Source organism: Micromonospora sp. WMMD737 (genome assembly GCF_049179055.1).
In the GTDB taxonomy this organism is placed as follows: Bacteria; Actinomycetota; Actinomycetes; order Mycobacteriales; family Micromonosporaceae; genus Micromonospora; species Micromonospora reichwaldensis.
The window spans coordinates 4,167,875-4,224,540 of sequence record NZ_JBMHMH010000001.1 but is presented as its reverse complement, the minus strand read 5'-3'; the positions used below and the strand labels follow the sequence as shown (position 1 = coordinate 4,224,540).

General features: G+C 74.3%; 52 protein-coding genes and 1 pseudogene (2 of these 53 running past the window's edge). 30 read left to right on the top strand and 23 right to left on the bottom strand.

All coding sequences use genetic code 11. The annotated features are described in order from the left end of the window. On the bottom strand, positions 1–921 hold the 5' portion of the coding sequence (locus ACN27A_RS18410; RefSeq protein WP_421455034.1) for an ABC transporter substrate-binding protein. It extends 405 nt beyond the left edge of the window; 921 of the gene's 1,326 nt are visible here — the first part of the coding sequence; the start codon lies at positions 919–921; its stop codon lies off the left edge, out of view. A gap of 57 nt (positions 922–978) precedes the next feature. Further along, positions 979–2,493 carry an alpha-N-arabinofuranosidase gene (locus tag ACN27A_RS18405; RefSeq protein WP_421455031.1) on the bottom strand — a complete coding sequence of 505 codons (1,515 nt, stop codon included), beginning with the start codon at positions 2,491–2,493 and terminating at the stop codon, positions 979–981. A 135-nt stretch (positions 2,494–2,628) separates the two neighbouring features. On the opposite strand from ACN27A_RS18405, the gene ACN27A_RS18400 reads away from it, so the two are divergent. Beyond that, positions 2,629–3,636, top strand: coding sequence for a LacI family DNA-binding transcriptional regulator (locus ACN27A_RS18400; protein WP_421458517.1), 1,008 nt, complete (start codon positions 2,629–2,631; stop codon positions 3,634–3,636). Between the two features lie 178 nt (positions 3,637–3,814). Here ACN27A_RS18400 and ACN27A_RS18395 read toward each other — a convergent pair whose 3' ends face one another. From ACN27A_RS18395 to ACN27A_RS18385, 3 genes are all read right to left on the bottom strand, one after another. Further along, complete coding sequence (locus ACN27A_RS18395; protein WP_421455028.1) at positions 3,815–4,540, bottom strand: methyltransferase domain-containing protein; 726 nt, start codon at positions 4,538–4,540, stop codon at positions 3,815–3,817. Positions 4,541–4,662: 122 nt separating this feature from the next. Continuing rightward, positions 4,663–4,980 carry a hypothetical protein gene (locus ACN27A_RS18390; protein ID WP_357579586.1) on the bottom strand — a complete coding sequence of 106 codons (318 nt, stop codon included), beginning with the start codon at positions 4,978–4,980 and terminating at the stop codon, positions 4,663–4,665. Positions 4,981–5,018: 38 nt separating this feature from the next. Beyond that, positions 5,019–6,656: an ABC-F family ATP-binding cassette domain-containing protein gene (locus ACN27A_RS18385; RefSeq protein WP_421455025.1), complete on the bottom strand. Its 1,638-nt coding sequence runs from the start codon at positions 6,654–6,656 to the stop codon at positions 5,019–5,021. A 74-nt stretch (positions 6,657–6,730) separates the two neighbouring features. Between ACN27A_RS18385 and ACN27A_RS18380 the strand changes: the two genes are divergently transcribed. From ACN27A_RS18380 to ACN27A_RS18365, 4 genes are all read left to right on the top strand, one after another. Continuing rightward, entirely contained in the window at positions 6,731–7,501 is a 771-nt protein-coding gene (locus tag ACN27A_RS18380) for an ROK family protein (RefSeq protein ID WP_132230825.1), read from the top strand. Positions 7,502–7,598: 97 nt separating this feature from the next. Next, positions 7,599–7,967 carry a tetratricopeptide repeat protein gene (locus tag ACN27A_RS18375; protein ID WP_421455022.1) on the top strand — a complete coding sequence of 123 codons (369 nt, stop codon included), beginning with the start codon at positions 7,599–7,601 and terminating at the stop codon, positions 7,965–7,967. Positions 7,968–8,081: 114 nt separating this feature from the next. Beyond that, positions 8,082–8,336 (top strand): Smr/MutS family protein, encoded by a 255-nt coding sequence (locus ACN27A_RS18370; protein WP_088987488.1) that lies wholly within the window; start codon positions 8,082–8,084, stop codon positions 8,334–8,336. 7 nt (positions 8,337–8,343) lie between these two features. Next, on the top strand, positions 8,344–8,889 hold the full coding sequence (locus tag ACN27A_RS18365) for an NUDIX hydrolase (protein ID WP_421455018.1): 546 nt from the start codon (positions 8,344–8,346) through the stop codon (positions 8,887–8,889). Here ACN27A_RS18365 and ACN27A_RS18360 read toward each other — a convergent pair. Next, positions 8,877–11,252 (bottom strand): M28 family peptidase, encoded by a 2,376-nt coding sequence (locus tag ACN27A_RS18360; RefSeq protein WP_421455015.1) that lies wholly within the window; start codon positions 11,250–11,252, stop codon positions 8,877–8,879. The two genes, ACN27A_RS18365 and ACN27A_RS18360, sit on opposite strands and share 13 nt — an antisense overlap. 307 nt (positions 11,253–11,559) lie before the next feature. On the opposite strand from ACN27A_RS18360, the gene ACN27A_RS18355 reads away from it, so the two are divergent. The 7 genes from ACN27A_RS18355 to ACN27A_RS18325 all read left to right on the top strand — a co-directional run bounded on the left by ACN27A_RS18355 (position 11,560) and on the right by ACN27A_RS18325 (position 20,340). Further along, positions 11,560–12,738: a PP2C family protein-serine/threonine phosphatase gene (locus ACN27A_RS18355; RefSeq protein ID WP_421455012.1), complete on the top strand. Its 1,179-nt coding sequence runs from the start codon at positions 11,560–11,562 to the stop codon at positions 12,736–12,738. After that, positions 12,735–14,483 (top strand): sensor histidine kinase, encoded by a 1,749-nt coding sequence (locus tag ACN27A_RS18350; RefSeq protein ID WP_421455009.1) that lies wholly within the window; start codon positions 12,735–12,737, stop codon positions 14,481–14,483. The genes ACN27A_RS18355 and ACN27A_RS18350 overlap by 4 nt, the downstream gene beginning before the upstream one ends. Further along, a complete protein-coding gene (locus ACN27A_RS18345; protein ID WP_311413128.1) occupies positions 14,480–14,932 on the top strand; it encodes a response regulator in 453 nt (150 codons plus the stop codon). The genes ACN27A_RS18350 and ACN27A_RS18345 overlap by 4 nt, the downstream gene beginning before the upstream one ends. Further along, a complete protein-coding gene (locus ACN27A_RS18340; protein ID WP_421455005.1) occupies positions 14,925–15,737 on the top strand; it encodes an inositol monophosphatase family protein in 813 nt (270 codons plus the stop codon). Before ACN27A_RS18345 ends, ACN27A_RS18340 begins: the two co-directional genes overlap by 8 nt. Positions 15,738–15,929: 192 nt before the next feature. Further along, positions 15,930–16,970, top strand: coding sequence for a coiled-coil domain-containing protein (locus tag ACN27A_RS18335; RefSeq protein WP_421458516.1), 1,041 nt, complete (start codon positions 15,930–15,932; stop codon positions 16,968–16,970). Positions 16,971–17,006: 36 nt separating this feature from the next. After that, positions 17,007–18,560, top strand: coding sequence for a fused MFS/spermidine synthase (locus ACN27A_RS18330; protein WP_421455003.1), 1,554 nt, complete (start codon positions 17,007–17,009; stop codon positions 18,558–18,560). A gap of 70 nt (positions 18,561–18,630) precedes the next feature. Continuing rightward, on the top strand, positions 18,631–20,340 hold the full coding sequence (locus ACN27A_RS18325) for a serine/threonine-protein kinase (RefSeq protein ID WP_421455000.1): 1,710 nt from the start codon (positions 18,631–18,633) through the stop codon (positions 20,338–20,340). 11 nt (positions 20,341–20,351) lie between these two features. Here ACN27A_RS18325 and ACN27A_RS18320 read toward each other — a convergent pair whose 3' ends face one another. Then, a complete protein-coding gene (locus ACN27A_RS18320; RefSeq protein WP_421454997.1) occupies positions 20,352–21,020 on the bottom strand; it encodes a potassium channel family protein in 669 nt (222 codons plus the stop codon). Next, positions 21,010–22,344 (bottom strand): TrkH family potassium uptake protein, encoded by a 1,335-nt coding sequence (locus ACN27A_RS18315; RefSeq protein ID WP_421454994.1) that lies wholly within the window; start codon positions 22,342–22,344, stop codon positions 21,010–21,012. The genes ACN27A_RS18320 and ACN27A_RS18315 overlap by 11 nt, the downstream gene beginning before the upstream one ends. A 141-nt stretch (positions 22,345–22,485) precedes the next feature. On the opposite strand from ACN27A_RS18315, the gene ACN27A_RS18310 reads away from it, so the two are divergent. The 6 genes from ACN27A_RS18310 to ACN27A_RS18285 all read left to right on the top strand — a co-directional run bounded on the left by ACN27A_RS18310 (position 22,486) and on the right by ACN27A_RS18285 (position 28,707). Beyond that, positions 22,486–23,610, top strand: coding sequence for a glycerophosphodiester phosphodiesterase (locus ACN27A_RS18310; protein ID WP_421454991.1), 1,125 nt, complete (start codon positions 22,486–22,488; stop codon positions 23,608–23,610). Positions 23,611–23,979: 369 nt separating this feature from the next. Continuing rightward, the gene (locus tag ACN27A_RS18305; protein ID WP_132230839.1) at positions 23,980–25,179 is read left to right on the top strand and encodes a substrate-binding domain-containing protein; all 1,200 of its coding nucleotides are present in this window, start codon (positions 23,980–23,982) and stop codon (positions 25,177–25,179) included. Positions 25,180–25,185: 6 nt separating this feature from the next. Next, positions 25,186–25,929 (top strand): ABC transporter ATP-binding protein, encoded by a 744-nt coding sequence (locus ACN27A_RS18300; protein ID WP_132230840.1) that lies wholly within the window; start codon positions 25,186–25,188, stop codon positions 25,927–25,929. Next, a complete protein-coding gene (locus tag ACN27A_RS18295) occupies positions 25,929–26,693 on the top strand; it encodes an ABC transporter ATP-binding protein (RefSeq protein WP_421454987.1) in 765 nt (254 codons plus the stop codon). Before ACN27A_RS18300 ends, ACN27A_RS18295 begins: the two co-directional genes overlap by 1 nt. Further along, positions 26,693–27,583 (top strand): branched-chain amino acid ABC transporter permease, encoded by an 891-nt coding sequence (locus ACN27A_RS18290; protein WP_421454984.1) that lies wholly within the window; start codon positions 26,693–26,695, stop codon positions 27,581–27,583. Before ACN27A_RS18295 ends, ACN27A_RS18290 begins: the two co-directional genes overlap by 1 nt. After that, positions 27,580–28,707, top strand: coding sequence for a branched-chain amino acid ABC transporter permease (locus ACN27A_RS18285; protein ID WP_421454981.1), 1,128 nt, complete (start codon positions 27,580–27,582; stop codon positions 28,705–28,707). Before ACN27A_RS18290 ends, ACN27A_RS18285 begins: the two co-directional genes overlap by 4 nt. Before the next feature lie 154 nt (positions 28,708–28,861). On the opposite strand, the gene ACN27A_RS18280 is transcribed toward ACN27A_RS18285, so the two are convergent. Then, complete coding sequence (locus ACN27A_RS18280; protein WP_421458515.1) at positions 28,862–29,707, bottom strand: hypothetical protein; 846 nt, start codon at positions 29,705–29,707, stop codon at positions 28,862–28,864. A 266-nt stretch (positions 29,708–29,973) separates the two neighbouring features. On the opposite strand from ACN27A_RS18280, the gene ACN27A_RS18275 reads away from it, so the two are divergent. Together ACN27A_RS18275 and ACN27A_RS18270 are read left to right on the top strand one after the other, a co-directional pair. Further along, complete coding sequence (locus ACN27A_RS18275; RefSeq protein ID WP_421454978.1) at positions 29,974–32,109, top strand: DEAD/DEAH box helicase; 2,136 nt, start codon at positions 29,974–29,976, stop codon at positions 32,107–32,109. Between the two features lie 154 nt (positions 32,110–32,263). Next, the gene (locus tag ACN27A_RS18270; protein ID WP_421454975.1) at positions 32,264–33,259 is read left to right on the top strand and encodes a hypothetical protein; all 996 of its coding nucleotides are present in this window, start codon (positions 32,264–32,266) and stop codon (positions 33,257–33,259) included. A 51-nt stretch (positions 33,260–33,310) separates the two neighbouring features. On the opposite strand, the gene ACN27A_RS18265 is transcribed toward ACN27A_RS18270, so the two are convergent. From ACN27A_RS18265 to ACN27A_RS18255, 3 genes are all read right to left on the bottom strand, one after another. Then, positions 33,311–33,727, bottom strand: a complete 417-nt coding sequence (locus tag ACN27A_RS18265) for a helix-turn-helix domain-containing protein (protein ID WP_091627481.1) — start codon at positions 33,725–33,727, stop codon at positions 33,311–33,313. Between the two features lie 134 nt (positions 33,728–33,861). Next, positions 33,862–35,058 carry a class I SAM-dependent methyltransferase gene (locus ACN27A_RS18260; RefSeq protein ID WP_421454973.1) on the bottom strand — a complete coding sequence of 399 codons (1,197 nt, stop codon included), beginning with the start codon at positions 35,056–35,058 and terminating at the stop codon, positions 33,862–33,864. 177 nt (positions 35,059–35,235) lie between these two features. After that, positions 35,236–36,906, bottom strand: coding sequence for a DEAD/DEAH box helicase (locus ACN27A_RS18255; RefSeq protein WP_421454970.1), 1,671 nt, complete (start codon positions 36,904–36,906; stop codon positions 35,236–35,238). Positions 36,907–37,223: 317 nt separating this feature from the next. Here ACN27A_RS18255 and ACN27A_RS18250 point away from each other — a divergent pair, with 317 nt between their 5' ends. After that, a complete protein-coding gene (locus ACN27A_RS18250; protein ID WP_421454967.1) occupies positions 37,224–37,877 on the top strand; it encodes a ferritin-like fold-containing protein in 654 nt (217 codons plus the stop codon). 61 nt (positions 37,878–37,938) lie between these two features. Here ACN27A_RS18250 and ACN27A_RS18245 read toward each other — a convergent pair whose 3' ends face one another. Both ACN27A_RS18245 and ACN27A_RS18240 read right to left on the bottom strand, forming a co-directional pair. After that, positions 37,939–38,166 (bottom strand): DUF3107 domain-containing protein, encoded by a 228-nt coding sequence (locus ACN27A_RS18245; protein WP_088960194.1) that lies wholly within the window; start codon positions 38,164–38,166, stop codon positions 37,939–37,941. Between the two features lie 65 nt (positions 38,167–38,231). Further along, positions 38,232–38,870 carry a TetR/AcrR family transcriptional regulator gene (locus tag ACN27A_RS18240; protein WP_421454963.1) on the bottom strand — a complete coding sequence of 213 codons (639 nt, stop codon included), beginning with the start codon at positions 38,868–38,870 and terminating at the stop codon, positions 38,232–38,234. Positions 38,871–40,847: 1,977 nt separating this feature from the next. On the opposite strand from ACN27A_RS18240, the pseudogene ACN27A_RS18235 reads away from it, so the two are divergent. From ACN27A_RS18235 to ACN27A_RS18210, 6 genes and pseudogenes are all read left to right on the top strand, one after another. Beyond that, positions 40,848–42,365: pseudogene (locus ACN27A_RS18235) on the top strand (hypothetical protein); the annotation flags it as partial. A gap of 38 nt (positions 42,366–42,403) precedes the next feature. Continuing rightward, a complete protein-coding gene (locus ACN27A_RS18230) occupies positions 42,404–43,378 on the top strand; it encodes an alpha/beta fold hydrolase (protein WP_421454961.1) in 975 nt (324 codons plus the stop codon). Between the two features lie 104 nt (positions 43,379–43,482). Next, the gene (locus tag ACN27A_RS18225) at positions 43,483–44,334 is read left to right on the top strand and encodes a DUF3152 domain-containing protein (protein WP_421454959.1); all 852 of its coding nucleotides are present in this window, start codon (positions 43,483–43,485) and stop codon (positions 44,332–44,334) included. A 107-nt stretch (positions 44,335–44,441) separates the two neighbouring features. Further along, on the top strand, positions 44,442–45,287 hold the full coding sequence (locus ACN27A_RS18220; protein ID WP_421454956.1) for a DUF3152 domain-containing protein: 846 nt from the start codon (positions 44,442–44,444) through the stop codon (positions 45,285–45,287). 41 nt (positions 45,288–45,328) lie between these two features. Further along, positions 45,329–46,579: an adenylyltransferase/sulfurtransferase MoeZ gene (gene moeZ, locus ACN27A_RS18215; protein ID WP_421454953.1), complete on the top strand. Its 1,251-nt coding sequence runs from the start codon at positions 45,329–45,331 to the stop codon at positions 46,577–46,579. A 100-nt stretch (positions 46,580–46,679) separates the two neighbouring features. Continuing rightward, the gene (locus tag ACN27A_RS18210; protein ID WP_421454950.1) at positions 46,680–47,501 is read left to right on the top strand and encodes a squalene--hopene cyclase; all 822 of its coding nucleotides are present in this window, start codon (positions 46,680–46,682) and stop codon (positions 47,499–47,501) included. A gap of 31 nt (positions 47,502–47,532) precedes the next feature. Here the strand turns inward: ACN27A_RS18210 and ACN27A_RS18205 are convergent, their stop codons facing one another. The 8 genes from ACN27A_RS18205 to proB all read right to left on the bottom strand — a co-directional run bounded on the left by ACN27A_RS18205 (position 47,533) and on the right by proB (position 53,107). Continuing rightward, positions 47,533–48,048: an SUKH-4 family immunity protein gene (locus ACN27A_RS18205; protein ID WP_421454948.1), complete on the bottom strand. Its 516-nt coding sequence runs from the start codon at positions 48,046–48,048 to the stop codon at positions 47,533–47,535. 81 nt (positions 48,049–48,129) lie between these two features. Next, positions 48,130–48,750 carry a hypothetical protein gene (locus ACN27A_RS18200; protein WP_421454947.1) on the bottom strand — a complete coding sequence of 207 codons (621 nt, stop codon included), beginning with the start codon at positions 48,748–48,750 and terminating at the stop codon, positions 48,130–48,132. After that, a complete protein-coding gene (locus tag ACN27A_RS18195; RefSeq protein ID WP_151456502.1) occupies positions 48,747–49,364 on the bottom strand; it encodes a hypothetical protein in 618 nt (205 codons plus the stop codon). Before ACN27A_RS18195 ends, ACN27A_RS18200 begins: the two co-directional genes overlap by 4 nt. Continuing rightward, positions 49,357–49,851 carry a hypothetical protein gene (locus ACN27A_RS18190; RefSeq protein WP_311413102.1) on the bottom strand — a complete coding sequence of 165 codons (495 nt, stop codon included), beginning with the start codon at positions 49,849–49,851 and terminating at the stop codon, positions 49,357–49,359. The genes ACN27A_RS18195 and ACN27A_RS18190 overlap by 8 nt, the downstream gene beginning before the upstream one ends. 27 nt (positions 49,852–49,878) lie before the next feature. Continuing rightward, positions 49,879–50,205 carry a hypothetical protein gene (locus tag ACN27A_RS18185; RefSeq protein WP_132230860.1) on the bottom strand — a complete coding sequence of 109 codons (327 nt, stop codon included), beginning with the start codon at positions 50,203–50,205 and terminating at the stop codon, positions 49,879–49,881. Positions 50,206–50,207: 2 nt separating this feature from the next. Then, on the bottom strand, positions 50,208–50,606 hold the full coding sequence (locus ACN27A_RS18180) for a YbaB/EbfC family nucleoid-associated protein (protein ID WP_421454942.1): 399 nt from the start codon (positions 50,604–50,606) through the stop codon (positions 50,208–50,210). A gap of 87 nt (positions 50,607–50,693) precedes the next feature. Beyond that, on the bottom strand, positions 50,694–51,938 hold the full coding sequence (locus tag ACN27A_RS18175; protein WP_421454940.1) for a glutamate-5-semialdehyde dehydrogenase: 1,245 nt from the start codon (positions 51,936–51,938) through the stop codon (positions 50,694–50,696). A gap of 11 nt (positions 51,939–51,949) precedes the next feature. Then, positions 51,950–53,107 carry a glutamate 5-kinase gene (gene proB / locus ACN27A_RS18170; protein WP_421454937.1) on the bottom strand — a complete coding sequence of 386 codons (1,158 nt, stop codon included), beginning with the start codon at positions 53,105–53,107 and terminating at the stop codon, positions 51,950–51,952. A gap of 13 nt (positions 53,108–53,120) precedes the next feature. Between proB and ACN27A_RS18165 the strand changes: the two genes are divergently transcribed. From ACN27A_RS18165 to ACN27A_RS18155, 3 genes are read left to right on the top strand one after another with little or no spacing between them, the layout of a single operon-like run. Further along, positions 53,121–53,432 (top strand): MGMT family protein, encoded by a 312-nt coding sequence (locus ACN27A_RS18165; RefSeq protein WP_421454934.1) that lies wholly within the window; start codon positions 53,121–53,123, stop codon positions 53,430–53,432. Between the two features lie 32 nt (positions 53,433–53,464). Continuing rightward, complete coding sequence (locus tag ACN27A_RS18160) at positions 53,465–54,943, top strand: MFS transporter (RefSeq protein ID WP_421454931.1); 1,479 nt, start codon at positions 53,465–53,467, stop codon at positions 54,941–54,943. Between the two features lie 27 nt (positions 54,944–54,970). Continuing rightward, on the top strand, positions 54,971–56,563 hold the full coding sequence (locus ACN27A_RS18155) for a pyridoxal phosphate-dependent decarboxylase family protein (protein WP_421454929.1): 1,593 nt from the start codon (positions 54,971–54,973) through the stop codon (positions 56,561–56,563). A 40-nt stretch (positions 56,564–56,603) separates the two neighbouring features. Here the strand turns inward: ACN27A_RS18155 and ACN27A_RS18150 are convergent, their stop codons facing one another. Continuing rightward, positions 56,604–56,666 carry the end of a hypothetical protein gene (locus tag ACN27A_RS18150; protein ID WP_421454926.1) on the bottom strand. The gene runs 1,137 nt beyond the window's last position, so only the last 63 of its 1,200 coding nucleotides appear in the window; its start codon lies off the right edge, out of view; its stop codon occupies positions 56,604–56,606.

Genomic DNA, 56,666 nt, shown 5'->3' with positions numbered 1-56,666 from the left:
CAGGGGCGCCACACCCCACTGGATGTCCGGGCTCTTCTTCAGGTCGTTGATCTGCCAGATGCCGTTCCAGTTGAAGGCGTTCCTGCCGCTCTTGAAGGCCAGGTAGTCGGCGTCCTGGCCGACGTTGGCCGGGGAGTGGCCCTGCTTGATCAGGTCGGTCAGCCAGGTGCACGCCTCGACGGCCTGGTCGGAGTTGAAAGTGGCCTTGGTGGCCTCGGCGTCGAAGACGCTGCCGCCCCACTGGTGCAGCAACGAATAGAAGGTCATGCCGCCGGTGAACGGGAACGGGCTGACCCAGAACCCCTGCACCCCGGACTTCTTCAGCTCGGTCAGCGCGGCGGTGTACTCGTCCTTCGTCGTCGGCGGCTTGTTCGGGTCCAGGCCGGCGGACTGCATGACCCCCTTGTTGTAGTAGAAGCCGAGGGGGTGCATGTCCAGCGGGATGCCGTACCGCTTGGAGTTGTAGAGCCCGCCCTTCCAGACGGTGGGGGCGAAGTCGCCCTCCGACAGCTCCAGGGTCTTGGCGACGTCGTCCAGCTCGGTGATCACGCCGCGCGCGGCGAAGGTGGCGAGCTGATCCATGTGCATGACCGCGATGTCCGGGCCGGCGCCGCTGGAGGCCGCGCCGGGGAGCTTGTTGTAGTAGTCCTCCCACTGGTACGTGGCGATCGAGACGGCGATGTTCTGGTGCTCGGTGTTGAACTGGTTCACCAGCGCCTTGAAGATGTCGCCGTCGCCGCCGGTGAAGCCGTTCCACAGCTTCAGGTCCACCTTCGGGCCGGTGTAGTCCTTGCCGCCGCTGCCGGCCGCCGGGCCCGAGCTGTCGTCGCCGCCGCAACCGGCCAGGGTCAACGAGGCCGCGGCGCCGAGCCCGAGGCCGAGGCCGAGCAGGCGCCGCCGGCTCATGTCGTTCTGCATCATGGGGTTTCGCTCCTTGGGGGACGGGATGAAGTGTGCCTGCTCAGGACCTGTGCGGTGTCAGCCGCCGGTGGGGGAGAAGCGCAGCACGTTCCAGGAGACGGCCGGAAGGCGCACGGAGCACCGGCCGCCGTCGGTGGTGGGGTCGGGCAGCTGCCGGGGCGTCACCCGGTCGGGCTCGGCCTCGGTGTTCGTCGCCGTCGGGTCGTCCCCGGCGGCGAGGCTCAGGTGGGACTCACCGGACAGCCCCGGCAGCCCGCGCAGGTCGATGTCCAGGGGGAGGTCGTCCGAGCCCCGGTTGACCGCGAACACGGTCAGCTCGTTGGTCTCCTCGTCGTGCACGGCCACCGTGTCGAGCACCGGGACCTCGCCGTACCGCTTCGTCTCGTAGGTCGGGCCGACCGGCTCGGTGCGCAGCACGGTGCCGCGGGCGTGCCGGGCGGTCAGCGCGAACGGGTGGAAGATGCTCTGCCGCCAGGCGGGGCCGCCGGTGCGGGTGCGGATCGGGGCGATCACGTTGGCGAGCTGGGCCTGGCAGGCCACCCCGACCCGGTCGGCGTGCCGGAGCAGGGTGATCAGCAGGTCGCCGACCACCACCGCGTCGACGGCGGTGAAGTCGTCCTCGATCAGCGCCGGTGCCTCCACCCAGCCGCGCCGGTCCAGGTCGGCCTGGAGACGGGACTGGTACCAGACGTTCCATTCGTCGAAGGAGATCTTCAGCTTCCGCCGGTGCCGCTGCTTGGCGGCCACGTGGTCGGCCGTGGCGACGACCTCGCGGATGAAGTTGTCCATGTCGACGGCGGAGGCCAGGATGCTGGCCCGGTCGCCGTCGGACGGGTCGTAGTAGGTGTGCGCGGAGATGTAGTCGACGTGCTCGTAGGTGTGCTCCAGCACGGTCGCCTCCCAGGAGGCGAAGGTGGACATCGTCCGGTTGGAGCTGCCGCAGGCCACCAGGCTGATCGACGGGTCGATCATCTTCATGGCGCGGGCGGTCTCGGCGGCGAGCCGGCCGTACTCGTCGGCGGTCTTGTGGCCGACCTGCCAGGGGCCGTCCAGCTCGTTGCCCAGGCACCAGAGCCGCACCCCGTACGGCTCCTCGGCGCCGTGCTTGCGGCGCAGGTCGGACAGCTGGGTCCCGCCCGGATGGTTCGTGTATTCCAGCAGGTCGCAGGCCTCCTGCACGCCCCGGGTGCCGAGGTTGACGGCCATCATCGGCTCGACGCCCGCCTCGGCGGCCCAGGTCATGAACTCGTCGAGCCCGAAGGCGTTGGTCTCGACGGTCTTCCAGGCCAGGTCGAGCCGGCGGGGGCGGTCACCGACCGGGCCGACGCCGTCCTCCCAGCGGTAGCCGGAGACGAAGTTGCCGCCGGGGTAGCGGACCACGGAGACGCCCAGCTCCCGGGTCAGCTCCAGCACGTCGCCGCGCAGGCCGCGCGAGTCGGCGGTGGGGTGCCCGGGCTCGTAGACCCCGCCGTAGACGCAGCGACCCATGTGCTCGACGAACGAGCCGAAGAGCCGCCGGTCGGCCGGTCCGACGGCGAAGGCCGGGTCGATGGTGAGCTGCGCGGTCCGCAAGGGGTGCCACCTTTCCTCGTTGCCGGTCCCGGGTGACCGTGGTCACCTGGTGCTCCTGGTTTGTACAACGTTGTAAGCAACGTTGTAAAGAGCCGTCCACGCGGTAAAGTGCGCGCCATGGGGGAGGGCGACGTGGTGCGGCACAGGCTGAAGGACGTGGCGGAGCGCGCCGGCGTGTCGGTGAAGACCGTCTCCAACGTGGTCAACGGCTACGTGCACGTCCGGCCCGACACCCGGGCCCGGGTCGAGGAGGCCATCGCCGAGCTGAACTACCGGCCCAACCTCTCCGCGCGCAACCTCCGCAAGGGGCGCACCGGGATCATCGCGTTCGCGGTCCCCGAACTGGACATCCCCTACTTCGCCGAGCTGGCCCGGCACGTCGTCGCGGCCGCGGCCGAGCTGGGCTGGACGGTGCTGATCGACCAGACCGGCGGCGGTCGGGAGCAGGAGCGGGTGGCCGCCTCGGGCATCACCGAGCACCTGATCGACGGGCTGATCTTCAGCCCGCTGGCGCTCACCGCCGAGGAACTCACCGGGCTGGCCGGCACGCCGATGGTGCTGCTCGGCGAGCGGGTCGACCACGGTCCCGCCGACCACGTCGGGATCGACAACGTGGGCGCCGCCCGGGAGATCACCGCCCACCTGGCCGGCCTCGGTCGACGCCGGATCGCCGCCATCGGCTCGCAGCGCACCCCCGAGGGGGCCAGCGCCCGGCTGCGGCTCGCCGGCTACACCGCCGCGCTCGCCGACGCCGGCCTCCCGTACGACGAGCGGCTGGTGGCGCCCGCGACGGCCTGGCACCGCGCGGACGGCGCCGCCGCGATGCGCGGCCTGCTGACCTCCGGCGTACGCCCCGACGCGGTCTTCTGCTTCAACGACACCCTCGCCCTGGGTGTCCTGCGCGCCCTGCACGAGGCGGGCCTGCGCGTCCCCGAGGACGTGGCGGTGGCCGGGTTCGACGACATCGAGGACGGCCGCTTCTCCGTGCCCACCCTGAGCACCATCGCACCGGACAAGGAGCGCATCGCCCGGCTGGCGGTGGAACTGCTCGCCGGCCGGATCGACGGCGACCGCACCGCCCCGCCGAGGGAGCTCTCCGCCCCCTGGCGCCTGGCCCCCCGCGAGAGCACCCTGGGCCGCTGACCCCCGGCCCCCCGCAGCCCCCGGCCCCCCGCCGCCCCCGGCCCCCCGCCGCCCCCGGCCCCACCTCGGTGATCATGAGGTTGACGGCGGTTCTGGAGATCAAGATCGCCGTCAAGCTCATGATCGACGGGGCAGGTGGGGCAGGTGGGGCAGGGTGCGTGGGGCAGGGTGGGTGGGGTCAGTCGAAGAAGCGGGCCAGATGGGCGGGGGTGGGCCCGTCCGCGTCCGGGGGCAGCGGGGTGAGGTCGGCGAAGATCGAGGCGCCGTCGCAGCCGACGTGCAGGGGATACCAGCGCGGGGTGCCCGGCGGGCGCTGGAGGCAGACGCCCTTGACCGTCTGTACGTCGAGCAGCCGGACGTGGGTCGGGTCGGCGACGGCGTTCACGTGCCGCCACCACGGGCTCATCACGTGCAGCACGCCACCCGGCCGGAGCGCCCGGTGGCACTCGTCGACCAGCGGCAGGAAGTCGATCAGGTGCTCCAGGATGTGCACCGCGAAGAAGACGTCCACCGAGTCGTCGGCCAGCGGCAGCGAGCCGGAGAGGTCCGCCACCGCGTCCACCCCCGGCGCCGGGAAGATGTCCAGCCCCAGGTTGCCCGGCCACTGCTTGGTGGCGCCGCAGCCCAGGTCGACCACCACCGGGTCGCGCCCGCCGACGCGTACCCGGCACCAGACGCCGAGCACCCCGGCGAGCCGGCCGACCCGGTCCCGGACCAGGCGCAGCTCGTCCTGCCCGGCGACCTCGCCGCTGAGGTGGGCCACCCCCCGGTCGAAGCGCACCTCGACCGCGAGGTCGCGCAGCCGGTCGTCGTGCCGGGCCTGGTCGACCCAGGCCTCGGTGAGGAATCCGTCGACCGCCCGCAGCCGCTCGGCCGAGGGCGGGTTCTGTGCCAGCGCGACCATCCGGGCCACCTCCCGCCGGCCGATACCCGGATCCCCGCCCGTCATGCCCGCTCTGCGCCGCCAATCCGGCGCGCCGCGATCCCGGCCGGCGTCAGCCGTCGGCCGCGCGATTCCGGCCGGCGTCAGCCGCCGATCGTCCGCCGGGGGCGTCCGCCGCCGCGCATCCGCTGCCGGGGCGGCGGGGCGGCCGCCTTGGGCCGCTTGAGGTGGTAGCGGTGCAGCTCGCTGTTGCCGGGCATGGACGGGTCCTCGCTCATCGCGACCAGCTCCCAGCCCTGGTCACCGGCCCGGTTCAGGTGGGCCAGCGCGGTGTCGCCGTAGGGCGTCACGTCGACCATGGAACCGTCGGGGCCGTACCAGACGAAGACGATCTCCCAGCCGATGTCGGTGGTGGCCGCCTGGCGGCGGCGGACCAGCAGCGCGTACTCCCACTTGAGCATGGGGTCATTCTCACCCGCCGCGAGCGGGTCGGCACGGATCAATCCTCGGCGATCCTTCCGGCGGCCACCCGCAGCCGCCGGTTCGTGGTCACGGCGTCGAGCATCCGCCGGTCGTGGGTGACCAGCAGCAGCGTGCCCGGGTAGCTGGCCAGCGCGGACTCCAGCTGCTCGATGGCGGGCAGGTCCAGGTGGTTCGTCGGTTCGTCCAGCACCAGCAGGTTCACCCCGCGCCCCTGGAGCAGGGCCAGCGCCGCCCGGGTCCGCTCGCCCGGCGACAGGGTCGCCGCCGGCCGCAGCACGTGCCCCGCGCGCAGGCCGAACTTGGCCAGCAGCGTGCGCGCGTCCGCCGGCGACAGCTGCGGTACGGCGGCGCCGAACGCGTCGATCAGCGGCACGTCGCCGAGGAACAGTCCCCGGGCCTGGTCCACCTCGCCGACCACCACGCCCGGGCCGAGCGCGGCGTGCCCGGAGTCGAGGGGGAGCCGGCCCAGCAGGGCGGCGAGCAGGGTGGACTTGCCGGAGCCGTTCGCCCCGGTCACCGCCACCTTGTCGGCCCAGTCGATCTGGAGGGTCACCGGGCCGAGGGTGAAGCCGCCCCGGCGTACGACGGCGTCGCGCAGCGAGGCCACGACGGCACCGGCGCGGGGCGCGGCGGCGATCTCCATCCGCAGCTCCCACTCCTTGCGCGGCTCCTCGACCACCTCCAGCCGCTCGATCAGGCGCTCGGTCTGCTTGGCCTTGGCCGCCTGCTTCTCGGTCGACTCGGCGCGGAACTTGCGGCCGATCTTGTCGTTGTCGGTGGCCTTGCGGCGGGCGTTCTTCACGCCCTTCTCCATCCAGGCCCGCTGGGTGCGGGCGCGCGCCTCCAGGCCGGCCCGGGTGTCGGCGTACTCCTCGTACTCCTCACGCGCGTGCCGGCGGGCGACCTCGCGCTCCTCCAGGTAGCCCGCGTAGCCGCCGCCGTAGTGCCGGACCTGCTGCTGGTGCAGGTCCAGCTCCAGCACCCGGGTGACCGTGCGGGCGAGGAACTCCCGGTCGTGGCTGACCAGCACCGTGCCGGCGCGCAGCCCCGTGACGAACTCCTCCAGCCGCTCCAGGCCGGCCAGATCCAGGTCGTTGGTCGGCTCGTCGAGCAGGAACACGTCGTAGCGGCTGAGCAGCAGCGAGGCCAGCCCGGCCCGGGCCGCCTGACCGCCGGAGAGGCCGGTCATCGGGTGCTCCAGGTCGACCGTGAGCCCCAGCTCGGCGGCCACCTGCTCGGCCCGTTCCTCCAGGTCCGCCCCGCCGAGGGCGAGCCAGCGCTCCAGGGACTCGGCGTAGGCGTCGTCGGCGCCGGGCGCGCCGTCGGTGAGCGCGGCCGTCGCCGCGTCCAACGCGGCCTGCGCGGCGGTGACGCCGGTGCGCCTGGCCAGGAAGTCCCGCACGGTCTCGCCGGGCCGCCGCTCGGGCTCCTGCGGCAGGTGCCCGACGCTCGCCGTGGGCGGGCTGAGCGCCACGCTGCCGGCCTCCACCGGCAGCAGTCCGGCGAGGGTACGCAGCAGCGTCGACTTGCCGGCCCCGTTCGGCCCGACCAGCCCCACCACGTCCCCCGGTGCGACCACCAGGTCCAGCCCGGCGAACAGTGCCCGGTCCCCGTGCCCCGCGGCCAGCCCCTTGACGATCATCGTCGCGCTCATCAACCCCCGACCCTATCCGCCCCGATCGCCCACCCTTGCTTCGCGCCCCCGGAGGTACGCGGCACACTGCTCGGGTGGTGACCACACTGGCGATCGACTGTGGCGGCGGCGGGATCAAGGCATCCGTGCTGGACGAGGCGGGCACGATGCGCGCCCGGCCGCTGCGGGTGCCCACGCCGTACCCCCTGCCGCCGGCGCTCTTCGTGAAGACGCTGCTGGACCTCGCCGGCCGGCTGCCCACGGCGGACCGGCTCACCGTCGGCCTGCCGGGCATGATCCGGCACGGGGTGGTGGTCGCCACCCCGCACTACGTGACCCGCTCCGGCCCCCGGTCGAAGGTCGACCCGGGCCTGGTCGCCCAGTGGTCCGGGTACGACGCGCGGACCGCGCTCGCCGAGGCGTTCGGGGTGCCCGCGCTGGTGCTCAACGACGCCGAGGTGCACGGCGCCGGCGTGGTCGCCGGGACCGGCTGCGAGCTGGTGCTGACCCTCGGCACCGGGCTGGGCAGCGCGCTCTTCGACGGCGGGGTGCTCGCCCCGCACCTGGAGCTGTCCCACGCGCCGGTGCGCTGGAACACCACCTACGACACGTACGTGGGCGAGCCGGAGCGGCGCCGGCTCGGGGACGCGTTCTGGTCCCGCCGCATCCGCCAGGTCGTGGACGGGCTGCGCCCGGTGTTCCGCTGGGACCGGCTCTACCTGGGCGGCGGCAACTCCCGGCTGATCCGCCCCGAGCAGCTCGTGCGGATGGGCGACGACGTGGTGGTGGTGCCCAACACCGCAGGCATCGTCGGCGGCGTACGCGCCTGGGAGCTGGCCGCCGGCCGGCACGGCGCCCCCACCTGACCCGGCCCGCGCGGTTCCCGGCCCCCGGGAACAGTCGCGGTACGGCTGATGTTGTGCCAGCGTCGGGACAGTGGCGCGACACGAGGGGGTGGGTCGGATGGACCTTCTGGCCGAGTACCGGCGGGCGACCATGTTCTTCGAGGCCGGTGACCCGACCGGGGCGGCCCGGCTGCTCGAGCCGATCGTCGAGGCCGAGCCCGGCAACGCCTCGGTACGCCAGCTGCTCGCCCGCGCGTACTTCCAGTCGGCCCAGCTCAACCGGGCCGAGGCGCAGCTGCGGGAGCTGATCGACCGGGACCCCGCCGACCACTACGCCCACCACGTGCTGGGCCGCACGCTGGAGCGGCTCAACCGGCCCGCCGACGCGCTGCGGCACCTGCGCATCGCGGCGGCCATGCACACCGGCAACGACGACTACCGCACCGCCCTGGACCGGGTGCAGACCCGGGTCGAGGGCACCCGCTGACGGCGGACGGGGGCGGGGCAGCTCCACCGGGCTGCCCCGCCCTCGTGCTCGTCACGGGCGCCGCGGGACGCCTACCATCGGCGTCATGGGACGTGAGCTGGCGGCGGGTGCGCGGTGAAGCTGAAGCTGGACCTGCACGACATCTTCAACAAGGGCCAGGACATCGACCGGGCCCTGCGCGGGATCATGGACGAGGCCGTGGCGAAGAAGGCCACCCTGGTGGAGATCATCCCCGGCAAGGGCTCCGGCCAGCTCAAGAAGCGGGTGCTGCGCTTTCTCGACCAGAAGGACGTCAAGCAGCTCTACCACCGCGTCGAGAAGGACTCGAAGAACTTCGGCCGCCTCTTCGTCCACTTCCGCTGGAAGTAGCGCCGCCATGGTCGACGACGCGCCGCTCTCGACGGACGAGCTGCTGGACATTGTGGACGAGCACGACCGGGTGGTGGGGCAGGCCCGGCGGGGCGACGCGTACGCCCGTCGGCTCCGGCACCGCTGCGCGTTCGTCCTGGTGCGTAACGCGGCCGGCGAGATCTTCGTGCACCGACGCACCGAGCGGAAGCTGGTCTTCCCGTCGCTGTACGACATGTTCGTCGGCGGGGTGGTCGGGGCGGGCGAGTCGTACGACGAGGCGGCGCGGCGCGAGGCGGAGGAGGAGCTGGGCGTGTCGGGGCTGCCCGATCCGACGCCGCTGTTCAGCTTCCTCTACGAGACGCCGGAGCACACCTGGTGGTCGGCCGTCTACGAGGTCCGCTGCGACGTGCCGGTGCACCCGCAGGCCACCGAGGTCGCGTGGCACGCCTTCCTCACCGAGGAGGAGCTGGACCGGCGGCTCACCGAGTGGGAGTGGGTGCCCGACGGCGTGGCGGCGTACCGCCGGCTGCTGGCGTGGCGGCGCGGGCCCGCGGCGACCTACAGCGGGTAGGTGCGGGCCACGGCCAGCATCTCCGAGCTGTGCGAGCCCACCACCCCCACGCCCGGCGGGCGGGGCCGGAAGCCGGGCAGCGCGTCCAGCCCGTCGCTGGCGTCCATCGCGCGCAGCGCCACCTGCCCCGCCTTCGGCGTCACGGTGAGCGTCACCTCGATCCCCTCCGGCGGCGGGGCGTGGAAGACCAGGCCGAAGCCCCAGCGGCCCTCCCGGGCCTCCACCGGCACCGCCCGGCCGGCCACCTCCGCCCGCAGCACCGTCGCCGTCGCCGCGTCGACGTGCAGGGTGGTCAGCCGGACCTGGCGTTGCGGGACGAGCCGCAGGCGCAGCGTGCGCTCGGTGCCGGCGGTGGTGTCGGCGAGCACCTCCAGCTTGGGGGCGGGCAGGTCCGCCGCCTGCGCCGGGCCGGCGCGCAGCTCGGCGTCGCCCAGGCCGGGGAAGTCGGCGACCTCGGTCACCCCGTCGACGTAGCCGTCGGTCCAGGGCTGGGGGTCCTCCTCGTGGCTGAGCCAGCGGGCCTGGCCGGTGCCGGCGTCGAGGGCGTACATCAGGTGGGTGGGCGCGGGGTGCGCGGCGTCGAAGCGGTCGACGGCGAGCCCGACCCCGGCGAGTACCACGGCCGCCAGCGTGGTGGCGGCGGCCGGCAGCGCGCCGAGTCGGCGCGCGCGCACGGCCAGCAGTCCGCGCTGCCCGCCGGCCTGCGGGTGCAGCAGGTCGACGACTGGCAGCGCGGCGAGGCCGAGCAGCACCGCGACCAGCGCCGCGACCCCGCCCATGGCCATGCCGAGCGCCGGGAAGAGCAGGACGACGGTGGGCAGCAGGATCACCACGGCCACCGCGGCGGCCAGGGTCGTCGCGACCACCGGCCACGGGCCGTCGATCCGCACGCTCAGCGCGACCAGCCCGGCCAGCGCGCCGGCCAGGGCCGGGAGGGTGACCAGGTACGCCCCGCCGGGCACCAGCACGGCGAGCAGCACCCCGAGCACGGCCAGCCAGCCCAGCCCGCCGACGGCGAGCGCGGCCGGGCCGACCCGGCGGCGGGTCAGCGCGTACCAGGTGAACAGGACGGCGGCGGCGAGCGCCACCACGGCCAGCCGGTACCAGGTGGGCCGGTACGGGTCCAGCAGCTCGGCGTAGCCGGGCCGCAGCGCGGTGATCGCCGCCCAGAGCAGCTGCGCGGCGAGCGGGGCGAGCACGAGCGGCAGCAGCGCCAGCCCGAACCCGGCGGCGAGCCGGCCCCCGGTGGTGCGGCCCCGCCGCAGGGTGAGCCAGCCGAGGGCCGCCACGGCGGCGAGCGCGAGCAGCGCCAGGGGCAGCACCAGCCAGCCGGAGTAGCGGACCAGCCCGCCCGGGACGGGGAAGTAGGTGGCGTCGTGCCCGGATTCCAGCGCGGTCAGGTCGACGCGGCCGAACTCGCGGGCCAGGCCGAGGGCGTTGTCGCCGTGGTGCTGGAGGCTGGCCCGGTCCATGGCGGCGGGAGTGTCCAGGGGAGTGTGGTAGATCGCTCCGCCGTCGATGTACGCCGAGTTCAGCCCGACGAAGTCGTTGTCGAGGAACGCCGTGAAGTCGGTGTCGTTGGGCAGCGCGCGGTAGATCTCCACCGCGAACGAGGTGCCCACGGGGTGCGGGGCGGCCCGGCCGAAGGCGTCCACCAGGGCGGCGTTGTCCCGCGACGTCTCGAACATGATCACCGGGCCGGTCGAGCCGCGCGCCTCCAGGTTGAGCACCACGCCGCCGCCGGCGGCCAGCGGGTGGCTGGACGCGAACGCCGCCGCCCCGCACAGGCACGCCTCCTCGGCGTCGGTGAGCACGAAGACGACGTCGTTGCGCGGCCGGGGGCCGGCGGCCAGGGCGCGGGCCACCTCCAGGATGGCCGAGGTGCCGGCGGCGTCGTCGTTGCCGCCCGGCCCGGACTGCACCGAGTCGTAGTGCGAGACGAGGAAGACCTTGCCGGTGGGATCGGTGCCCGGCAGCCGGGCCACCACGTTGCGGACCCGGGCCAGGGTGGCCCCGCCGGCCGCCCCGCTGAGCTGGCCGGCCTCGGGCGCGACGGTGTCCTGCACCTCGGTCTCCAGGCCGAGGCCGCGCAGCACCCCCTCGACGTGGGCGCGGACCTGGTCGTTGGCGGGGCTGCCCGCCACGTGCGTCCGCGCGGCGACGACCTCGACGTGCTCGTACGCCCGGGCGGCGCTGAACTCGCCCGGCGGCGCGTCGGCCGGGCGCGGCGCGGGGGTGCGCAGGTCGAGCAGGGTGCCGGCGCCGACGGCGACGAGCGCGGCGAGCGCCGCCGCGGCGGCGGCCAGCCGGCGACGGGGCCGGGCCAGCGCGCGGTCGGCGGGGCGGGTGGGGGGTGCGCCCACGGGGTCTCCTCGGGACGGGTCTCAGGTGGGCACCATCCTGCACCCCGGCGACCGCCAGCGGGACTCCCGGTGTGGGTGGGGGGAGCGCGGACGCCCGCTTTGCCCCTCGCCGCACAGTGATCCGACCCATGCCCGCGCATGCGGAGCCCGTCGTGTTGTGTGCGAACGTTGTCTAATACAGGATCAGCAGGGCACTCGGAAGGAGCCCGACATCACCAGCGATCTCCCGCGTCTCGCGGCGGTGACCCGGCCGCACCGGGGAACCGGCCTGGCCGGTTCCTCCGTCGCGCCGTACCCGCACGGCGGCATGGGACGTCATCCCAACCTGCCTCCCGGCGAGCGGCTGCGGGTGCTGCTGGTGGAGGACGACGAGGGCGACGCCTTCCTGGTCGGTGAGCTGCTCGCCGAGACCAACTCGATGATCGACCTGCTGGTGGCGACCAGCCTCAGCGAGGCCCGGCAGCGCGTGATGGGCGTCGACTGCGTCCTGCTCGACCTGGGCCTGCCCGACGCGCAGGGCCTCGACGGGCTGCGTCAGGTGCTCGAGATGGCCAGCGGCGCCGCCGTCTGCGTGCTGACCGGCCGCTCCGACGAGCACCTCGGCATCGTCGCCGTCGCCGAGGGCGCCCAGGACTACCTGGTCAAGGGTCAGGTCGACGGCGTGCTGCTGACCCGGGCGCTGCGCTACGCGGTGGAGCGCAAGCGGGCCGACGAGAACGCCCGGCGGCTGCGCGAGGTCGAGCTGCGCCAGGCCGAGTCCGCCCGCCTCGAACGGGGCCTGCTGCCCCAGCCGCTGATGACCACCGACGTGGTCGCGGTGCACACCTTCTACCGGCCCGGCCGGCACGCCGCCCTGATCGGCGGTGACTTCTACGACGTGGTGCAGACCCGGCCCGACCGGCTCGACCTGATCGTCGGCGACGTCTGCGGGCACGGCGTGGACGAGGCGGCGCTCGGCGTCGAGCTCCGGGTCGCCTGGCGGGCGCTGATCCTCGCCGGTGTGCCCGACGACGAGGTGCTCCCGGCGCTGGAACAGGTGCTGATGAGCGAGCGCCGGCTCCAGGAGATCTTCGCGACCGTCGCGACCGTGCGGCTGGACCTCGACGCCAACCGGGCCACCGTCCGGCTGGCCGGGCACCCGCCGCCGCTGCTGCTCGCCGGGGGCAAGGTGGTGCCGGTTCCGGCACCGGGCGGCCTGCTGCTCGGCGTACGACCCCGCCGGCCCGTGGCCTACGACCTGGAGTTCGACACCGATGACTGGTCCCTGTTGATGTACACCGACGGCCTCATCGAGGGCCGGATCGGCGAGGGCGACGAGCGCCTCGACGTGCCGGGCCTCAGCGGTCTGCTCGCCGATCCGGCGACCCTCGCCGTGCCGCTGCCGGAGCTGCCGGCCTGGCTGGTCGGGCGCGCCGAGCAGCTCAACGGCGGTCCGTTCGCCGACGACGTCGCCATGCTCCTCGTCAGCCGTGGCGGTGGCCGGTGACGCGCGTCGGCGACTGGACCCTGCGCCGGCGGGTCGTCACGCTGCTCACCGTCGTCGCGGTCCTGCTGATCGGGCTGGCCGGCGGCGAGGTGGCGCTGGCGGCGAAGAACCGGACGCACATCGACGCGATCCTGAACAAGACCGGCCCGCTGCGGGTGCAGGCGCAGGAGCTGCTGAACGCGTTGCTGGACCAGGAGACGGCGGTCCGCGGCTACGCGGTCAGCGGCAACCCGGCCGACCTGACGCCGTACGAGGCGGGCCGCAAGCGCGAGCAGGACCTGGTCGCCTCGATGCAGCGGCTGGTCGACGACTACCCGGAGCTCCGGGACGAGATCCGGCTTGTCGAGGAACGGGCCGAGGCGTGGCGCCAGGCGGTGGCGGTGCCGGTGGTCACCACGACGCAGCAGAACGGCACGACCGCGGGGCAGGCGCTCATCACCGACCAGGCGCGGGAGCAGTTCGACGAGGTACGCGGCGCAGTCGACCACCTCCAGCAGGAGATCTTCGAGGCCCGGCAGCGCAGTGCCGAGGACGTCCTGCGGACGAGCAACCTGCTGGTCGTCCTGCTGATCGCCGCCCTCGCGGTGGTGATCATCGCCGGCAGCATGCTGCTGGTCTCCCTGGACAAGATGGTGATCCGCCCGCTGACCGGCCTCGCCGACCAGGTCCGCGAGGTGGCCGAGGGCGACTACCAGCACGGCATCGCCGGCGCCGGCCCGCCCGAGTTCCTTCGGCTCGCCGAGGACGTGGACGCCATGCGGCGCAAGATCGCCAAGGACCTGGCCGAGGTACGGGAGGCCCGGGAGCGGATCGAGTGGGTCAACAGCCAGCTCCAGAAGCAGGCCGAGGAACTCACCCGCTCCAACCGTGACCTGGAGCAGTTCGCGTACGTCGCGTCGCACGACCTCCAGGAGCCGCTGCGCAAGGTGGCCAGCTTCTGCCAGCTTCTCCAGCGCCGCTACGCGGGGCAGTTGGACGAGCGGGCCGACCAGTACATCGCGTTCGCGGTCGACGGCGCGCAGCGGATGCAGCGCCTGATCAACGACCTGCTCGCCTTCTCCCGGATCGGCCGGCTCACCACCGGCTTCACCGAGGTCGACATGAACAAGGTCATGGGCGACGTGGCCGGCCAGACCGAGGCGGCCCGGCAGTACGCCGACGCGGAGCTGACCTGGGGCGAGCTGCCCGTCATCCGCGGCGAGGAGCCGCTGTTGACGAACCTGCTGGCCAACCTGGTCAGCAACTCGGTCAAGTTCCGCCGCCCCGACGTGCCTCCGAAGGTGCACGTCTCGGCCCGTCTCGTGGGCGACGAGTGGGAGATCAGCTGCCAGGACAACGGCATCGGGATCGAGCCGGAGTTCGCCGACAAGATCTTCGTCATCTTCCAGCGGCTGCACGCCAAGGACGCGTACCCGGGCACCGGGATCGGGCTGGCGATCGTCAAGAAGATCGTGGAGTACCACGGCGGTCGGGTCTGGGTGGACACGGGCGTCGAGGAGGGCACGGCGATCCGCTTCACCCTCCCGGCGCTCCCCGAGGACGTCGAGGCGGCCACCGCGTCGGCAGCCGAGCCGGCGACCGGGGACGGCGTGGCCGGGGACGGCGACGAGTCTGCCGCCGGGGCCGGCACGGGCGGTGCCCCGGCGCAGGCCGACCGGCGCGCCGACGAGACGGAGACCACGGACGGGCCCGGCCGGGCACCGGAAGGCGGTAGAACGGGAGACATGAGGGAGACGGTGGGATGACCGCGCCGGCGGACGGCAAGAGCCCGATCGAGGTCCTGCTGGTCGAGGACGATCCGGGTGACGTGTTGATGACCCAGGAGGCGTTCGAGGAGCACAAGCTCCGCAACCGGCTGACCGTCGTCTCCGACGGCGCCGAGGCGCTCGCCTACCTGCGGCGGGAGGGCCAGTACGCCGACGTGGTGCAGCCGGACCTGATCCTGCTCGACCTGAACCTGCCCCGCCGCGACGGCCGGGAGGTGCTGGAGGAGATCAAGAAGGACGAGCAGCTCTGCCGGATCCCGGTGGTGGTGCTGACGACCTCCCAGGCCGACGAGGACATCCTGCGCAGCTACCAGCTGCACGCCAACGCGTACGTGACGAAGCCGGTGGACTTCGAGCGCTTCATCTCGGTGGTCCGGCAGATCGACGAGTTCTTCGTCAGCGTGGTGAAGCTGCCGCCGCGTGGCTGACACCCTGCTCGACGACGTCGGTGGTCTGCTGCGCGAGACCGCCGACCAGGTCGTGCTTCCGCTGTTCCGCAAGCTCGACGACGCCGACGTGAGCGAGAAGGCGCCGGGCGACCTCGTCACCGTCGCCGACCGCCGCGCCGAGGAGGTGATCTCGGCGGCCCTGCGCCGGCTGCGTCCCGGCTCGGTGGTGGTGGGCGAGGAGGCGGTCGCCGACGACCCGGGCCTGCTGGAGCACCTGCGCGGCTCCGGCGACGTGTGGCTCGTCGACCCGGTCGACGGCACCTCGAACTTCGCCGCCGGCCGTCAGCCGTTCGCGCTGATGGTGGCGCTGCTGAACGACGGGGATCCCGTCGCCGCGTGGGTGCTCGATCCGCTCGCCGGGACGCTGGCCGCCGCGCGGGCCGGCGAGGGCACCTGGCTCGACGGCCGGCCGGTGCGTACCGGCGACCGGGCGCCCGCGCTCGACGCGGTGCGCGGCGCCGCGATGTCGCACGCCCTGCCGGCCGCGCCGCGCGCGCTGGTCGAGGCGGGCGGCGCGCGGCTGGGCGAGATGCTGCCCGGCCAGCACTGCGCCGGCCGGGAATACCTGGACGTGCTGACCGGGGACCAGGACTTCGTGCTCTTCTGGCGCACCCTGCCGTGGGACCACGCGCCGGGTGCCCTGCTGGTCCGGGCGGCGGGCGGGGTCGCCCGGCGCTTCGACGGCACCGACTACCGCCCGGGGGACGACGGCCACGGCCTCCTGGTCGCCGCGAGCGAGCAGGTCTGGGTGGGCGTGCGCGAGGCTCTGCTCGACGGCGCGTGACGCCGTTGCGACCCTGCGTGGACGTTCGACGGTCCGGGCGTTCGTGGGCCTGGCCCGGCGTGCTCCGTCCGGTATCCTGACCGCCGGTCTCCGCCAGCAGGCCGCCGACCGGCGCCCGGCGGGGGCCGCCGCCGCGCCGTGTTGTCATCCGGGGCCGGCGGCCGACGGAAGGATGCTTTCGTGCGCAGGACCATGCCCGTCGGGCGTCACGGCCGCCCGCTGACCGCCCTGTCGGCCGGGCGGCGTGCCCGCCGTCCGCTGACCGCCCTGCTCGTCGCCGTCACGCTGCTCTTCGGCGTGGGCGCCGTGCCGGCGTACGCGGAGCCCAACGAGGGCGGCACCAAGAAGCTCCGGGACGCCCTGGAAACCACCGCCAAGGCGCACATCGAGGCCAAGGGGAAGCTGGAGAACTCCAAGGTCCGGCAGAAGCGGCTGGCCGTGCAGCTGGGCGCGGTGGAGGTCCGGCTGGTCGAGCTGACCGCCCAGGTCGGCGAGGTGGCCGCCCAGTCCTACCGGCTGGGCCGGCTGACGCCCACGTCGATGCTGCTCAACAGCGCCTCCCCGGAGGCGTTCCTGGAGCGGGCGGCCAGCCTCGACCTGATGGCACAGCGCGACAGCAGGCGGCTGCGCAGCCTGATCGAGGCGCGGGAGCAGGCGCAGCAGGCCAAGATCGCCATCGACACCGAGGTCCGGGAGCAGCAGAAGCAGCTCGCCGTGATGGCGAAGAAGAAGAAGGAGGCCGAGGCGGCGCTCGCCGAGGTCAGCTCGGGCAGCAGCGGCGGCTTCAGCGGCGGCAACTCCACCTCGGCGAAGCCGGCCCCCCGCAACTCGGACGGGTCCTGGCCGTCGGAGTCCTGCTCGGTGAACGACCCGACCACCTCCGGCTGCATCACCCCGCGCACGCTCAACGCCCTCAAGCAGACCCAGGCCGCGGGCTACAAGCGGCACGTCTCCTGCTATCGCAGCGGCGGCTCCGGCGAGCACCCCAAGGGCCGGGCCTGCGACTTCTCGGCCGCCACCGGCGGGTTCGAGGACAAGACCGCCACCGGCGGGGACAAGTCGTACGGGGACAGCCTCGCCGCCTGGCACGTGCGCAACGCCAGCCGGCTGGGCGTGCTCTACGTGATCTGGTACCGGCAGATCTGGCACCCCGGCACCGGCTGGCGGGCGTACGGCGGCAGCGGCAGCCCCGCCGCCGACCACACGAACCATGTTCATCTCTCGATGTACTGACCCGGGGGTCCAGTTTTCCTGCGTACCATCGCGCGGGTGAGCTCCCCATCCTCCGACGTCACGGTCCCGCCCGCCACTCCGGCGGCCTCGACCGCCCGGGCCCTGCCCAACGGCCTCGCCGCGTTCCTGGTCTTCTTCTCCAGCGGCGCCGTCCTGGTGCTGGAGACCGCCGCGCTGCGGCTGGTCGGGCCGTACGTCGGGGTGACCCTCCAGGTGACCAGCTCGGTCATCGGCATCGCCCTGGCCGCCATCGCCTACGGCGCGTGGACGGGCGGCTGGCTGGCCGACCGCCGCAACCCGAGGGCGATGCTGGCCCCGGCGCTGGTGCTGGCCGGCATCGCCACGGCCGTCACCCTGCCCGTCGTCCGGTACGCCGGTGAGGTGCTGCGCGGCGGGGCGGCCTCGGCCATCCTGCTGCTCGTCGCGCTCGCCGTCTTCGTGCCGGCGGCCCTGCTCGCCGCCGTCACCCCGCTGGTCGTCAAGCTCCAGCTCGCCGACCTGCGGCGCACCGGCCAGGTGGTCGGCCGGCTCTCCAGCGTGGGCACGCTGGGCGCGGTCACGGCCACCCTGGTCACCGGTTTCGTGCTGGTGGCCGCGCTGTCCAGCACGGTCATCCTGTTCGCCCTCGCGGCCTCGCTCGGGCTCACCGGGCTCGCCCTCGGGGTGTGGCTGCGTCGCCAGGACCGCGCGGAGCTGCCCGGCCCCGCCCGCGCCAGGGCCGCCCTGGCGGTGCTCGGCCTCGTCGGCGCCGGGCTGACCACCGTCGCCCCGAACCCGTGCGACATCGAGACCGCCTACCACTGCGCCAGCGTGGAGGTCGATCCCGGCCGGGACTCCGGCCGCACCCTGCTGCTCAACTCGGCCCAGCACTCGTACGTGGACCTCGCCGACCCCACGCACCTGGAGTACGCGTACACCCGGTGGATCGGGGCGGTGGCCGACGTGGTCGCCCCGAAGGGGCAGCGGCTCGACGCGCTGCACCTGGGCGGAGGCGGGTTCACCGTGCCCCGCTACCTGACCGCCACCCGTCCGGGCACGGACAACGTCGTGTTCGAGATCGACGGCGGGCTGGTGGAGCTGGGCGAGCGGCAGCTCGGCGTACGCCAGGGTCCCGACCTGCGGGCGGTGGTGGGTGACGCCCGGCTGCTCGTCGCGGGGGAGGCCACCGACAGCCGCGACCTCGTGGTCGGCGACGCGTTCGGGCACCTGGTGGTGCCCTGGCACCTCGCCACCCGGGAGATGGCCGCCGAGGTCCGCCGGGTGACCCGCCCGGGCGGCGTCTACGTGCAGAACGTCATCGACTACCCGCCGCTGCGCTTCATCCGCAGCGAGCTGGCCACCGTCGCCGCCGAGTTCCGGCACGTCGCCCTGATCGCCCCGGCGGCGGCGCTCGCCGGCCAGGAGGGCTCGAACTTCCTCATCGTCGCCTCCGACGCCCCGCTGCCGCTGGAGGCGGTCCGCGCCCGGCTGGCCGAGGTGCGCGAGGACGCCAGCCTGCTGGCGGGCGCGGACCTCACCGCGTTCGTCGGCGAGGCGCTGGTGCTGACCGACGACTACGCGCCCGTGGACCAGCTCCTCGCCACCGCCTGAACGGGTGAATCGCTGACCGATTCCGACCCTTCAGGTGTAGCCGGGGCGGTCCGGGGCAACAACGACCCTCATGGGTGGACCGATCCGGGACGGCGCACAACTGCTGGGCGAGCGGTACCGGCTGATCGAACAGCTGGGGGCGGGCGGCATGTCCGTGGTCTGGCGCGGCTACGACGAGGTGCTGGGCCGGCAGGTGGCGGTCAAGGTGCTCGCGTCGCGGCTGGCCGCCGACCGCGCGTTCCGGCACCGCATCCGGATCGAGGCGCAGGCCGCCGCCCGGCTGTGCCACCCCAACATCACAAACGTCTACGACTACGGCGAGTCGGAGCAGGTCGGCCTGACCGTGCCGTACGTCGTCATGGAGCTGGTCGACGGGGAGTCGCTGACCGGCCGGCTGCGCCGGGGCAGTCTGCCCTGGCGGGAGGCGGTGACGATCGGCGCGGAGGTCACCTCGGCGCTGGCCACCGCGCACGCCCGTGGCGTGGTGCACCGCGACGTCACCCCGGGCAACGTCATGCTGACCGCCACCGGCGTGAAGGTGGTCGACTTCGGCATCTCCGCGCTGGTGGGGGAGAAGGAGAAGGGGCCGGACGGCGCACTGCTCGGCACCCCCGCGTACCTCGCCCCGGAGCGGCTCGACAACGGTCAGGTCTCCCCGGCCACCGACGTGTACGCGGTCGGCCTGCTGCTCTACCGGATGCTCACCGGCCGGCTGCCGTGGCAGGCGAGCACCACCACGCAGATGCTGCGTGCGCACATGTACAACGAGCCGGAGCCGATGCCGCCGGTGCCGGGGCTGCCCGACGAGGTGCGCGAGCTCGTGAGCCGCTGCCTGGCCAAGCGCCCGGGCGACCGGCCCGCCACCGCCGAGGTCGCGCGTACGCTCGCCGAGGCCGCCGGCATGATCGCCCCGGTGCCGGTGTCCCCCGCATCGGGGCCCGTGGACGAGGCCGCGCTGGCCGCCGCCGGCACCACGATCCTGCCCTGGTCCGCCGCGACCGACGCGCTGCCGTTCTCCCGTACGCGCAACCGGCGCGCGGCGGCCCGGCGCCGGCGGATCGAGGCGGGGGTGGCCGCCGCCGGGCTGGTGGCGGTGACCGCGGCGCTGTGGGGGGTGACCTCGCACAGCCCCGCCAGCGGCGGCATCGACCAGCCGACGGAGGCGCGGATGGGGGCGGAGACGCCGCCGCCCTGCCGGGTCACGTACGCGCTGCGCACGGACTCCGGCAGGGACTTCGCCGCCGAGCTGACCCTGACCAACACCGGCATGCGCGAGTTGCGCGACTGGCGGCTCAGCTTCACCTTCCCCAGCCAGCAGACGGTGACGAAGGCGACCCCCGTCCCGGTGCGCCAGCAGGGGCGCACGGTGCTCGTGGAGCCGGCTGCGGAGCGGGCCGCGCTGGCCCCGGGCGCATCCGAGAAACTCACCCTGACCGGCCGCCACGGCGGGGCCAACCCGCTGCCGTTGGAGTTCCGCCTCGGCGACGCGACCTGCGGCGCGCAGGTCTCCGGGGTGGCCGGCGCGGCGCCCAGCGTGGCACCCACCAAGGCACCCACCAAGGCGCCGGCCAAGGCGCCCACCGTCAAGGCCCCGACGAAGAAGGCCGGCACGTCGGCCGGGAGTTCCGGCGGATCGAAGGCCAAGTCCGACAACTCCGGCAAGGGCAAGGCGGGTGGCGGAAAAAAAGTAAGCCAGGAAACGGAAAGGAAAAGGGACACGGAAAGGGACGATGACGATGACCACGACGAGGACGACGACGAGGACGACGACGACGACTGAGCCCGCCGGGGTCAGCTGAACTCCGAGAACCGTTGCACCTGCTCGATGTCCCCCTCGACGATCAGCATGCTGCCCGGGGCGATCACGGTGGCGTCGGTGGCGTACCGGAAGCGTTCCCCGGGCAGCTTCACGCCCACCACGCGCACCCCGTAGCGCCCGGTGGGCGTCAGTTCCGAGAGCGGCCGGCCGAGCACCGCCTCCGGGGCGCACACCTTGGCGATGGCGAAGTCGTCGCCGAACTCGATGAAGTCGAGCATCCTGCTGACGATGAGGTGGGCCAGCCGCTCCCCGGTCTCCGCCTCGGGAAAGATCACGTGGTGCGCGCCGACCGAGTCCAGGATCTTGGCGTGCTTCGTCGAGGTGGCCCGCGCCCAGATCTGCGGTACGCCCAACTCGACCAGCGCCAGCACCGTCAGCACGCTCGCCTCCAACGAGGCGCCGATGGCGACCACCGCCCGGCCGAAGTCCGCCACGCCGAGCTGGCGCAGCGACCCCTCCTCGGTGGAGTCGGCCTGCACGACGCGGTCGAGCTGCGCCGACCACCGCTGCACCTGCTCCGGGTTGCGATCGATGGCCAGCACCTCGTGGTTCATCGCGGCCAGTGCGCCGGACAGGTGACACCCGAACCGGCCCAGTCCGATCACCACGACACTGCCCTCGTCCGTCCTCCTAGCCGACAATGGGTTGCTCCTCCGGGTAGCGGTACAGCCGCCGGCGGGTGTTCAGGGCGAGCGCCGACCCGAGGGTCAGCGGCCCGATCCGGCCGACGAACATGAGAATGATCAGGGTGAGCTGGCCGTTCTCCGGCAGCGACGCGGCGACCCCGACGCTGAGGCCGGTGGTGGTGAGCGCCGAGGTCACCTCGAACAGCGCCGCGTAGTAGGGGACTCCCTCGGTGAGGAAGATCAGCAGTACCGTGCCGCAGGCCACCAGCGCGACGCTGAGCAGGGCGACGGTGATGGCCTGCCGCTGGCTGGCGGTGGCCACCCGGCGTTTCCCGACCGTCACGTCCGGCTCTCCCCGCAGTTCCGCCCATATCACGAAGGCGAGCAGGAAGAAGGTCGTCACCTTGATCCCGCCGGCCGTGCTGGCGCTGCCGCCGCCGATGAACATCAGCGCGATGACGAGGGGGTAGCTCTCCTCCTCCAGGCCGCCCATGTCCAGGACGTTGAAACCGCCCGTGCGGAAGTACGAGTTCTGGGCGAACGCCACCAGGAGCTTGTCCCACCAGGTGTAGATGCCCAGGGTGCGCGGGTTGGCCCACTCGATGGTCAGCAGGGCGGTGAAGCCCACAGCCAGCAGTGTCAGGCTGCCCCAGACGGTCAGCTTGGTGGCGACCGCCCACCGGGTGGGGTGCCGCCACTCCCGCGCCGCCTCGAAGAGCGCCGGGAAGCCCAGCCCACCGACGATCGTGCCGAGGGTCAGCGGCAGGGTGACCCAGGCGTCGGTGGAGAAGGCGACCAGGCTGTCGGTGTAGAGGGCGAAGCCGCCGTTGTTGAACGCCTGGACGGCGTGGAAGACGCTGTCCCAGAGGGCCCGGCCGAACGGGTAGTCGTAGGTGATCCACAGCCGGGCGGTCAGGATCGCGGTGATGACCGCCTCGCAGGTCAGCGCGAGGCCGGCGATGTGCAGCAGCAGCCGGCGTACGTCGCCGATGCCGAACTCGGCGGTCTCGGCCTGCACCAGCAGCCGGCTGCGCAGCCCCAGCCGCCGGGCCACCACGAGGATCACCAGGGTCGCACCGGTCACGATGCCGAGGCCGCCGACCTGGGTGAGCACGGTGATCATCACGAGCCCGAACCCGTTCCAGTAGTTCGGTGTGTCGACCACCGCCAATCCGGTCACCGAGACCGCCGAGGTGGCGGTGAAGAGGGCGGTCAGGAACGGGGTGTGCCGGTACTCGCTGGTGGCCCAGGGCAGCATCAGCAGTCCGGTGCCGACCAGGATCGTCACCAGGAAGCCGAGCGGCACGAGCCGCACGGGGTGACGAAGAAGCCGGCGCACCAGACAATCTTCCTTTTCCGCTGCGGATCGGGTGTGGAAACCGGCATCCCGAGGGTTCATCCGCCGGCCAGGCACCGACCAACTCGCCGTCAACGCCGGCCTGTCTGCTGAGGCGGATCCCTCGACGACAAGGAGACTGCGTTGCGACGTACCCTTTCCGCCCTCGGCCTGGCCGGCGCCCTGCTCGCGGCGGCCGTGGCCGCGCCGACGCTGACGGCCTCGGCCGCCCCGGCACCCGCCGCCGAGCGTGCCCGGGCGGCGGACCGGCCGCTCGTGATCGGTCACCGGGGCGCCAGCGGCTACCGGCCCGAGCACACCCTGGAGGCCTACCGGTTGGCGATCCGGCAGGGCGCGGACTACATCGAGCCGGACCTGGTCGCCACCCGCGACGGCGCGCTGGTCGCGCGGCACGAGAACGAGATCAGCGGTACGACCGACGTGGCCGCCCGCCCCGAGTTCGCCGCGCGCCGGGCCACGAAGACCATCGACGGCGTTGCGGTCACCGGCTGGTTCACCGAGGACTTCACCCTCGCGGAGCTGCGGACCCTGCGGGCCAAGGAGCGGCTGCCCAAGGTGCGTGTCACCAACACCGCCTTCGACGGCCGGTTCCAGGTGCCCACCCTCCAGGAGGTCGTCGACCTGGCCCGGAGCGAGGGGCGGGCGCGGGGCCGGACGATCGGCGTCTATCCGGAGACCAAACACCCCAGCTACTTCGCGTCCATCGGGCTGCCGCTGGAGGAGCCGCTGGTCGAGGTGCTGCGGCGCAACGGGCTGACCCGCCGCAACTCGCCGGTCATCATCCAGTCGTTCGAGACGGCCAACCTGCGCAAGCTCGACAAGATGACCGACGTCCGGCTCGCGCAGCTCCTCGACGCCTCGGGCCGCCCTTACGACTTCACCGTCACCGGCGACGCCCGCACCTACCAGGACCTGGCGAAGCCGGCCGGCCTGAAGTGGATCGCCTCGTACGCCGACGGCGTCGGTGCCAACAAGAACCTGGTCGTCCCTCGGGACGCCACCGGCCGGCTGCTCGCCCCGACCACCCTGGTGCGGGACGCGCACCGCGAGCGGCTGATCGTGCACGCCTGGACGTTCCGGGCCGAGAACCAGTTCCTGCCGACCGACCTGCGCATCGGCGCCGACCCCAACGCTCGCGGCGACATCCAGGCCGAGTACGAGCTGTTCCTCGCCCTCGGCCTCGACGGCGTCTTCACCGACCACCCGGACACCGCCGTCGCCGCCCGCGAGGCCCTAGCCCGCCGCTGACCTACCTGCGCGGGCTTGCCGGAGACGATGCCGCCTCCGGCAAGCCCGGCCTGTTCCTTCCAAGCGGCAACGCCGCAGATCTTGGTGGGAAACGGCCCCTCAAGGGGCACTTTCCTACCAAGATCTCGACGGTCCCGACCGGCCCGGTGTGGGTATCGGTGGCGCGGAGCGACACAGCATCACTTCCGTCGATGGGGCGGGCGCCCATCGCGGACGGGTGGGATCGCCACCGCGTCGGGATCGTTGTAACCCCCGACCACCCCACCCCTGTTACTTGTGTGTTTCGGCCACATAGCCCGTGGGTGACGTCACTTCTAGCGTGAGCCGTCATATGAGTTCCCTACCTCCGAGTCCTCACGTGGAGTCGCAATGACGGTCCGGACGACGCGGCGGGTGTTCCTCTCCGCCGCCACGATGATGGCCGCGGCGCTCGCCGCCACGGCCTGTGGCAGCCCGCAGGACACCGCCTCCGGTGGCGGCGACAGCGCCGCCCCGGTGAAGGTTGGCCTGGTCTACTCCCAGTCGGGAGCCCTCGCCAGCTACGGCAAGCAGTACATCGAGGGATTCAAGGCCGGCCTCGACTTCGCCACCAAGGGCACCAACAAGGTGGGCGACCGGGCCGTCGAGGTCACCGAGGTCGACGACGCGGGTGACCCGGCGAAGGCGGTCTCCGCGGCCAAGGACCTGATCGGCAAGGGCAACAAGATCATCGCGGGCTCGACGGCCTCCGGCGTGGCCCTCCAGGTCGCCCCGATCGCCGCCCAGAACAAGGTCCTCTTCATCTCCGGGCCCGCCGCCACCGACGCGGTGACCGGCGCCAACAAGTACACGTTCCGTTCCGGGCGGCAGTCGTACCAGGACGTGGTCACCGCCAAGTCGTTCATCGGCGACCCGGCCGGCAAGAAGGTCGTGGTCTTCGCCCAGGACGGCGCCTTCGGCGACGCCAACGAGGCGGCCGTGAAGGCCGTCATCGGCGGCGCGGGCGCGGCCGTCAGCAGCGTCCGGGCGCCGGCCAGCGCCACCGAGTTCACCCCGTTCGCCAGCCAGATCAAGTCCGCCAAGCCGGACCTGCTCTTCGTCGCCTGGGCCGGCACCACCGCCCCCGCCATGTGGCAGACGCTCGACCAGCAGGGCGTGCTCTCCTCCACCACGGTCGTCACCGGCCTGGACATCCGCGCCTCGTGGCCGACCTTCGGCGCCGCCGGCAGCAAGATCTCCTTCCTGTCGCACTACTTCGACGGGGCCTCCGACAACGAGGCCGTGAAGGCGCTGAAGGCCAAGGTCGGCACCGTCGACCTGTTCCACCCGGACGGCTTCGCCGCCGCGCAGATGGTCGTACGGGCCATCGAGGAGGGCGGCGACGACGTCGAGAAGATGGTGAAGGCGCTGGAGGGCTGGAGCTTCGACGGGGTCAAGGGCAAGATGACCATCCGCGCCGAGGACCACGCGCTGCTCCAGCCGATGTTCCAGGCCAAGCTGTCCGGCAGCGGCACCGCGTTCACGGCCACCGCCCAGAAGGCGCTGACCGGGGACGAGTCCGCGCCGCCGGCCGTGGCGATGAAGGGCTGACACCAGATGCTCGCCACCCGCGGTCTGACCTGGCGGATCGGTGAGGTCGCCATCGTCGACAGCGTCTACCTCGACCTGGCGCCCGGGGAGTTCCTCGGCGTCATCGGGCCCAACGGCGCCGGCAAGACCTCACTGTTCAACCTGATCACCGGCATCCGCCGGGCCACGGAAGGACGGATCACCCTCGACGGGCAGGACATCGGCTCCCTGCCGCCGCACCAGCGGGCCCGTCTCGGCCTCGGCCGTACCTTCCAGGCAAGCTCGGTCTTCGGCTCGCTCAGCGTGCGGGAGAACGTCCGGCTCGCCGTGCAGGCGCACCGCGGGGGCTCGATGAAGCTGTGGCGGCGGGCGGCGGCCGACCGGGAGGTCGCCGCCGCCGCCGACGCGGCGCTCGACCGGGTCGGCCTCGCCCACCGGGGTACGGCGCTGGCCGGCACCCTCGCCCACGGCGAGAAGCGGAAGCTGGAGATCGCCCTGCTGCTCGCCGGGGAGCCCCGGGTCATGCTGCTCGACGAGCCGATGGCCGGGGTCAGCGCCGAGGACGTGCCCGAGCTGGTCTCGGTGATCCGCTCGCTCACCGGCGACAGCGGCAGGTCGGTGCTGATGGTCGAGCACCACATGGACGTCATCCTGGAACTGGCCGACCGGATCGCCGTGATGCACCACGGCGCGCTGCTGGCCTGCGACACCCCGGAGACGGTGATGGCCAACCCCACCGTGCAAGAGGCCTACCTGGGGGAGTCGCTCTAGTGGAACCCATTCTCAGTGTGGAGAACCTGTCGGTCCGCATCGCCGGGCTGCACATCCTCCAGGGGGTGTCCTTCACGGTCGCCCCGACCGGCGTCACCGTCCTGCTCGGGCGCAACGGCGTGGGCAAGACGACCACGCTGCGCGCGATCGTCGGCCTCACCCCGCCCGCCGGCGAGGTGCGCGGCGCCGTCCGGATGGGCGCCCAGAGCCTGCTGGCCCGGCCCACCCACCGGCTGGTCCGCGGCGGGCTGGGCTACGTGCCGGAGGACCGGTGCGTCTTCGCCGGGCTCACCGTCGCGGAGAACCTCCGGCTCGCCGAGCGGCGGGGCAGCACCCCGGCGTACGACAAGGTCTTCGCGCTCTTCCCCGAGCTGGACCGGCGCGGACGGCAACGGGCCGGCTCGCTCTCCGGCGGGCAGCAGCAGATGCTGGCGATCGGCCGGGTGCTGCTCAACGACAACCGGCTGCTGCTCGTCGACGAGCCGACCAAGGGGCTCGCGCCGAAGGTGGTGACCGAGGTGGCCGAGGTGCTGGAACGGGTCGCCGAATCCGTGCCGGTGCTGCTGGTCGAGCAGAACCTGGCCGTGGTCCGGCGGCTCGCCCGGGACGCGGTCGTGCTGGCCGCCGGCCAGGTGGCCTGGACCGGCGACGCGCAGGAACTGCTGCTGGAGACCGCCCTGACCAAGTCGCTGCTGGGCGTCGGCTCGGCGGAGGGACACCACCCCGCCGGTACGCCGGCCGGCGCACGGAAGGACGAGCACTGATGGACACCGTCATCCTGTTGACGCTGACCGGGCTCGGCCTGGCGGCGCTCTACTTCCTGGTCGCCAGCGGGCTCTCCCTGGTCTTCGGCCTGGCCGACGTGCTCAACTTCGCGCACGGCGTCTTCCTCGGCGTCGGCGCGTACGGGACCTGGTGGGCGGCGCACAACCTGCCCGGCGCCGGGTCGGACGGCTTCGGCTTCGTGATCGCGGTCGCCTTCGGGGTGGCCGCCGGCACGCTCGTGGCGGTGCTGGTCGAGCTGGTGCTGATCCGGCCGCTCTACTCCCGCACCATCGAGCAGGTGCTCGTCACCGTCGGCCTCTCGCTGGCCGGCGTGGCGCTGCTCCAGGCCACCTGGGGCGCGGACGCCCGGCCGTTCCCGCGCCCCGAGTGGAGCCGGCAGGTCACCTCGATCCTCGGCGCCAACGTGCCCAACGGCGGCCTGCTGCTGATCATCGCCGCGGTGCTGGTGCTCGGCGCGATCCTGGCCTTCCTCCGCTGGACCCGCTACGGCCTGATCATCCGGGCCGGCGTGGAGAACCGGGAGATGGTCACCGCGCTCGGCATCGACGTGCGCAAGGCGTTCACCCTGGTCTTCGCCATCGGCGGGGCGGCGGCGGCGCTGGCCGGCGCGCTCGGCGGCGTCTACTTCGGCACCGTCTCGCCCGGCCAGGGCGGCTCGCTGCTGATCTTCGCGTTCATCGTGGTGGTCATCGGCGGGATGGGCTCGGTGATCGGGTCCGCGTACGCGGCCGTCGCCGTCGGCCTGACCCAACAGTTCGTCAACTACTACGGCACCTCCGGGCTGGGCGACATCTGCGTGGTCGCGCTGCTGGCCGTGGTGCTGCTGCTGCGCCCGCAGGGCATCGCCGGAAAGGTGGCAACGGCATGACCGAGGTCAAGAGCCCCGAGGTGCCGGCGCCGCCGGCCGCCGTGCCCGACGAGCTGACGCCGGGGCACCGACGGTGGCACGGGCTGCGCCCGTACCTGCCGCTGGTCGCGCTGGTGGTCGCGCTGATCCTGCCGTACTCGACGCTGCACCTGCCGGGCATCTTCGAGGGGGCGCTGAACTCCCCGGGCACCCTGCAACTGCTCGCCGTCTGCCTGGTCTTCGGCGGCCTGGCCGCCGGCTACGACCTGCTCTTCGGGCGGACCGGGATGCTCTCCTTCGGGCACGCCCTCTACTTCGCCGCCGGCGTCTACGGCACCGACATCCTGGTCACCAAGGCGGGACTGCCGCTGTGGCAGGCCGCGCTGCTCGCGACCACCGGCGGGACGATCCTCGCCGCGCTGCTCGGTGCGGTGGCGCTGCGTACCGTCGGCATCGCGTTCGCCATGGTGACGCTCGCCTTCGCCCAGGTCGGGGCGATCCTGGTGGCCCGCGACTTCGGCGGGCTCACCGGCGGCGAGGAGGGGCTGCCGCTGGACGTCTCCGGGCTGCCCGAGGGGCTGGTCGGGGTCACCAACACCGTCAACCTCTACTGGCTGGCGCTGGCGTACCTGGTCGTGGTGGTCTTCGTGGTGCACCGGGTCTCCGGCTCGCCGACCGGGCGGGTGCTCGCCGGCCTGCGCGACGACGAGCGGCGGATCGGGGTGCTCGGGCTCGACCCGTACCGGTTCAAGCTGGTGGCGTTCACCCTGGCCGGCGGCCTGGCGGCGGCAGGGGGCGCGGTCTACGTCCTGATCGTCGGCGGCGCCTCGCCGCACATCACCTCCTCCGAGTGGACCCTGGCGCTGCTGGTCATGGTGGTGCTCGGCGGGCCGGGCACCCGGTGGGGTCCGGTGATCGGCGGGATCCTCTACATGTACCTGGACCACCGTCTGGTCGCGTTCGGCACGTCCGACGCGGTGGAGGCCCTGCCGGCGTTCCTGAGCAACCCGCTGTCCCAGCCGCTCTTCGTGCTCGGCACGGTCTTCATCCTGGCCGTCTACTTCTTCCCCGGCGGCCTGGCCAGCCTCGCCCCGCGCCTGGCGCTCCTGAAGCACTCCCTGCGCACCCCGTCCCGCCGCCCCTGACGGCACGGGCCCAGGCCCCGCCGATGACGCAGCCGCCGCCGCCCGGCGACGGCTCGTCATCGGCGGGGCCTGCGCGTGGACGGCGACCGACGGCCCGCGGGCGTCGGGGCCGCGGACCCCTCGTGCGACCGCGACCCCTTCCCGTTCCCCTACGTCAGCTGTTCAGCAGCTCGTACGCCGACGCCGGGGCCTTCTGCGCCTGGCTGCCCGTCGGCACGGTGACCTTCGGGGCCTTGCCGAAGTCGAAGTACTTCACGACGTACTTCGTGGCCTTGAGCTTGCCGACCGCCGGGATCTCCAGGGTCAGCGAGGCGAGGTTCCCGTCCGCCCCGACGACGGCCGTGAACGGGATCGTCTTCGCCGCGGCACCCAGCGCGTCGACGTCCACGGCGTCGGCCATGGCCTGGCGCACGTGCTCGCCGTGGGTCAGGTCCACGGTCCCGGTGTAGGTCCCGCCGCCCTGGTCCGTCACGGTGTCTCCCACCGCCCCGAGGATCGCGCCGGTGTTGCCCGGGTCGGCACCCTCGTAGTACGGCACGCTGGCCGGGTCGGTCAGCTTCGCGTGGTCCAGCTCCATCCACTTCTTCGGCAGCTTGAGCATGCTGCTGAGCTCCTCGGCGCCGTCGAAGCTCACCTTCATCCAGGAGCGCTGCTCGATCAGGCGGAAGGAGAGCTTCATCGTGAAGTCGAGCTCCTTGTCCTTCTCGGTCACGGTGAGGTCCATGCCCTTGCCCGCCGGGTCCACCACGCCGGTGACGACGCCGGTCGGGTCGCTGCCGCTGAACCGGAAGGCCGGGTCCTCCTCGTCCGGCACCGCCGCCAGGAGCGTGCTCTTCGGGTTGGCCGACGGGGACGCCGACGGGGTTGGCGAGGAGGCCGCCGGGGCGTCCTGGGCGTCGTCGTTGCCGCACCCGGCGACCAGGGAGGTCGCGGCCACCAGGGAGACGGCTGCCGCGGCGACCCGCCGGACCCTGCCGGCGGGGCCGGTCTGCTGCGTGATTCGCATGATTCTCTTTCCTAGCTGGACTGTTGCCGCCGCAGATCTTGGCACGCGCCGGTGCCGCCGCGTTGGCCCTGAAGGCCCGCGCTGCCGTCCGGCACACCGTCGACCGGGCCGCGGGTGGTGGTGACGCGGCCCCCCGGCCGCGCCGGTGGCCGACCCGCACGCGGGCCATCCCCGTCCGAGGGCGGTCGGGCGGCGTGCCCCGGGCGGTCCGCCGTCTGGCGGGAGCGGGGAACGTCCGCCGTAGCTGGTAGAAATGCCGGATGAGCCAGGATCGGACGGCGGTACGGGAGCGGGCCGAGGCGGTGCTGCGGCGGTTGGCCGGCGAGCACGCCCGGCTCCGGGAGGACCAGTGGCGGGCGATCGAGGCGCTGGTGGTCGACCGTCGTCGGGTCCTCTGCGTGCAGCGCACCGGGTGGGGCAAGTCGGCGGTCTACTTCGTGGCCACGGCCCTGCTGCGGGACCGGGAGGCGGCCGGCGCGGAAGGCGTCGCCGGGCCCACCGTGATCGTCTCGCCGCTGCTGGCGCTCATGCGCAACCAGGTCGAGTCGGCGGCCCGCGCCGGCATCCGGGCCCGCACGATCAACTCCGCCAACCTCGACGAGTGGGACGAGATCACCGCCGAGATCCACGCCGGCGCCGTGGACGTGCTGCTGATCAGCCCGGAGCGGCTCAACAATCCGGACTTCCGGGACACCGTGCTGCCGAAGCTGGCCGCCACCACGGGCCTGCTGGTGGTCGACGAGGCGCACTGCGTCTCCGACTGGGGGCACGACTTCCGGCCGGACTACCGCCGGCTGCGCACCTTCCTGGGCAACCTGCCCGAGCGCACCCCGGTGCTGGCCACCACGGCCACCGCCAACGCCCGGGTCACGGCCGACGTGGCGGAGCAGTTGGGCGACGCCCTCGTGCTGCGCGGCAGCCTGGACCGCGAGTCGCTGCGCCTCGGCGTGGTCGAGCTGCCGAGCCCGGCACACCGGCTGGGCTGGCTCGCCGACCACCTGGACCGGCTCCCCGGCTCGGGCATCGTCTACACGCTGACGGTCGCCGCAGCGGGGGAGACCGCCGAGTTCCTGCGTTCCCGGGGCTATGCCGTCGCCTCCTACACGGGGCAGGCCGAGGACGCCGACCGGCGGGCCGCCGAGCAGGACCTGCTGGACAACAAGATCAAGGCGCTCGTCGCCACGAGCGCGCTGGGCATGGGCTTCGACAAGCCCGACCTCGGCTTCGTCGTGCACCTCGGCGCGCCGCCGTCCCCGATCGCGTACTACCAGCAGGTCGGCCGTGCCGGCCGGGCCGTCGCGCACGCCGAGGTGCTGCTGCTGCCCGGCACCGAGGACGCCGCGATCTGGCGCTACTTCGCCTCGCTCGCCTTCCCGCCCGAGGCGCAGGTCCGCGCCGTCCTGGCCGCCCTGCACACCGACCGCCCGCTCTCCACCCAGGCGCTCGAACCGATCGTCGACCTGCGCCGGGCCCGGCTGGAGCTGATGCTCAAGGTGCTCGACGTCGACGGCGCGGTCCGCCGGGTGCGCGGCGGCTGGCTCGCCACCGGGGAGCCCTGGGTCTACGACGAGGCCCGGTTGCGCCGCGTCGCCGAGGCGCGCACCGCCGAGCAGCAGGCCATGCGGGAGTACGCGACCACCCTCGACTGCCGGCTGCGCTACCTGCGCGAGTGCCTGGACGACGCCGGGGCCGCCGACTGCGGCCGCTGTGACCGTTGCGCCGGCCCGCTGTTCACGGCCGACGTGTCGGACGTGGCGCTGACCGCCGCGCAGACCTTCCTCGGCCGGCCCGGGGTGGAGATCACGCCGAAGAAGCTCTGGCCGACGGGGCTGGAGGCGGTGGGCGTACCGCTGAAGGGGCGGATCGCCCCGGCGGAGCAGGCGCTGCCGGGGCGCGCGGTGGGGCGGCTCTCCGACCTGGGGTGGGGCGGCCGGCTGCGCGACCTGGTCGGGCCGGAGGCGGCGGACGTGGCCGTACCCGACGACGTGGCCGCCGCCGTGGTCGAGGTGCTCAAGGCGTGGGCGCACGGCGACGAGCGGTGGCCGCGCCGCCCAATCGGAGTGGTATCGGTCGGCTCGCGTCGCCGGCCCCGGCTGGTCGGCTCGCTCGCCGAGCGGATCGCCGCCGTGGGCCGGCTGCCGCTGCTCGGCGCGGTGACGCCGACCGGCGCGCCGGCCGGCGGCCCGCGCGGCAACAGCGCCCAGCGGGTACGCGCCCTGCACGGCGCCTTCGCCGTGCCGGACGACCTGGCCGACGCCCTCGCCGGGCTCGACGGGCCCGTGCTCCTCGTCGACGACCTGGTCGACTCGGGCTGGACGATGACGATGGCCGCCCGCGAGCTGCGCCGGGCCGGCGCCCCCGACGTGCTCCCGCTCGCCCTGGCCGTGGCCGGCTGAGCCACCGGCGCCGCCCGCCCACCGCCGCCTGCCCGGCGTCGTGTCCGGACCGGTCGGGGAAGTTCCCGGCGGGGGCGGACTGCGACCGTCGCCACGCCGCGCCACCGGCCGGCCGGCGCGGTGCCGACGGGCGGTAGCGTGGGCGGCATGACCGATGAGCAGCCCGTTCGCGACCGGGACGGCGGCGGTGCCTGAGCAGGTGTCGGCCGCGCCGGAGCACGCCTCGGCCGCGCCGGAGCACGCCTCGGCCGCGCCGGACCGCGGCACCGTCCGGCTGGCGCTGGTCGTCGGCGGGTTGGTGCTCGCCGTCCTGCTCGGCTTCGGCCTCGGTCGGCTGAACGGCGGCGGCCCGTCCGCGGCGGCGGGGCTGGACAGCGCCCTCACCGGCCACAGCCACCCGCCGGGCACGGGCGCCCACGAGCACGGCGTCGACCAGGCCGCGGCGGCGCAGGCCGCCGGTCTCTCGATCAGCTCGGCGGGCTACACGCTCACCCCCCTGGCCGCCGCGTTCACCGCCGGCCGCGCGGGCGAGCTGCGCTTCCTGGTACGGGACGCGCAACGCCGCCCGGTGACCCGGTTCGCGGTCGTGCACGAGAAGCCGATGCACCTCATCGTGGTGCGTCGGGACCTGACCGGCTACCAGCACCTGCACCCGACGATGGCGGCCGACGGCACCTGGTCGGTGCCGCTGACCCTGCCGCAGCCGGGGGTCTGGCGGGCGTACGCCGACTTCACCGCGCTCGCCGACGACGGCCGGCAGACCGCCGTGACCCTCGGGGTGGACCTGACCGCGCCGGGCGGCTACCAGCCGACGCCGCTGCCGGCGCCGGCGTCCTCGGCCACGGTCGACGGCTTCACCGTCAACTACCAGGGCACCCCGCAGGCCGGCGTGACCGTGCCGCTGACCTTCCGTGTCGACTCGGCCGGCGGGCCCCCGGCGCTGGAGCGCTACCTCGGCGCGTACGGACACCTGGTCGCCCTGCGCGAGGGGGATCTCGGCTACCTGCACGTCCACCCCGAGCCGCAGCCGGTCGACGGGGCGGTGACGTTCTGGGTGACCACGCCCGACCCGGGCCGGTACCGGCTCTACCTGGACTTCCAGGTCGCCGGCGTGGTGCGTACCGCCGAGTTCACGCTCACCGTGCCCTGACCTCGCGGATGCCGCCCGCAGCCGGGTGAGCCGCGTTTCCGCTGGTGGTGCTCAGCCGGCGCGGCGGATGGGGCGGCGGGCCAGGTAGCGCAGCAGGTCGCGGATGTGGTGCTTCTCCTCGGCCGGCACGGTCGGGTCGGCCAGCCGTTGCAGGATCACCCGGACGTCCGCCTCGACCGGGCCGTCGTCGACGCGCCGGCGGGGCGCGGGACCGGCGTCGGGCAGGCCGAGCGCGCGGAATGCGGCCGCGACCGGCAGGTCCAGCGCGGCGCAGAAGCCGCGCACCTTGGCCAGCTCGGGGTAGTCCTGCCAGTCTCCGGCGAGCCAACGGAACACGGTCGACCGACCGACGCCGGTGTGGGACGCCAGGTCGGTGACGGTCCAGCCGCGTTCCTCGCGGGCGTCGTCGATGGCGCGCCGTACGAAACGTGCGAAGGCCATCTGCGGAGAAACCTCTACGGAACCCATCCCTGCGGGTCTTCCCTCCCGACCGGCACCCGGCGGTGCGCCTCCGAGGGTAGTACGGAAAGGCAGCGAAACAGTTGACTGATCGACCAGACCGTCTCGTGAACGGGACTCCGTACCCTGCAAAATGGCGTGGATCACATGCGGCCGGCGGTCTCCGTGACCGCTCGACCACGCTCGTCCGGCGCGGGCGCCGGCGGCAGCAGTGCCGCCAGCCGTGGGGTGACCGCCCACTGGTCGACGAGTTCCCGGTACTCCGTCCGCTGGGCGGCGGTGGGCGCGGTGCCGGTGCGCCGTGCCCGGATGAGCAGGTTGCGCGGGGTGTGCCGGGAGTCGACGAACTCCACCACCTCGGCCCGGTAGCCGTGCAGCCGGAGCAGCCCGGCCCGCAGCGCGTCGGTGAGGACGTCCGCGAAGCGCTCCCGGAGGATGCCCTGCCGGGTCAGCAGCTCGTACGGGGCCGGGGCCGGGCGCGCGCGCAGCTGGGCCGCGACGTCGTGGTGGCAGCACGGCGCGGCGAGCACCCAGCGGGCCTGCCAGCGCACCGCCCGGGCCAGCGCCTCGTCGGTGGCGGTGTCGCAGGCGTGCAGGGCCAGCACCAGGTCGGGGGCGGGCTCCACGACGGCCTCGGCGATCGTCCCGGCCACGAAGCTGACCCGGTCGGCCCAGCCCAGCCGCTCGGCCAGCTCGGTGTTGCGTCGCCGCTGGTCCTCCCGGACGTCCACGCCGACCAGTTCGACGTCGACCCCCCGCTGCGCCAGCCACCGGTACGCGGCGAAGGTCAGGTACGCGTTGCCACAGCCCAGGTCGACCACCCGCAGCGGGCCGGTCAGGTCGTCCGGGAGGGTCGCCGCGAGCGCCCGCAGGAACGCGTCGACCTGCCGACGCTTCGCCGCCGAGCCGCCGATCTCGGCGAAGATCGGGTCACCGGGGTCGAGCAGGTACTCCTTCGCCCGGTCGTGCCCACCCGGCTCGGCGGCGGGCCGGGCCGCGGCGGCCCGGTGCACCTGCGCCTCGCCGGACTTGGTGACCCGCAGCTGGAGCGTCGCGTCGGCCGTCTCCACGTGCCAGTTGCCGAACGGCTCGGCCAGCAGCGCGTCCACCGCCGCGTCCGCCTCCGGGCCAGGGGCCACGTTTCGGGTGTACGGGCGGGAGCCGTCGGAGGTGGAGATCTGCAACCGGGGGCCCGCCTTGAGCGCGACCGGCCGCAGTTCGGCGCGGACCATCGAGGGGCGGTGTCCACGACGGCGCCCGGCGGCCACCGCACGGGTGAGCGCCGGGTCGAGCAGCAGCGCCCGGACCTCGGTCAGGGCGGCGTCCAGTGGTTCGGGCATGGCTCCATCTTCCTCGTCGACCGGCGGCCTGCCCGGCACGCGTCCCGGCGTCGGTGTCCGGCGGGGGGTTCCCGCCGGTGGTGTCGCGTCCGCCCAGCCCGCGGATCACGGCCCGGACGAGGAGATCCCCCGGCACCGGGTGCACCGGTCCGGGGGATCTCGGGTGACGTGCGTCGGTCAGTCGGCGGTCGCCTCGGCCGGCGTACCGGCGGCGGAGCCACCACCACGACGGCGCCGGCGGCGGCGGGGCTTCGCGGCCTCGCCCTCGGCGGCGGCCGGGGCCTCGGTGGCCTCGGCGGTGATCACCGTGGCCGGCTCACCCGCGACGGTCTCGCCGGCGCGGCGACGCCGACGGCGACGCGGGACGCGGGTGCCCTCCTCGGTGGTGTCGGCCGGCGCGTCGGCCTCCGGTGCGCCGGTCGCACCGCCGGTGCGGCCCGAGCGGCGCTCGCCGCGACCACGGCCCTCGCCGCGTTCGCCACGCTCGCCGCGCCGGGAGCCCCGGCCGCCCTCGCCCCGGCGGGACCGTCCGCCGCCGAGGTCCTCCTCGACCTCCGCGGACAGCCCGGCGCGGGTGCGCTCGGCAGTCGGCAGGGTGCCGCTGACGTCGGTGGGGATGTGCAGGTCGGTGTAGAGGTGCGGGGACGTGTGGTACGTCTCCGCGGGCTCCGGCATGTCCAGGCCCAGCGTCTTGTCGATGATCCGCCAGCGGGGCACGTCGTCCCAGTCGACGAAGGTCACCGCGACGCCCGTCGCCCCGGCCCGGCCGGTACGACCGATCCGGTGGGTGTAGGTGTCCTGGTCCTCGGGGCAGTCGTAGTTGATGACGTGGGTGACGCCGCTGACGTCGATGCCCCGGGCGGCCACGTCCGTGGCGACCAAGGTGTCGATCTTGCCGGCGCGGAACGCCCGCAGCGCCCGCTCGCGCGCGCCCTGGCCGAGGTCACCGTGCACGGCGGCGACCGCGAAGCCACGGAAGTCGAGGTCCTCGGCGACCCGGTCGGCGGCCCGCTTGGTGCGGGTGAAGATCATGGTCAGCCCGCGCCCCTCGGCCTGAAGGATCCGGGCCACGATCTCGACCTTGTTCATCGAGTGGGTGCGGTAGGCCAGCTGCTCGGTCTGCGGCGACGGGCCGGTCTCGGCGGTGTGCCCGGCGTGGATCGTCATCGGCTGGCGCAGGAAGCGCCGGGAGAGGGTGACGATCGGGTCCGGCATGGTCGCCGAGAAGAGCATGGTCTGCCGGTCCTCCGGCAGCATCGCCAGGATCTTCTCGACGTCGTCGAGGAAGCCCAGGTCGAGCATCCGGTCGGCCTCGTCCAGCACCAGCGCGCGGACCCGGTCCAGCCGCAGGTGCTTCTGCTTCTGCAGGTCCATCAGGCGGCCGGGGGTGCCGACCAGGATCTCCACGCCCTTGCGCAGCGCGTCGATCTGCGGCTCGTACGCCACGCCACCGTAGATGGGCAGCACCCGGACGCCCCGGGTCCGGCCCGCGGCGGCGAGGTCCTTGGCCACCTGGATGCCCAGCTCACGGGTGGGTACGACGACCAGCGCCTGCGGCACGCCGTCGCTGCCCACGCCCGGCGCGAAGACCCGCTCCAGCAGCGGTACGCCGAAGCCGAGGGTCTTGCCGGTGCCGGTGGGCGCCTGGCCGATCATGTCGATGCCGCGCATCGCGATCGGGATCGCGTACTCCTGGATGGCGAAGGCGCGGGTGATGCCGGCCGCGGCCAGCGCGTCGACGGTCTCCTGACGCGCGCCCAGTTCGGCGAAGGTGGGTGCCTCCGGGCGCACCGGAGCGGTGGCGGCCAGTTCCTGGCCGTCCATGAGGTCTTGAGTCAGCTCGCTCATATGGATTTGGGGGTGCCCTCTCGTGGGTGCGCCCCGTCATGTCCTCAGGGCGCGTTCGGTGTGGCGCGGGCCACACGGTCGGCGGCTGAATGCCTCTGCCGGACCGGGCCGCACGCGCGCCGCGGGCCTCACACTTCGACCGGGCCGGCTGATCGCTCGGATCAGCCTGGGTCAGGTCGGCGCCCGCGGCAACTGCTCCATGCTACCTGAACCGACCCGGAGGCGTCCCGATTCCATCCGCACGCGCCACGCCGGGGGCCACCCATGTGACCTGCGTCACTTCTGGCCGGCTTGCCGGCGGGCGGTAGCCTGCGCTCGTGCCCGCGACCGATCTGCCCGACCGTGCCGTCGTCGACCTGCTCGGCCTGGTGGCCTTCGGTGAGCTGCTCGCCTTCGAGCGGATGGCCGTCGACGCCCGGCTCGCCCCCGACCTGCGCCGGCGGGCGGCCCTGGGCGAGATGGCCGCCGCCGAGATCGGCAACTACCGGCGGCTGGCCGACCGGCTCGTCGCGCTCGGCGTGCTGCCCGACGACGCCATGGCGCCGTACGTCGAGCCGCTCCAGGCGTACCACGACTCGACCGAGCCGAGAGACTGGGCGGAGGCGGTGACGAAGGCGTACGTGGGCGACGCCATCACCGACGACTTCCTCCGGGAGATCGCCGCGACCCTGGCCGAGCCGGACCGTCAGCTCGTCCTCGACGTGCTGCACGACTCGTCGTACGCCGACTTCGCCGTCGCCGAGATCCGGGCGGCCGTCGAGGCCGATCCGAGGGTGGCCGGCCGGCTCTCGATGTGGGCGCGGCGACTGGTCGGCGAGGCGCTGTCACAGGCCGGCCGGGTGGCCGCCGCCGAGCGGGGAACGCTCACCGCGCTCGTCGCACAGAGCGGGCGGGTGGACGTGCCGGGGCTGTTCGGGCGGCTGACCGCGGCGCACGCCACGCGGATGGCCGCCGCCGGGCTGAACAACTGACCGCGACCGGGCGTCCGCGACGGGCGATCGTCGGGTCACCCGTCGCGGCCGACCGGACCACTCAGCGGACGGTGAACCCGACCGCGCGCGGCGACGCCTCGGCGATCTCGACGTAGGCGACCTTGTTGACCGGCACGATGACCCGCCGGCCCTTCTCGTCGGTCAGGGAGAGGGTGCCCTCGTCCTTGCCGAAGGCGTCGGTCACGATCTGCTCGATCTCGGCCGGCGACTGCGCGCTCTCCAGGACCAGCTCGCGGGGCGCGTACTGCACGCCGATCTTGACCTCCACTGTGCCTCCTCATTCGGGCGAAAGAGCCGCCGTTGGGAAGGCTATCCGATCTCGGGGCCGGATGTTCAGGCTGACTCACCTTGCAGCGGGAAGCTGGCGATGCCCCGCCAGGAGAGCGCCGCGACCAGTGCCTCCGCCTCGGCCTTGGGCAGCTGCCGGCCATGGGCCAGCCAGAACTGCGCGGCGGTCTCGGCCGCGCCGACCAGGCCGGAGGCGAGCAGTTCGGCGTGCGCCCGGCTGATCCCGGTGTCGGAGATGATGGTGTCGGTGATCGCCGCGATGCAGCCCTGCTCCACCCGCGCGACGCGCTGGCGCACCGCCGGGTCGTTGCGCAGGTCCGACTCGAAGACGAGGCGGAACGCCTCGCTCTCGTGGTCGACGAAGTCGAAGTACGCCCGCACCGACGCGCCGACGCGCTCCTTGTTGTCGTTGGTGCCGCGCATGGCGTCGTCGACCTTCGCGAGGATCGCGTCGCAGTGCGTGTCCAGCAGGGCGAGGTAGAGATCCATCTTGCCGGGGAAGTGCTGGTAGAGCACGGGCTTGGAGACTCCCGCCCGCTCGGCGATGTCGTCCATCGCGGCCGCGTGGTAGCCCTGGGCGACGAACACCTCCTGGGCCGCGGCGAGCAGTTGCTTGCGGCGCGCGGAACGGGGCAGGCGGGTGGGCCGGCCGGCGGTCTGGGCACCGTTCCCCACAGCGGTCATGGGAACCTCCGAGTCTCTTCGTACGAGCCGGCAATTCACCCGAACCGGTCGGGGCCCGGGGACCCGTCGCGGAATTGGCCCGCCGCTGTAACTTATCGCCACTGTCACCACACGGTAGCCTCAGCGAGGGCGACCAAGGAGTGCGCGGTGAGTGAAACAGGGCAACCCGGTGCCGCCAACCCGGGGGAGCACGGTGACGGGACGGGTCCGCGGGACGACCTGGCCCGTCCCGGCAGCGGGTGGGCGCCCCCGGCGGCCAGTTGGTCCCGGGGCGGGGAGATCTCCGGCCACCGCGAGCCGGCCTCGCCATGGGGTCCGCCCGAGCCGTCCCCCGGGTGGGCCGCCTCGTCCCCGCGGCACGGCGACCTGCCGCCACCACTGCCCGGCCCGCCGGCCGCGGCCGAGCCGCCGGCCCGGGTCAACGGCCACCACGCCAACGGCGTTGACCACGCCGCCGACGACGCGCCGGTCAACCGCCAGGTCCCGGTGAGCGCCCCGCCCGGCATCCCCGGCGACCAGCGCCGCGACCCGGGCAACGACCGGCTGGTGGTGCCCGCACAGCGCCCGGCGCCGACGGCCGAGCAGCCGCCCGGGACGCAGCACGGGTTCACCGACCCCGAGTCCCGTCCGGCCCGGCGCTCCGCCGAGGACCCGTCGGCCGGCCGCCAGAACCGCTGGTCGGAGCCGGGGCTGCCGACGTCGGCGCCCCCCGCCGTCCAGGTCCCGCCGGTGGGCACCGCCGCCAGCGGCTTCGAGGTGCCGCCCGGCTTCCACGCGCCGACGGCCGACCGTGCCGCCGCCGACGAGCCCCCGTCGGCCGCCGGCCCGGCGCGCGGCTGGAGCGACCACCACGCACCGGAGCCGTCGGCCCCCGGCCCGCGCCACTTCCCGCCGCCCACCGAGCGTCCGCCCACCGAGCGCCCGGTCGATGCCGCGCCCGCCACGGGCGACCGCGCGACGGCCGGCGACCGGCTCGTCGGCGTCGACCGCGCGCTGGGCGCGGACCGCGCCTTCCGCGAGGACCGGGCCGCCGACCCGGTCGCCGCCGGCACGGACGGCGCACCGGGGGAGTTCGGCCAGGACCGCGCCGCCAGCCGGCCGGGCCAGGGCCACGCCCCGGACGGCCCCCACGCGGAGCGGACGCTGGGCGCCCCCGGCCAGGACCGCGCGCCGGGCGGTTTCGACCAGGACCGCACGGCGCCCGGGTTGGACCAGGACCGCAGGGCGGCCGCATTCGACCGGGACCGCACGGCGCCCGGGTTGGACCAGGACCGCAGGGCGCCCGGGTTCGACCGGGACCGCACGGCCGCCGGGTTCGACCAGGACCGCACGGCGGGTGGGTTCGAGCAGGAGCGCGCGGCGGGTGGGTTCGAGCAGGAGCGCGCGCCGGGCGGGTTCGACCAGGACCGCGCGCCGCACGCCGCGGGGCACGAGCGGGCCGGGCGTGGCTTCGGCGCGGATCCGGGCGCCGACCAGTCCCCGGTCGGCGAACCGACGGCCGGTGCGCAGCACGTTCCGGGCGGCGACCGGGAAGCGTCGTCCCGGTCGGAACCGGGCGGTTCGCGACAGTCTGCCGCCGAGTGGCCGCCGAGCACCGAACCGGACTGGACCGGCCCGAACTGGAACCGCCCGAGCTGGGGCGCCGCGTGGGCGCCGCCCTGGTCCCGGGAGGAGGCCGAGCCGGTGGGCCGTCGCTCCCGGGAGGAGGCCGAGCCGGCGGGGCGTCGCGCCCGCGAGGAGCCCGAGCCCGTCGGTCGCCGGTCCCGCGAGGAACAGCCGCCGGCCTGGGCCGGTGAGCCGCAACGACCGCAGGAGCCGGCGCGCGCCGAGGCTGCGCGCCCCTACGACCCGCCCCGCGAGCCCGGCCGCCCCTACGACGTCGCCCAGACCACGCCGGTGCCCCGGCCGGCGTACGAGCGACCGTCCGCCCCCGCCGACCGGCTCACGGGGCCCGAGGCCGAACCGCCGGCTCCGACCGAGCGACCGGCCTGGGCATCGGGCGGGTCGGTCCCCGCGCCGGCGGGCGCGCCCCCGCTCGCGTACGCCCCGGAGACCACCGCCGCGGCGGCCCGCGCCGAGGACACCCCGGACCGGGTCACCCGGCCGTTCCGGCTCCGGCCGGAGAGCGCGGAGCCGGCTCCGAGGCCGCCGGGCGGCCCGCAGCCCGCCGCCGAGGCCGCCACCAGCGGGTTCGGGCGGCGTGAGCGCACCCCGTCCGGGCCCGCCCCGACGAGCGCACCTCCCTACGCGGCCCGCCGGTCCGCACCCGAGCCGGCCCCGGCGGCCCTGCCGGCCGCCGCCGACCAGGTGCCGGACCCCGCATCGGCGGTGTTGCCGCAGCGCGTCCCCGCCGAGCCGGACGTGCCCGTCGTGCCGGAGCCGCCAGCCGTGGAGCCACCCGCCGAGACCCCCGAACTCGCCCGCATCGCCACCCATCTGCGCCGCGAGGACGAGCCCGCCCCGCCGCGGGAGCGTCCGGAGGGCTTCGACGTCAACGCCATCCTCGACGCCGTCCGTGGCGTGGCCGGTGTCCGCGACGCGGCGCTGCGCCGTACCCCGGCCGGCGCGCACAGCCTGCGGCTCGACCTCGCCGACGGGGCCGACCCGGCCGAGGTGAGCCGGCAGGTCGCCCGCCTGCTCCAGGACCGGATGGGGCTGGCCGCCGCGCCGCAGAACCTGCCGGGCATGCCGGCGGCACCCGCCCCGCCGGTGCGCCGCCGGTCGGCGGAGCCGCGCGGCGCCGACCCCCGGTCGGCGGGCGTCGCGGCACGCCCCGCCGAGCCGTCCCCCGCCGAGCCCCGGGTGCCCGGCGCCAGGGTCACCGGCGGCCCGTCGGAGGCCGCGTCGACCCGGGCCGAACAGCGTCCCGAGGCGGCGCCCGAGACCCCGCGCCGGCGCCGGCAGCCCGTCGCCCCGCACCGGGGCCGGGCCACGGTGGAGGAGCCGGGCTCGGTCTCCGCCGCCCCGGCGGGGACTCCGGCCGGTGCCCCGGCGACCGTCGGTACGTCGTACTCCGGTGGGCAGGTGACGACGACGGAGACCGCGCCGTCCCGGCCGCTGGACACCGGCGGCGCGGTGGGCCCCCGGGTGGTGATCGACCACGTCCAGGTGAGCACCTTCGGGCTCGACGCCACCGTGGAGGTGCGCCTGCTCGCCGGCGGGGAGAGCGCCGCCGGCTACTCGACCGGGCCGGCCGTCGACGGGTACGTGCTGCGGCTCTGCGCCGTGGCCGCGGCGGCGGCGGTGGACGAGCTGCTGCGCGGCGGCGAGCCCGGCCCCGACGCCGGCCCCGACCGTGGGCGTTGCTTCGTCGAGCACGCCGCCGTGGTGCCCTTCGGCAACTGCGACGTGGCCACGGTCGTGGTGCTGCTGGTCTGCGACGGCTGGGTGGAGCAGCTCGTCGGCTCCGCGCTGGTCGCCGGCGACCCCCGGCAGGCGGTCGTCCGGGCCACCCTGGCCGCGGTCAACCGCCGGATCGAGGCGCTGCTGGCCTGAGCGCTGCCGGTCGTTGCGGCCCCGGGCAGACTGGAGTCATGAAGCGCGCCACCCTCCGGCCGGACCACCTCCTTCCCGAGCACTCCGTCCCACCGCCCTGGCCGGGGCGGGAGGTACGCCTCGACGGCACGGTGACGTACGTCCGGGACACGCCGGCCACCAGGCCCGGCGCGGAGCCGGCGCTCTACGTGCACGGGCTCGGCGGTTCGTCGCAGAACTGGACCGACCTGGCGTACCTGCTCGCCGACCACCTCGACGGGCAGGCCATCGACCTGCCGGGGTTCGGCCGCAGCGAGCCGGGCCGCCGGTACACCGTCCCGTCCTTCGCCGACCGGGTGATCCGCTGGATCGAGCACTCCGACCGGGGGCCGGTACACCTGTTCGGCAACTCGCTGGGCGGGGCAATCTCGGTGCAGGTGGCGGCGGTACGGCCGGACCTGGTCCGGAGCCTGACCCTGATCTCGCCGGCGCTGCCGTTCCTGGACTTCCGGCGCTCGTTGCAGGGCCGGATGCTGCCGCTGCTGGCGATCCCCCGGGGCGAGCGCCTGGCCGCCTGGCGGCTGGCCCAGATCGCGCCCGAGGTGATGGCCCAGCAGGTGATGGAGTCCTGCGTGGCCGACCTCAGCCGGATCTGCGACCAGCGCCGGGAGGAGGCGCTGGAGGAGATCCGGGTGCGGCACGAGGCCGCGCACTACGCCGCCGCGTACGTCCGGACGTTCCGGGGCCTGGTCTCCAGCTTCCTGCGGTCGTACCTGCCGGGGTCGGGGTCGCTGTGGCGGCTCGCCGCGACGGTCGAGGCGCCCACCCTGGTCGTCGGCGGGCGGGCCGACCGGCTGGTGGACGTGCGGGTGGCCCCGCAGACGGCCCGCGTCGTCCCGGACAGCCGGCTGCTGATGCTCGACGGGGTCGGCCACGTGGCACAACTGGAGGTGCCGCGCCTGGTGGCCCGGGCCGTGTTGGGCCTGCTCACCGAAACGGGGGACACCCTCAGGCGGTCCGACATGGCAGGCTGACCGGGATGTCCCCTGCCCGTCACCCCACCCCGACCCGTCGTGCCCCGGCTCCCCTCGAGGGCCGCCGTCGCGCCTCGGCCACGTCGCCCCCACGGGACGGCGGCGTGGACCTGACCCGCCCGCGGCACCGCCGTCCGGAGCGTCGGCGGCGCCTCACGGGGCTGGTCGCGCTGGTCCTCGCCGTCGGCGCGGCGGTCGCGGTGATCGCCGACCGGCGGGGCGCCGACGTCGGGGCGGAGGCGCTCACCGCCGGGGAAGTGGCACCCGCGCCGATGCTCGCGCCGGGGGCGGCCTCGCCGCTGCCGTCGGCGCCGGCCGCGACGCCCTCGGCCGTCGCGCCACCGCCGGCCGTGCTCCGGCTGCCCGGGCCGGTGCCGTCGGCGGGCCGGGGCAGCTTCGGCTACGACGACCGGGTGGGCCCGGTGCTGGGTGACGCGGGCACGCTGCGCCGCTACCGGGTCGCTGTGGAGACGGGCGCCGGCGAGGACGCGGGCGAGTTCGCCACCGCCGTCGAGCGGGCGCTCGCCGGGCCGGGGAGCTGGGTCGACGGTGGGCTGCGGTTGCAGCAGGTACGCGCCGTCTCCCGGCACGACTTCACGGTCTACCTCGCCACGGCCACGACGGCGGGCCGGCTGTGTGCCGCCGGCGGGGTGGACATCCGGGTGGGCGGGAAGCCCTACACGTCGTGCCGGGCGCCCGGCAAGGTGATCATCAACCTGGACCGCTGGCGGCTCTCGGTGCCGCACTTCGTGAGCGCCAAGGTGCCGCTGTCGGTCTACCGGACGTACGTGGTGAACCACGAGGTCGGGCACCAGTTGGGGCACCGGCACGAGCGCTGCCCCGGCAGGGGCCGGGTGGCGCCGGTGATGATGCAGCAGACGCTCTTCCTGAACGGCTGTGTCGCCAACCCCTGGCCGTACCGGGACGGTCGCCGGTACGCGGGCCCGCGGCTCTGACCGGCGGCGATCGGGCGTCGGGCGCCGGCTGAGTCCACCCCTGGGAGCATGAGCAGGGTTCGCGTTTTTCGCGGCGTAATGCCCGATTGGTGTGGCACGCTCGGTCCATGACGTCGTCGTCCCCTTCCGACCCGACCGGCCCGGCCCGCCGCCCGACGCCGAACCGGCCGCCGTCACCCCGGCCGACGCGCTGGTGGCGGCCGTCGGCCCCGCTCCGGAACCGCCGGGTGGTGGGGCTCGGCGTCACCCTCCTGCTCGCGGCGACCGCCGCCGTGACGTTGGCCCGGGCCGGCGACCCCGCGCCCGTGCCGACCACGGGCGACGGGAACCGCACGTCGTACGCGGCGGGGACGAACGAGCGGGCGCGGCCCTCCGCCTACCCCCGCACGGGTACGGGCGACTTCACCACCGCGCCCGGCGACTCCCCGGTGCGGGGCACCGACGGGCCGCTCCGGTACTACCGGGTGGCCGTGGAACAGGGCACCGACCAGGACGTCGCCGCCTTCGCCGCCACCGTGGACGAGGTGCTGGGCGACCCCCGCAGCTGGATCGCCTCGGCGGAGCTGCGGCTGCGGCGGGTGGCGGAGGCGGACGACGCCGACTTCACCGTCTACCTCGCCACCCCGGAGACCTCGGAGCGGATGTGCGCCGAGGGCGGGCTCAGCACCGAGGGCTACACCTCCTGCCGGCTCCCCGGGCAGGTGATCATCAACCTGGCGCGCTGGCTGGAGGCGGTCCCCGACTACGGGGCGCCGCTGGAGATCTACCGCGCCTACGTGGTCAACCACGAGGTGGGCCACGAACTCGGCGAGGAACACCAGGCCTGCCCGGCGCCCGGCGAGCCGGCGCCGGTGATGCAGCAGCAGACGTACGGCCTGGACGGCTGCGTCGCCAACGCCTGGCCGTACGTCGACGGCTCGCGCTACGACGGCGAGCTCGTTCCCGGCACCTGAGTTATTCCCCTTCCCGCAGTTCGGGCGACGTGTCGCTCCTCATGGCCGATCGAGGCCGGTGCGAGCGACAATGGGCCGGTTCGCCTTCAGCCGATCCCGGGGAGTCCACCGTGTCGTTGCCCCCGCTCGTCGAGCCCGCCGCCGAGCTGACCGTTGACGAGATCCGCCGCTACTCGCGCCACCTGATCATCCCGGACGTCGGGGTCGAGGGGCAGAAGCGGCTGAAGAACGCCCGGGTGCTCTGTGTCGGCGCCGGCGGCCTCGGCTCGCCGGCCCTGATGTACCTCGCCGCCGCCGGGGTCGGCACGCTCGGCATCATCGACTTCGACACCGTCGACGAGTCCAACCTCCAGCGCCAGATCATCCACGGCGTCTCCGACGTCGGCCGCTCCAAGGCCGAGTCTGCCGCGGCCTCGATCCGCGAGATCAATCCCCTGGTGAACGTGGAGATCCACAACACGGCGCTGGACCGGGAGAACGTGCGGGACATCTTCTCCCGCTACGACCTGATCGTCGACGGCACCGACAACTTCGCCACCCGCTACATGGTCAACGACGCGGCGGTGCTGCTCGGCAAGCCGTACGTCTGGGGGTCGATCTACCGCTTCGACGGCCAGGCGTCGGTGTTCTGGGCCGAGCACGGCCCCTGCTACCGCTGCCTCTACCCGGAGCCCCCGCCGCCCGGCATGGTCCCCTCCTGCGCCGAGGGCGGCGTGCTCGGCGTGCTCTGCGCGTCGATCGGCTCCATCCAGGTCAACGAGGCGATCAAGCTGCTCGCCGGCATCGGGGAGCCGCTGGTCGGCCGGCTGATGGTCTACGACGCCCTGGAGATGAGCTATCGCAAGATCAAGGTCCGCAAGGACCCGAACTGCGTGCTCTGCGGCGAGAACCCCACGGTCACCGACCTGCTGGAGGACTACGAGGACTTCTGCGGCGCGGTGTCGGTGGAGGCCCAGGAGGCGGTGGTCGACGCGACCATCACCGCGCTGGAGCTCAAGGAGTGGCAGGACGCGGGCAAGGACATCTTCCTCGTCGACGTCCGCGAGCCGGCCGAGTACGAGATCGTCCGGATCCCCGGCGCGACGCTGATCCCCAAGGGCGAGATCATCTCGGGCGAGGCGCTCGCCAAGCTGCCGCAGGACCGGCAGATCGTGCTGCACTGCAAGTCCGGGGTCCGCTCGGCGGAGGCGCTCGCCGCGCTCAAGGCGGCCGGCTTCCGCGACGCGGTGCACGTGCAGGGCGGCGTGCTCTCCTGGATCAAGCAGATCGACCCGTCGCTGCCGGCGTACTGACCCGCGCCGTCGGCCGAGGTCGCGGCGGGCCGTCCCGACCCCCGCGGCCTCGGCCGAATCGCCGAGGCGTGATCACGTTTGCGCAGGTAGCGTTGCCGCCGTGGTCGACATCGATGCGGCGGTCGGGTTCGTCGTGGCACACGGGGACGCGGTGGACCGCGCCCGGCTGTCCCGGCTGCGCACCGGCGCGCCGCCACCTCCCGGACTGCTCGACGACGCCGAGGTCGGCCAGGCACCCGACGGCGGCTGGCCGGCGACGCTGGGCGGGGCAGTCTCCTCCGTGGACGCCACCTGCTTCCGCCTGTCCGAGTTGGACGATCTCGGCGCGCTCGGTCGTCCGGCCGCCCGCCGGGCCCTGGACTGGCTGGCCGCGCGGCAGTCGCCCGACGGCGGCTGGGAGGAGGACCCGACGCTGGCCGACGTGGCCCCCGAGTGGGCCAGGCCGGGCGACCCCGAGGCGGGGTTCCACCTGACCGCCAACGCCGGGTTCTGGCTGACCGTCGCCGGCCTGGACGCGCGGGCGGCCGGGCCGCTCGACCACCGGGTCGGCGGCGCGTACGCGGGCGTCGTGCACGCCGCCGCCCAGTCGCTCGTCGCGCGGCTGCGCCCGGACGGTAGCTGGCCGTCCTTCCTGCCCGCCGGCTGGCTGAGCGCGGCGGTCCTGCACCGGCAGGAGATGTTCCACGAGGCGGCGCGGATCCAGGTGATCCTCGCCGAGCGGGTGCCGGAGCTGTCCCCGGGCGACGTGGCCTGGCTGGCCGCGACGCTGCGCCGCGTCGGCATCGACGGGCAGGACTGGCTACTGGGGCGGGCGCGGCGGCGGCTGGCCGAGACCCAGCGCAGCGACGGCGGGTGGGAGAGCGACGACGGGCCCCAGTTCGACGTGCACACCACGCTGAGCGCGATCCGGGCCTGCCGCTGAGGCTCCACCGGCCGGCGGGTGGCGCGCGGCCTCACTTGAGCTGGCTGATCACCAGCGGCCACCAGGCGTCCGGGGCGAACGCGGCGCGGTCGATGCTCTCCAGGACGGTACGCAGCGTCTCCGCCCGCTCGGCCCGGCCCGGCTTGCCCTCGTCGGCCTCCACGAAGAGCGCGAACTGGTAGAGGAACTCGACGAAGGTGCGGAAGGTGCTGTTGACGGCCTGGATGTCCTGCTGCTCCAGGTCGAACTGGAGGATCTCGCCGGTCCCCGGGTCGAGCACGTAGAGCAGCTCCGGGTTGTCGGCGACCGCGCCGACCACGATCAGCCGGATGTCCAGGGAGCCGTCCTCGGTGCTCAGCTGGATCGTGTCGAACAGCTCGATGTCGCCTTCGAGGAACGCGGTGTAGACGACCGCCACGTCGAGCGGGATCTCGTCGCCGGCGGGGAGCAGGTCGGGCTCGAATCCCCCCTCCAGCCACGCCTCGCGCGGGTACGGGATGAGCTCGTCCTCGTTCCACAGTGAGCGGAACCGGGGGTCAGCGGCCATCGGTGGTCCTTTGCGTCTCGGGTGTGGAGGGGGTGCGGGCGCCGCAGGTGGCGGGGCCGGGACGCCGGGTGCGCAGCGGCGTCAGGAGGCCAGGTCGGCGGCGATCAGCAGGCGTCGCCAGTTGTCGGCGTACTCGCCGGCGTGCCGGCCCTTGCGGAGCCGCTGGTCCCGGACGCCGGGCCCGAGGACGACGGCGACCAGCTCCGGGTAGCCGGGACCGAGCACGTGCTCGTCGAAGAACGTGGCCACGTCGGGCGCGACGACGGTGAACTCCACGTCCTCGTCGGGGTGCTCGTACTGAAAGACGTAGTCGTCGGGCTCCATCCAGTAGACGTCGAGGTCCTCGGTGTCGAGGCGGATCGGCGCCCCCGCCCCGATCTCGCCGCGCAGCCGGGGCGGGATGCTGTGCACCTCGTGGCCGACCGCGAGCGGGCTGCCCATCGGGTCGTCCTCGTCCACCGTGCGGGCCGCCCAGGCCGCCGGGCTGCGGATCTCCTCGGGCGGGTCGAACCGGAAGTTGTCGCCGGCCAACCGGCCGAAGAGACCGTAGACCTCGGCGACGCCGGGCAGGTCGGGGATCGGCTCCAGCGGGGTCGGCTCGCCGATGACCACGCCGAAGCCGTGCTCGGCCTCCAGGCGCCGCAGCAGCGTGAGCTTCTCCCGGATCCGGTCCAGCCGCGCCGGGTCCTGGGGGGCGGTCACGGGATCACCTTCACGATGACCGGGGTGCCCTCGGGAACGTCCCGCAGCGCGACGGAGATGTCGCTGCCGAGCTGGCGATTCGTCCAGGCGTCCATCGGCCTGAGGTTATCGTACGTGTCCGTTCCGTCCAGTTGCAGCTCCTGGATGTGGTCGGGGTCGTAGCCCTGGCCCCGGGCGGTGATCGGCCCCTTGCCCGCGTAGAGGCGCTCGACCACGTTCTTGTTGGCCAGGTACTTGTTCGTCTCCGGGGTGCCCATGTCCTGGGTGAGGCGGCCGTCCTTGGTGAGGCTGCGGATCATCCGGTCCCGGTAGATGTTGGTACGGGTGCGGCGCTTGCCGGTCGACGGGTCGTACACCTTGTTGCTGTCGCGGTCCGACGGCGCCTTCTTCAGCGCCCCGTCCTGGCCGAGCCGTTGCAGGTCGCGGGCCTTGCGGTCGAAGTCGCGCCGGTCGAAGTCCGGCCGGTTCTTCAGCACCAGCACCGCCGGGCCCTTCGGCTTCGTGCCGGCCGACTTGGCGGTGCGGAAGACGTCGGCGTTCTCCAGGTAGGCCGAGACGACGCGGGCGCCCTTGGCCTGCGTCTGCCGGGGCGGGCTGGTCCGCTTCCTAGCCATTGAGCACCGTCTCCACGGCCATGCCGATGAGCTGGTCGATGATGAGACCGGTGATCATCTTGAAGATCGGGATCTGGAGGAGGGACGCCCCGAAGGTGACCGCCGCCGTCACGATGGCCTGCGCGATCTGGATCGCCAGCAGGGCCAACTGGATGATCACCTGGATCTTCAGGGCCAGCACCACGCCCGCCGCGACCATCAGCCCGACGCCGATGACGGTGGCCGGGCGGGCGACGTCGGCGATGTTGCGCGCGGCCGACTCGCCGTCGTTCCACTCGCCGGCGAAGGCGGTGAAGCTCTCGCCCCGGTTGTTGTCGAGCACCGTCCGCGCCGCCGCCTCCAACTGCGCGACCGATCCGGAGATCTGGCCGGCCATGCCGGTCCACTCCCCGGCGAGCTGGAAGATCGCCGTCTCGTCCGACTGTGGCCACTCGTAGCCGAGCATCGAGAGCAGGGAGGCGAGCTCACCCGGGAGCGTCAGTCCCACCGGGGCTCCTTTCGTGGTCGGGGCGGCTCAGGCACCCAGCGAGCCGAGGATCGAGCGGAAGGACGCGGCCGCGTTCTCCTCGGCGGCGCGGTAGCCGTCGGCCATCCCGCGCAGGCCGTCGACGTAGCTCTCCAACTCGGTGATGTTGGTGCCGAGGCACTCGGCCAGCGCGTCCACGCACGCCTGGTGGGCGACGCCGAGCAGGGATCCGATGTCGTCGCCGCCGAAGGCCGCGGCGTAGCCGCCGGCCGCCGCCTGGAAGCCCTCGAAGACCTGGCGGACGGACTCCTTGGCTCGTTCCAGCTCGTCAGCGCCGCGACCCAGCGCGTCGAGGTCGACGTCGAGGCTCTCCACGCTCAGCTCCCGTGCAGTTTCCGCATTGTCTCGCTGACGGCCTGGCTGATCTCCCGCATCTGCCGCAGGCCCTGGTCCTGGAGGCGTTCGATGGTGGCGGTCATCGCGGCGAGGTCGGGCATCGGTTCGGTGGCGGCGACCCCGTCGTCCTGGCCGTCGAGCGCGGCGTTGACCGCCTGGCGCAGCTCGGCGGAGAGGTATTCCGAGCCCTCCCGGAGCACCCGGGGGTCGATGTCGACGGCGCTCACCCGGCCGTCGGTGCCGAGCGTGACCCGGATGCGGCCCTCGGCGGCCTCGGCCACCGACTCCACCCGCTCCCGGGGCGTGGCGGCGCCGCCCACCTCGCGCAGCGCGGCCCGCGCCTGCGCCAGTTGCTGTTCCAGGGCACTCTCGCCCAGCATGCCGCCTCCCCAAGACAAGCTGTGCCGAACCCGCACCAGCGTAACGGTCACCCACAACCGCGCGGGCGCCCCGGCACGGCCGCACGATCAGCCGCGCAGGTGGCCGTCCCCGGTGACCACGTACTTGGTGGAGGTCAGCTCGGGCAGGCCCATCGGGCCGCGCGCGTGCAGCTTCTGCGTGGAGATGCCGATCTCCGCGCCGAAGCCGAACTCGCCGCCGTCCGTGAACCGGGTCGAGGCGTTGACCATCACGGCCGCCGCGTCCACCCGGGCCACGAACTCCCGGGCGGCGGTGGTCGAGTCGGTGACGATCGCCTCGGTGTGCCCGGTGCCGAACCGCCGGATGTGCGCGACCGCCGCGTCGAGCGAGTCGACGACGGCGACCGCGATGTCGGCGGAGAGGTACTCGGTGGCGAAGTCGGAGTCGGTGGCCGGCCGCACGGCGGCCGAGTGGGCGGCGACCCGGTCGTCGCCGTGCACGGTGACGCCGGCCTCGGCGAAGGCGGCCAGCATCGGCGGCAGGAAGGCGTCGGCGACCGCCGCGTGCACGAGCAGCGACTCGGCGGTGTTGCAGGTGGAGAGCCGCTGGGTCTTCGCGTTGAGCGCGATCGCCACGGCCTTGGGCAGGTCGGCGGCGGCGTCGACGTAGACGTGGCAGTTGCCCACGCCGGTCTCGATCACCGGCACGGTGGACTCCTCGACCACCGTGCGGATGAGGGACGCGCCGCCGCGCGGGATCAGCACGTCGACCAGGCCCCGGGCGCGCATCAGCTCCTTGACCGAGTCGCGGCTGCTGGCGTCGAGCAACTGGACCGCGTCCGCCGGCAGGCCAGCCTCGGCAACGGCGTCGCGCAGCACCGCGACCAGGGCGGCGTTGGAGTGGGCCGCCGACGACGAGCCGCGCAGCAGCGCCGCGTTGCCGGACTTCAGGCAGATGCCGGCGGCGTCGACAGTCACGTTCGGCCGGGCCTCGTAGATGATCCCCACCACGCCGAACGGCACCCGGATCTGGCGCAGCTCCAGCCCGTTGGGCAGGGTCGAGCCCCGGACCACCTCGCCCACCGGGTCCGGCAGCGCGGCCATCTGCCGCAACGCGTCGGCGATGCCGGCCACCCGCCCCGCGTCGAGGGCGAGTCGGTCCAGCACGGCCGCGCTCAGTCCGGCCTCGCGCCCGGCCGCCAGGTCCGTCGCGTTCGCGGCGAGGATCTCCGGCGTACGCGCCACCAGCGCGTCGGCCATCGCCACCAGCGCGGCGTCCTTCGCCGTACGCGTGGCGACGGCCAGCGCCTCCGCCGCCGTACGCGCCCGCCGGGCCTGTTCGCTCACGCTCATCGCCGCACTCCTCACAACAGCACGAGGTCGTCGCGGTGGACGACCTCCCGTTCGTACGCCGGGCCGAGCGCCGCGGCGAGTTCCGTGGTCGACCGGCCGAGCAGCCCGGGCAGCTCGACCGCGTCGTAGTTGACCAGTCCCCGGGCGACCGGCGCGCCCTCGACGTCCACCAGGTCGACCGGGTCGCCCGCGGTGAACGCCCCGTCCACGGCCGTGATGCCGGCGGGCAGCAGCGACTTGCGGCGGCCCACCACCGCCGCGACCGCGCCCGGGTCGAGGTGCAGCCGCCCCCGGGGCGAGGTGGCGTGGGCGAGCCAGAAGAGCCGGGCCGTCGGGCGGCGGCGGCTCGGGTGGAACAGGGTGCCGACGGGCTCGCCGGCCAGCACGGGGGCGGCCAGCGGCGCGGCGGTCAGCACCACCGGGATGCCGAACCCGGTCGCGATCCGGGCCGCCTCCACCTTGGTCACCATGCCGCCCGTGCCCACCCCGGCCCGGCCGGCGCCGCCGATGTCGACCCCGGTCAGGTCCCGCTCGTCGTGCACCTCGCTGATCCGGCTGGAGCCGGGGTGGGTGGGGTCGCCGGTCCAGAGGGCGTCCACGTCCGAGAGGAGCACCAGCAGGTCGGCGTGGACCAGGGCGGCGACGAGCGCGGCCAGCCGGTCGTTGTCGCCGAACCGGATCTCCTCGGTGGCGACCGTGTCGTTCTCGTTGACGATCGGCACCGCCCGCAGGTCGAGCAGCTTGCGCAGGGTGCGGTACGCGTTGCGGTAGTGCGCCCGCCGGGTCACGTCGTCGACGGTGAGCAGCACCTGCCCGACGGTCAGCCCGTGCCGGGCGAAGGCGGCCGCGTACCGGCCGATCAGCAGGCCCTGCCCGACGCTGGCGGCGGCCTGCTGGGTGGCCAGGTCGCGCGGGCGCCGGGACAGCCCCAGCGGCGCGAGGCCGGCGGCGATCGCGCCGGAGCTGACCAGCACGACCTCCCGGCCCTCGGCGGCGAGCGCGCCCAGGGTGCCGACGAGCGCGCCGACCCGCCCGTCGTCCAGCCCGCCTTGGGCGGTGGTCAACGAGGAGGATCCGATCTTGACGACGACCCGCCGGGCCGCCGTGACCATGTCACGCACCCGCCCATTCTGCGTGGTCGGTCCCGGCACGCCCCGGCGCGTTCTCATATCGTGGCCGGTCGTGAGACCTGACGAGTACGTCGAGGCGGTGCTGGAGCTCGTCGAGCGGATCCCGCCGGGCCGGGTGATGTCGTACGGGGCGGTGGCCGACGCGCTCACCGAACGCTCGGGGCGGGCGTCGGCCCGGCTGGTCGGCTCGATCATGGCCCGGCACGGCGGGGGAGTGCCCTGGCACCGGGTCGTGAACGCGGCCGGCCGGCTGCCACCCGGTCACGAGCGCGAGGCGCGGGCCCGGCTGCGCGCCGAGGGGACGCCGCTGCGCGGCGACGGGGTGGACATGAGGGCGAGCTGGTCCCCCGAGGAGGGGATGTGACCCGTGCCATAACGTGAGTAACATTCGGCGTCATGGACGCGCCCTCGGGTGGAGCTGCTCCGGTCGCTGGCGTGCTGCCGCGCCGGGTGCACGCCGGCTATGCGCTCGGATCGCTGGCGACCGGCGCGTTCGGCACCGTGCCCGGCCTGCTCCTGCTGCCGTACCTCACCGACACGCTCGGCGTCGCGGCGGGCGTGGCCGCCCTGCTGGTGCTCCTGCCGAAGGCGTGGGACGTGCTGGTCAACCCGGTCGCCGGCCGGATCTCCGACCGCACCCGGTCGCGCTGGGGCGCCCGCCGGCCGTACCTGCTGGTCGCCGGGCTCGCGCTCGGCGTGCTCTTCGCCGCCATCTTCGCCGCGCCGTTCGGCGCCGGGCCGGCCGCCGGGGCGTACGTGGCGGTCGCCTTCCTCGCCGCCGCCACGGCGTTCGCCTTCTTCCAGGTGCCGTACGTGGCGATGCCGGCCGAGCTGACCGGCGACTACGCCGAACGTACCCGGATGATGAGCTGGCGGATCGCGGTGCTGGCGCTGGCCATCCTGGTCTCCGGCGCGGTGGCCCCGCTGGTGCGCGACGTGGGCGGCGGGGGCGTCCCCGGGCACCGCTGGATGGGGCTCTTCGTCGCCGGCCTGATCGTGCTCGGGGCGGTCGGCGCCTTTCTAGGCACCCGGTCCGCGCCGTCCGGCACGGTGGGGGAGAGCGAGCCGACGCTGCGCGCCCAGCTCGCCGTCGCCGCCCGCAACCGACCGTTCCGGGCGCTGCTGGTCTGCTTCGTGGTGCAGTCCGCCGGGGTGGCCACCGTCCTCGCCGGGGTCAACTACTTCGCCGACCAGATCCTGCGCGATCCCAAGGGCGGGCCGACCGTCCTGTTCGCCTGCTTCGTCGGGCCGGCGCTGCTGGTGATGCCGCTCTGGACCCGGGTCGGGGCGCGGGTCGGCAAGCTCGCCGCGCTGGTCGCCGCCTCGCTGATCTTCGCGGTGGGCGCGCTGGCCCTGGTCGCCGCCCCGGTGCTGCCCCCGCTCGCGGTCTACCTGCTGGTCGCGCTGATCGGCGTCGGCTACGCCGGGCAGCAGGTGTTCGCCCTCGCCATGCTCCCGGACTGCATCGCGTACGACACGGCGCGCACCGGCCGGCGGCAGGCGGGTGTCTTCACCGGGCTCTGGACGGCCGGGGAGACCTTCGGGCTGGCCCTCGGGCCGGGCATCTTCGGCCTGGTGCTCCAGCTCAGCGGCTACGTCTCCTCCGACACCGGCACGGCGGCCACCCAGTCCGGCACTGCCCGCCTGGGCATCCTGCTCGGCTTCACGGTCCTCCCCGCCCTCCTGGTCGGCCTGGCGGTCCTGGCCCTGCGCCCCTACGACCTGACCCCGGCCCGCCTGGCCACCGCCGCTGCCACCCAACCCCCGCCCCCGCCCCCGCCCCCACCCACCCCCACCCCGACCCCCACCCCGACCCCGCACCCCCGCACCCACCCCGCCGATCATGCGGTTGTGGTGGGGGAGGAAAGCCGCTGACCCCCACGGAAAGGGCACCACGACTCCATGATCGACGAGGGAACCGAGCGGCGGGCGCTGCCCGGGAACGGGCTGCCCGCCGAGCGGGTGTTGGCGGAGGTGTCGGCGTTACGCGCCGCCGACCGGCCGACGCACGGGGGGCGGCTGTTCGCGTACGTCTACGACCCGGCGGTGCCGGGGCTGGACGAGCTGGCCGCCGCCGCGTACGCCGGCAGCGCCCACGTCAACGGGCTCGACCCGACCGCCTTCCCGTCGCTGCTGGCGATGGAGAACGCGCTGGTCGGCGCCGCCGCTCGACTGCTCGGCGGCGGCCCCGGCAGCGCCGCGCCGGACGTCGTCGGCAGCGTCACCAGCGGCGGCACCGAGTCGCTGATCCTGGCCGTGAAGGCTGCCCGGGACGCCCACCCGGAGATCGCGGCGCCCCGGATCGTGGTGCCGGCCAGCGTGCACGCCGCGTTCGCCAAGGCGGCGCACTACCTGCGGGTCGCCGTGGACACGGTGCCCGTGTCGGCGTCGACGCTGCGGCCCGCCGTCGCCGACGTGGCCGCCGCCATCGGGCCGGAGACCGTGCTGGTGGCCTGCTCCGCCCCCTCGTACGCGCACGGCGTCGTCGACCCCGTCGCCGGGATCGCGGCGGCGGCGGCCGAGGCCGGGGTGCGCTGCCACGTGGACGCGTGCTTCGGCGGCTGGACCCTGCCGTACCTGCGCCGCCTCGGGGCGGACGTGCCGCCGTTCGACTTCGCCGTCGCGGGGGTCACCTCGATCTCGGTGGACCTGCACAAGTACGCGTACGCCCCGAAGGGCGTGTCGGTCCTGCTGCACCGCGACCCGGCGCTGCGCGCCCCGCAGTACTTCGCGTACGCGGACTGGCCCGGCTACACGATGGTCAACCCGGTCATCGCCTCCACCCGTTCCGGCGGACCGATCGCCGCCGCGTACGCCACCCTGCGGCACCTCGGCGACGACGGTTACCTGCGGCTCGCGGCGGCCACCCGGGACGCCGTCGCCGGCCTGGCCGACGCCGTCCGCGCGGTCGACGGGCTGCGGCTGATGGCCGAGCCGGAGTCGACTGTCGTCTGCTTCACCGCCACCGATGCGGGCCTCGACCTATTCGTCCTGGTCGACGAGCTGGCCGCCCGCGGCTGGCACACCCAGCCCCAGCTGTCGTACGCCGACCTGCCGCCGAGCGTGCACCTGACGGTGACCGCCGCGGTGGCGCCGCGGGTGGCGGAGTTCGGCCCGGACCTGGCCGACGCCGTGGCCGCCGCCCGGGCCGCCGGACCGGTGGCGCTCCCCGCCGAGCTGCTCGCCCTCGCGACCACGCTCACCCCCGACGCGCTCACTCCCGACCTGGTCGCGGGCCTGGCCGCCGGCCTGGGCCTGACCGCCCCCGCCGACGCGACCGGTCCAGGCCGCTCCGCCGATTCCGCGGATGCCACCGGGCCAGGCCGCTCCGCCGGTCCCGACGACGACGCCGGTCCCGACGACGCCGCCGGCACCGGTGGTTCGCCGGCGGGACGGATGGCGGTGGTGAACACCCTGCTCGACGCCGCGCCGCCGGCGCTGCGGGAACGGCTGCTGGTGGAGTTCGTCGGCCTGCTGCAACGCCCCACCTGGTGAGCGGCGGCGTCCACCCCGCCGGGTGGACGCCGCCGCCGGATCACCTGTCCACCCGGACGGCGACGTGGTTGTCCCCGGGGGTCAGGTCCGGCCAGTAGCGGTG

Coding starts and splice junctions, on each gene's coding strand:
- ACN27A_RS18395 (WP_421455028.1), bottom strand. CDS start 4,540: ATGGTCGCGCTGGCACAGAACCCGCCCTCGGCCGAGCGGCTGCGGGCG.
- ACN27A_RS18390 (WP_357579586.1), bottom strand. CDS start 4,980: ATGCTCAAGTGGGAGTACGCGCTGCTGGTCCGCCGCCGCCAGGCGGCC.
- ACN27A_RS18385 (WP_421455025.1), bottom strand. CDS start 6,656: ATGAGCGCGACGATGATCGTCAAGGGGCTGGCCGCGGGGCACGGGGAC.
- ACN27A_RS18375 (WP_421455022.1), top strand. CDS start 7,599: ATGGACCTTCTGGCCGAGTACCGGCGGGCGACCATGTTCTTCGAGGCC.
- ACN27A_RS18365 (WP_421455018.1), top strand. CDS start 8,344: ATGGTCGACGACGCGCCGCTCTCGACGGACGAGCTGCTGGACATTGTG.
- ACN27A_RS18355 (WP_421455012.1), top strand. CDS start 11,560: ATGGGACGTCATCCCAACCTGCCTCCCGGCGAGCGGCTGCGGGTGCTG.
- ACN27A_RS18345 (WP_311413128.1), top strand. CDS start 14,480: ATGACCGCGCCGGCGGACGGCAAGAGCCCGATCGAGGTCCTGCTGGTC.
- ACN27A_RS18335 (WP_421458516.1), top strand. CDS start 15,930: ATGCCCGTCGGGCGTCACGGCCGCCCGCTGACCGCCCTGTCGGCCGGG.
- ACN27A_RS18325 (WP_421455000.1), top strand. CDS start 18,631: ATGGGTGGACCGATCCGGGACGGCGCACAACTGCTGGGCGAGCGGTAC.
- ACN27A_RS18305 (WP_132230839.1), top strand. CDS start 23,980: ATGACGGTCCGGACGACGCGGCGGGTGTTCCTCTCCGCCGCCACGATG.
- ACN27A_RS18300 (WP_132230840.1), top strand. CDS start 25,186: ATGCTCGCCACCCGCGGTCTGACCTGGCGGATCGGTGAGGTCGCCATC.
- ACN27A_RS18290 (WP_421454984.1), top strand. CDS start 26,693: ATGGACACCGTCATCCTGTTGACGCTGACCGGGCTCGGCCTGGCGGCG.
- ACN27A_RS18285 (WP_421454981.1), top strand. CDS start 27,580: ATGACCGAGGTCAAGAGCCCCGAGGTGCCGGCGCCGCCGGCCGCCGTG.
- ACN27A_RS18275 (WP_421454978.1), top strand. CDS start 29,974: ATGAGCCAGGATCGGACGGCGGTACGGGAGCGGGCCGAGGCGGTGCTG.
- ACN27A_RS18270 (WP_421454975.1), top strand. CDS start 32,264: ATGAGCAGCCCGTTCGCGACCGGGACGGCGGCGGTGCCTGAGCAGGTG.
- ACN27A_RS18265 (WP_091627481.1), bottom strand. CDS start 33,727: ATGGGTTCCGTAGAGGTTTCTCCGCAGATGGCCTTCGCACGTTTCGTA.
- ACN27A_RS18260 (WP_421454973.1), bottom strand. CDS start 35,058: ATGCCCGAACCACTGGACGCCGCCCTGACCGAGGTCCGGGCGCTGCTG.
- ACN27A_RS18255 (WP_421454970.1), bottom strand. CDS start 36,906: ATGAGCGAGCTGACTCAAGACCTCATGGACGGCCAGGAACTGGCCGCC.
- ACN27A_RS18240 (WP_421454963.1), bottom strand. CDS start 38,870: ATGACCGCTGTGGGGAACGGTGCCCAGACCGCCGGCCGGCCCACCCGC.
- ACN27A_RS18230 (WP_421454961.1), top strand. CDS start 42,404: ATGAAGCGCGCCACCCTCCGGCCGGACCACCTCCTTCCCGAGCACTCC.
- ACN27A_RS18220 (WP_421454956.1), top strand. CDS start 44,442: ATGACGTCGTCGTCCCCTTCCGACCCGACCGGCCCGGCCCGCCGCCCG.
- moeZ (WP_421454953.1), top strand. CDS start 45,329: ATGGCCGATCGAGGCCGGTGCGAGCGACAATGGGCCGGTTCGCCTTCA.
- ACN27A_RS18205 (WP_421454948.1), bottom strand. CDS start 48,048: ATGGCCGCTGACCCCCGGTTCCGCTCACTGTGGAACGAGGACGAGCTC.
- ACN27A_RS18195 (WP_151456502.1), bottom strand. CDS start 49,364: ATGGCTAGGAAGCGGACCAGCCCGCCCCGGCAGACGCAGGCCAAGGGC.
- ACN27A_RS18180 (WP_421454942.1), bottom strand. CDS start 50,606: ATGCTGGGCGAGAGTGCCCTGGAACAGCAACTGGCGCAGGCGCGGGCC.
- ACN27A_RS18175 (WP_421454940.1), bottom strand. CDS start 51,938: ATGAGCGTGAGCGAACAGGCCCGGCGGGCGCGTACGGCGGCGGAGGCG.
- proB (WP_421454937.1), bottom strand. CDS start 53,107: ATGAGAACGCGCCGGGGCGTGCCGGGACCGACCACGCAGAATGGGCGG.
- ACN27A_RS18160 (WP_421454931.1), top strand. CDS start 53,465: ATGGACGCGCCCTCGGGTGGAGCTGCTCCGGTCGCTGGCGTGCTGCCG.
- ACN27A_RS18155 (WP_421454929.1), top strand. CDS start 54,971: ATGATCGACGAGGGAACCGAGCGGCGGGCGCTGCCCGGGAACGGGCTG.